The 56,479-nt window shown below is 69.4% G+C and carries 51 protein-coding genes (2 of these 51 cut by a window edge); 29 read left to right on the forward strand and 22 right to left on the reverse strand.

Translation table 11 applies throughout. The features are described from left to right. Positions 1–796 carry the final stretch of a NahK/ErcS family hybrid sensor histidine kinase/response regulator gene (locus ACW5EG_RS13755; protein ID WP_457021901.1) on the forward strand. 2,669 nt of this gene lie to the left of the window's left edge, so only the last 796 of its 3,465 coding nucleotides appear in the window; its start codon lies beyond the left edge, outside the window; it ends in the stop codon at positions 794–796. A 116-nt stretch (positions 797–912) separates the two neighbouring features. Here the strand turns inward: ACW5EG_RS13755 and ACW5EG_RS13760 are convergent, their stop codons facing one another. Both ACW5EG_RS13760 and acs read right to left on the reverse strand, forming a co-directional pair. Further along, on the reverse strand, positions 913–1,581 hold the full coding sequence (locus ACW5EG_RS13760; RefSeq protein WP_457021903.1) for a response regulator: 669 nt from the start codon (positions 1,579–1,581) through the stop codon (positions 913–915). 87 nt (positions 1,582–1,668) lie between these two features. Further along, entirely contained in the window at positions 1,669–3,612 is a 1,944-nt protein-coding gene (gene acs, locus ACW5EG_RS13765) for an acetate--CoA ligase (RefSeq protein ID WP_457021905.1), read from the reverse strand. Between the two features lie 108 nt (positions 3,613–3,720). Here acs and ACW5EG_RS13770 point away from each other — a divergent pair, with 108 nt between their 5' ends. The 6 genes from ACW5EG_RS13770 (at position 3,721) to ACW5EG_RS13795 (ending at position 10,381) form a co-directional block, all read left to right on the forward strand. Next, a complete protein-coding gene (locus tag ACW5EG_RS13770; RefSeq protein WP_457018958.1) occupies positions 3,721–5,538 on the forward strand; it encodes a putative nucleotidyltransferase substrate binding domain-containing protein in 1,818 nt (605 codons plus the stop codon). A gap of 6 nt (positions 5,539–5,544) precedes the next feature. Continuing rightward, a complete protein-coding gene (locus ACW5EG_RS13775; protein WP_457018959.1) occupies positions 5,545–6,168 on the forward strand; it encodes an exonuclease domain-containing protein in 624 nt (207 codons plus the stop codon). 117 nt (positions 6,169–6,285) lie between these two features. After that, on the forward strand, positions 6,286–7,653 hold the full coding sequence (locus tag ACW5EG_RS13780) for a DcaP family trimeric outer membrane transporter (protein WP_457018960.1): 1,368 nt from the start codon (positions 6,286–6,288) through the stop codon (positions 7,651–7,653). 28 nt (positions 7,654–7,681) lie between these two features. Further along, on the forward strand, positions 7,682–7,939 hold the full coding sequence (locus tag ACW5EG_RS13785; RefSeq protein WP_132985879.1) for a DUF4212 domain-containing protein: 258 nt from the start codon (positions 7,682–7,684) through the stop codon (positions 7,937–7,939). 10 nt (positions 7,940–7,949) lie between these two features. After that, entirely contained in the window at positions 7,950–9,725 is a 1,776-nt protein-coding gene (locus ACW5EG_RS13790; RefSeq protein WP_457018962.1) for a sodium:solute symporter family protein, read from the forward strand. Between the two features lie 137 nt (positions 9,726–9,862). Next, positions 9,863–10,381: a hypothetical protein gene (locus ACW5EG_RS13795; protein WP_457018963.1), complete on the forward strand. Its 519-nt coding sequence runs from the start codon at positions 9,863–9,865 to the stop codon at positions 10,379–10,381. A 16-nt stretch (positions 10,382–10,397) separates the two neighbouring features. Here ACW5EG_RS13795 and ACW5EG_RS13800 read toward each other — a convergent pair whose 3' ends face one another. Then, on the reverse strand, positions 10,398–11,654 hold the full coding sequence (locus ACW5EG_RS13800; protein ID WP_457021907.1) for a putative Na+/H+ antiporter: 1,257 nt from the start codon (positions 11,652–11,654) through the stop codon (positions 10,398–10,400). Positions 11,655–12,124: 470 nt separating this feature from the next. On the opposite strand from ACW5EG_RS13800, the gene ACW5EG_RS13805 reads away from it, so the two are divergent. From ACW5EG_RS13805 to ACW5EG_RS13815, 3 genes are all read left to right on the forward strand, one after another. Continuing rightward, complete coding sequence (locus ACW5EG_RS13805) at positions 12,125–13,801, forward strand: MFS transporter (protein WP_457018965.1); 1,677 nt, start codon at positions 12,125–12,127, stop codon at positions 13,799–13,801. A gap of 635 nt (positions 13,802–14,436) precedes the next feature. After that, positions 14,437–15,762 carry an ATP-binding protein gene (locus ACW5EG_RS13810; protein ID WP_457018966.1) on the forward strand — a complete coding sequence of 442 codons (1,326 nt, stop codon included), beginning with the start codon at positions 14,437–14,439 and terminating at the stop codon, positions 15,760–15,762. Then, positions 15,752–16,291, forward strand: a complete 540-nt coding sequence (locus ACW5EG_RS13815; RefSeq protein WP_457018968.1) for a response regulator transcription factor — start codon at positions 15,752–15,754, stop codon at positions 16,289–16,291. The genes ACW5EG_RS13810 and ACW5EG_RS13815 overlap by 11 nt, the downstream gene beginning before the upstream one ends. 264 nt (positions 16,292–16,555) lie before the next feature. On the opposite strand, the gene sctU is transcribed toward ACW5EG_RS13815, so the two are convergent. Further along, on the reverse strand, positions 16,556–17,659 hold the full coding sequence (sctU, locus tag ACW5EG_RS13820) for a type III secretion system export apparatus subunit SctU (RefSeq protein ID WP_457021909.1): 1,104 nt from the start codon (positions 17,657–17,659) through the stop codon (positions 16,556–16,558). A gap of 318 nt (positions 17,660–17,977) precedes the next feature. Here sctU and ACW5EG_RS13825 point away from each other — a divergent pair, with 318 nt between their 5' ends. The 3 genes from ACW5EG_RS13825 to ACW5EG_RS13835 all read left to right on the forward strand — a co-directional run bounded on the left by ACW5EG_RS13825 (position 17,978) and on the right by ACW5EG_RS13835 (position 20,007). Next, the gene (locus ACW5EG_RS13825) at positions 17,978–18,283 is read left to right on the forward strand and encodes a hypothetical protein (protein ID WP_457018971.1); all 306 of its coding nucleotides are present in this window, start codon (positions 17,978–17,980) and stop codon (positions 18,281–18,283) included. 39 nt (positions 18,284–18,322) lie between these two features. Continuing rightward, positions 18,323–19,003 carry a hypothetical protein gene (locus ACW5EG_RS13830; RefSeq protein WP_457021911.1) on the forward strand — a complete coding sequence of 227 codons (681 nt, stop codon included), beginning with the start codon at positions 18,323–18,325 and terminating at the stop codon, positions 19,001–19,003. A gap of 140 nt (positions 19,004–19,143) precedes the next feature. Next, the gene (locus ACW5EG_RS13835; RefSeq protein WP_457021913.1) at positions 19,144–20,007 is read left to right on the forward strand and encodes a hypothetical protein; all 864 of its coding nucleotides are present in this window, start codon (positions 19,144–19,146) and stop codon (positions 20,005–20,007) included. A 9-nt stretch (positions 20,008–20,016) separates the two neighbouring features. On the opposite strand, the gene ACW5EG_RS13840 is transcribed toward ACW5EG_RS13835, so the two are convergent. Further along, on the reverse strand, positions 20,017–20,811 hold the full coding sequence (locus tag ACW5EG_RS13840; protein WP_457018974.1) for a sulfite exporter TauE/SafE family protein: 795 nt from the start codon (positions 20,809–20,811) through the stop codon (positions 20,017–20,019). 67 nt (positions 20,812–20,878) lie between these two features. On the opposite strand from ACW5EG_RS13840, the gene ACW5EG_RS13845 reads away from it, so the two are divergent. Next, positions 20,879–22,816 (forward strand): transglycosylase SLT domain-containing protein, encoded by a 1,938-nt coding sequence (locus tag ACW5EG_RS13845; protein WP_457021915.1) that lies wholly within the window; start codon positions 20,879–20,881, stop codon positions 22,814–22,816. 189 nt (positions 22,817–23,005) lie between these two features. Continuing rightward, positions 23,006–24,271: a multifunctional CCA addition/repair protein gene (locus ACW5EG_RS13850; RefSeq protein ID WP_457021917.1), complete on the forward strand. Its 1,266-nt coding sequence runs from the start codon at positions 23,006–23,008 to the stop codon at positions 24,269–24,271. 82 nt (positions 24,272–24,353) lie between these two features. Here the strand turns inward: ACW5EG_RS13850 and ACW5EG_RS13855 are convergent, their stop codons facing one another. The 5 genes from ACW5EG_RS13855 to ACW5EG_RS13875 form a co-directional block, all read right to left on the reverse strand. Next, positions 24,354–25,442 (reverse strand): DNA topoisomerase IB, encoded by a 1,089-nt coding sequence (locus tag ACW5EG_RS13855; protein WP_457021919.1) that lies wholly within the window; start codon positions 25,440–25,442, stop codon positions 24,354–24,356. A 48-nt stretch (positions 25,443–25,490) separates the two neighbouring features. Next, entirely contained in the window at positions 25,491–26,561 is a 1,071-nt protein-coding gene (locus ACW5EG_RS13860; RefSeq protein ID WP_457018980.1) for an acyltransferase family protein, read from the reverse strand. After that, positions 26,558–27,712 (reverse strand): N-acetylglucosamine-6-phosphate deacetylase, encoded by a 1,155-nt coding sequence (gene nagA, locus ACW5EG_RS13865; protein ID WP_457018981.1) that lies wholly within the window; start codon positions 27,710–27,712, stop codon positions 26,558–26,560. Before nagA ends, ACW5EG_RS13860 begins: the two co-directional genes overlap by 4 nt. A 124-nt stretch (positions 27,713–27,836) precedes the next feature. Further along, complete coding sequence (locus ACW5EG_RS13870; protein WP_457018982.1) at positions 27,837–28,883, reverse strand: SIS domain-containing protein; 1,047 nt, start codon at positions 28,881–28,883, stop codon at positions 27,837–27,839. Between the two features lie 5 nt (positions 28,884–28,888). Beyond that, positions 28,889–29,989 carry a LacI family DNA-binding transcriptional regulator gene (locus ACW5EG_RS13875; protein ID WP_457018983.1) on the reverse strand — a complete coding sequence of 367 codons (1,101 nt, stop codon included), beginning with the start codon at positions 29,987–29,989 and terminating at the stop codon, positions 28,889–28,891. 345 nt (positions 29,990–30,334) lie between these two features. On the opposite strand from ACW5EG_RS13875, the gene ACW5EG_RS13880 reads away from it, so the two are divergent. The 3 genes from ACW5EG_RS13880 (at position 30,335) to ACW5EG_RS13890 (ending at position 36,734) form a co-directional block, all read left to right on the forward strand. Beyond that, a complete protein-coding gene (locus ACW5EG_RS13880; protein WP_457018984.1) occupies positions 30,335–31,387 on the forward strand; it encodes a glucokinase in 1,053 nt (350 codons plus the stop codon). A 108-nt stretch (positions 31,388–31,495) separates the two neighbouring features. Then, the gene (locus ACW5EG_RS13885; RefSeq protein ID WP_457021921.1) at positions 31,496–34,303 is read left to right on the forward strand and encodes a TonB-dependent receptor; all 2,808 of its coding nucleotides are present in this window, start codon (positions 31,496–31,498) and stop codon (positions 34,301–34,303) included. A gap of 94 nt (positions 34,304–34,397) precedes the next feature. After that, entirely contained in the window at positions 34,398–36,734 is a 2,337-nt protein-coding gene (locus tag ACW5EG_RS13890; protein WP_457021923.1) for a beta-N-acetylhexosaminidase, read from the forward strand. A gap of 236 nt (positions 36,735–36,970) precedes the next feature. Here the strand turns inward: ACW5EG_RS13890 and ACW5EG_RS13895 are convergent, their stop codons facing one another. Next, positions 36,971–37,384, reverse strand: coding sequence for a VanZ family protein (locus ACW5EG_RS13895; RefSeq protein WP_457018988.1), 414 nt, complete (start codon positions 37,382–37,384; stop codon positions 36,971–36,973). 14 nt (positions 37,385–37,398) lie between these two features. Continuing rightward, on the reverse strand, positions 37,399–38,577 hold the full coding sequence (locus ACW5EG_RS13900) for a class I SAM-dependent methyltransferase (RefSeq protein ID WP_457021925.1): 1,179 nt from the start codon (positions 38,575–38,577) through the stop codon (positions 37,399–37,401). A 53-nt stretch (positions 38,578–38,630) separates the two neighbouring features. Here ACW5EG_RS13900 and ACW5EG_RS13905 point away from each other — a divergent pair, with 53 nt between their 5' ends. After that, positions 38,631–39,374, forward strand: a complete 744-nt coding sequence (locus ACW5EG_RS13905; protein ID WP_457021927.1) for a pteridine reductase — start codon at positions 38,631–38,633, stop codon at positions 39,372–39,374. A gap of 108 nt (positions 39,375–39,482) precedes the next feature. On the opposite strand, the gene ACW5EG_RS13910 is transcribed toward ACW5EG_RS13905, so the two are convergent. From ACW5EG_RS13910 to tsaD, 5 genes are all read right to left on the reverse strand, one after another. Further along, positions 39,483–40,316, reverse strand: a complete 834-nt coding sequence (locus tag ACW5EG_RS13910) for a DUF6159 family protein (RefSeq protein ID WP_457021929.1) — start codon at positions 40,314–40,316, stop codon at positions 39,483–39,485. A gap of 109 nt (positions 40,317–40,425) precedes the next feature. Then, positions 40,426–40,938, reverse strand: coding sequence for a 2-amino-4-hydroxy-6-hydroxymethyldihydropteridine diphosphokinase (gene folK / locus ACW5EG_RS13915; RefSeq protein WP_457021931.1), 513 nt, complete (start codon positions 40,936–40,938; stop codon positions 40,426–40,428). Positions 40,939–41,011: 73 nt separating this feature from the next. After that, a complete protein-coding gene (locus ACW5EG_RS13920) occupies positions 41,012–42,280 on the reverse strand; it encodes a mechanosensitive ion channel family protein (RefSeq protein ID WP_457021933.1) in 1,269 nt (422 codons plus the stop codon). A gap of 13 nt (positions 42,281–42,293) precedes the next feature. Further along, the gene (gene folB / locus ACW5EG_RS13925) at positions 42,294–42,650 is read right to left on the reverse strand and encodes a dihydroneopterin aldolase (RefSeq protein WP_457021935.1); all 357 of its coding nucleotides are present in this window, start codon (positions 42,648–42,650) and stop codon (positions 42,294–42,296) included. Between the two features lie 40 nt (positions 42,651–42,690). After that, entirely contained in the window at positions 42,691–43,755 is a 1,065-nt protein-coding gene (gene tsaD / locus ACW5EG_RS13930) for a tRNA (adenosine(37)-N6)-threonylcarbamoyltransferase complex transferase subunit TsaD (protein ID WP_457021937.1), read from the reverse strand. 144 nt (positions 43,756–43,899) lie between these two features. Between tsaD and rpsU the strand changes: the two genes are divergently transcribed. The 9 genes from rpsU (at position 43,900) to ACW5EG_RS13975 (ending at position 52,037) form a co-directional block, all read left to right on the forward strand. Continuing rightward, positions 43,900–44,115 carry a 30S ribosomal protein S21 gene (rpsU, locus tag ACW5EG_RS13935; protein WP_457018998.1) on the forward strand — a complete coding sequence of 72 codons (216 nt, stop codon included), beginning with the start codon at positions 43,900–43,902 and terminating at the stop codon, positions 44,113–44,115. 160 nt (positions 44,116–44,275) lie between these two features. Beyond that, on the forward strand, positions 44,276–44,722 hold the full coding sequence (locus ACW5EG_RS13940; RefSeq protein WP_457018999.1) for a GatB/YqeY domain-containing protein: 447 nt from the start codon (positions 44,276–44,278) through the stop codon (positions 44,720–44,722). A 70-nt stretch (positions 44,723–44,792) separates the two neighbouring features. Further along, positions 44,793–45,680 (forward strand): YihY/virulence factor BrkB family protein, encoded by an 888-nt coding sequence (locus ACW5EG_RS13945; RefSeq protein ID WP_457021939.1) that lies wholly within the window; start codon positions 44,793–44,795, stop codon positions 45,678–45,680. A gap of 80 nt (positions 45,681–45,760) precedes the next feature. After that, positions 45,761–47,488, forward strand: a complete 1,728-nt coding sequence (gene dnaG / locus ACW5EG_RS13950; RefSeq protein WP_457021941.1) for a DNA primase — start codon at positions 45,761–45,763, stop codon at positions 47,486–47,488. A gap of 102 nt (positions 47,489–47,590) precedes the next feature. Continuing rightward, entirely contained in the window at positions 47,591–48,943 is a 1,353-nt protein-coding gene (locus ACW5EG_RS13955; RefSeq protein WP_457021943.1) for a hypothetical protein, read from the forward strand. Between the two features lie 85 nt (positions 48,944–49,028). Then, on the forward strand, positions 49,029–49,475 hold the full coding sequence (locus tag ACW5EG_RS13960) for a hypothetical protein (RefSeq protein ID WP_457021945.1): 447 nt from the start codon (positions 49,029–49,031) through the stop codon (positions 49,473–49,475). A 432-nt stretch (positions 49,476–49,907) separates the two neighbouring features. Continuing rightward, entirely contained in the window at positions 49,908–50,219 is a 312-nt protein-coding gene (locus tag ACW5EG_RS13965) for a hypothetical protein (protein WP_457021947.1), read from the forward strand. Between the two features lie 184 nt (positions 50,220–50,403). Further along, positions 50,404–51,651, forward strand: a complete 1,248-nt coding sequence (locus tag ACW5EG_RS13970) for a DNA/RNA non-specific endonuclease (protein WP_457019006.1) — start codon at positions 50,404–50,406, stop codon at positions 51,649–51,651. After that, positions 51,648–52,037, forward strand: coding sequence for a hypothetical protein (locus ACW5EG_RS13975; RefSeq protein ID WP_457019007.1), 390 nt, complete (start codon positions 51,648–51,650; stop codon positions 52,035–52,037). The genes ACW5EG_RS13970 and ACW5EG_RS13975 overlap by 4 nt, the downstream gene beginning before the upstream one ends. A gap of 132 nt (positions 52,038–52,169) precedes the next feature. On the opposite strand, the gene cyoE is transcribed toward ACW5EG_RS13975, so the two are convergent. The 4 genes from cyoE to ACW5EG_RS13995 all read right to left on the reverse strand — a co-directional run bounded on the left by cyoE (position 52,170) and on the right by ACW5EG_RS13995 (position 55,644). Continuing rightward, a complete protein-coding gene (gene cyoE, locus ACW5EG_RS13980) occupies positions 52,170–53,105 on the reverse strand; it encodes a heme o synthase (protein ID WP_457019009.1) in 936 nt (311 codons plus the stop codon). A 72-nt stretch (positions 53,106–53,177) separates the two neighbouring features. Continuing rightward, complete coding sequence (locus tag ACW5EG_RS13985) at positions 53,178–54,368, reverse strand: COX15/CtaA family protein (protein ID WP_457021949.1); 1,191 nt, start codon at positions 54,366–54,368, stop codon at positions 53,178–53,180. Continuing rightward, a complete protein-coding gene (locus ACW5EG_RS13990) occupies positions 54,365–54,934 on the reverse strand; it encodes a hypothetical protein (RefSeq protein ID WP_457019011.1) in 570 nt (189 codons plus the stop codon). Before ACW5EG_RS13990 ends, ACW5EG_RS13985 begins: the two co-directional genes overlap by 4 nt. Then, positions 54,931–55,644 (reverse strand): SURF1 family protein, encoded by a 714-nt coding sequence (locus ACW5EG_RS13995; protein WP_457021951.1) that lies wholly within the window; start codon positions 55,642–55,644, stop codon positions 54,931–54,933. Before ACW5EG_RS13995 ends, ACW5EG_RS13990 begins: the two co-directional genes overlap by 4 nt. A 65-nt stretch (positions 55,645–55,709) precedes the next feature. On the opposite strand from ACW5EG_RS13995, the gene ACW5EG_RS14000 reads away from it, so the two are divergent. Then, positions 55,710–55,940, forward strand: coding sequence for a twin transmembrane helix small protein (locus ACW5EG_RS14000; RefSeq protein ID WP_457019013.1), 231 nt, complete (start codon positions 55,710–55,712; stop codon positions 55,938–55,940). A 172-nt stretch (positions 55,941–56,112) separates the two neighbouring features. Here the strand turns inward: ACW5EG_RS14000 and ACW5EG_RS14005 are convergent, their stop codons facing one another. Then, positions 56,113–56,479, reverse strand: the final stretch of a protein-coding gene (locus tag ACW5EG_RS14005) for a cytochrome c oxidase subunit 3 (RefSeq protein WP_457019014.1). Its footprint extends 533 nt past the window's final position; the window shows 367 of its 900 coding nt (coding positions 534–900); the start codon falls outside the window, past its right edge; it ends in the stop codon at positions 56,113–56,115.

Here is a 56,479-nt window from a genome sequence, read left to right on the forward strand (position 1 = left end):
GCAGTCGGTGCGCAGCGACCGCAGGCTGCTGCGCCGGGTGCTGCAGAACTTCATCGCCAATGCGCTGCGCTACACCCCGCGCGGCCGGGTGGTGCTGGCGGTGCGCCCGCGTGGCGACCAGGTCGCGCTGCAGGTCTGGGATTCGGGTCCCGGCATTCCCGAGCACCACATGCGCCAGATCTACGACGAGTTCCACCGCTACGAGCAGCCGTTCGACTGGGACGGGCGCGGCCTGGGCCTGGGCCTGTCGATCTGCCAGCGCATTTCGCGCCTGCTCGGGCACGCGCTGGACGCGCGCTCGGTGGTCGGGCGCGGCAGCATGTTCTCGATCGTGGTGCCGCGCGGCGCGGCGCTGGCGGAGCGTCCCATCGGCGCGGCCCGCGTCGAGATCGGCCAGTCCCTGGACGGGCTGAGCGTGCTGTGCGTGGACAACGACCGCGACATCCTGGCCGGCATGGAGGCGCTGCTCTCGCGCTGGCAGGTCGCCACCGTGTTGGCGACCACCGTCGACGAGGCGCTGGAGAAGGTCGTGCAGTCGCCGCCGGACGTGCTGCTGGTGGACTACCACCTGCACGACCGGCTCGACGGGCTGGACACGCTGGACGCATTGCGCGTGACCGCCGGCCGCCAGATCCCCGGCGCGCTGCTCACCGCCGACGGCAGCGATGCGCTCAAGCAGGCCGCGCGCCTGCGCGGCTACCGGGTGCTGACCAAGCCGGTGAAGCCGGCCTCGCTGCGCGCCTTCCTGACCGCCATGCGCCGCGTTGAGACGCACGCGGATTCCGGCCCGCTGTAGGAGCGGCTTCAGCCGCGATTGATCCATCCGATTCCTCGCAGGCCTGACCGGAATCGCGGCTGAAGCCGCTCCTACATGGGACAAGGCCGCTCGATGAATCCCCAGCCGCGTCCGGCTTACTCGCCCTCGTCGTCCAGCGGCACCAGCGGCTCGGGATCGACCGAAAGCCGTCCCGCCATCAGCACCGCCTGGGTGCGGTTGGATGCACCCAGCTTGCGCAGGATCGCGCTCATGTGCGCCTTGATCGTGGCCTCCGATACGCCCAGCTCGTAGCCGATCTGCTTGTTGAGCCTGCCCGAGCCGAGCATCTGCAGTACGCGGAACTGCTGCGGCGTGAGCTCGCGGATGCGTGCGGCGACATCGCGTTCGTCCGGCGCCGTTTCAGGCGCCGAGCCGGCGATCTCGGGGACCCAGCGATCGCCGTCCAGCACCTGCCGCAGCGCCGCGCCCAGCGCCTCGGCGTTGGACGACTTGGGGATGAAGCCCATCGCGCCGTGGTCGAGGGCGCGACGGATCACCGCCGGCTCCTCGCGCGCCGACACCATCACCACCGGCAGCTGTGGGTGCAGGCCGCGCAGGTGCACCAGCGCGCTGAAGCCCTGCGCGCCGGGCATGTTGAGGTCGAGCAGGAGCAGGTCGGCGTCGGGATGGGCGTCGGCCATGGCGTACAGCCCCTGGGCATTCTCGGCCTCATGCAGATCGGCGTCGGGAATGCTGCGGCCCACCACGCCGCGCAGCGCTTCGCGGAACAGCGGATGGTCGTCGGCGACAAGGATCGTGGTCATGCGGCGAAGCCCCGCCTCCTGCAGGACGGATCACGGCGCCGGCGAAGCACCGGCGCGGATATGACAGATGTCGCCACGGGCAACGGGTCAGGCGCCGTGGCGGTTCTTCACCAGCGAATCGACCACCGACGGATCGGCCAGCGTGCTGGTGTCGCCCAGCTGGTCCGGCGCGTTCTCGGCGATCTTGCGCAGGATGCGGCGCATGATCTTGCCCGAGCGCGTCTTCGGCAGCGCCGGCGCCCACTGCAGGAAGTCGGGCGAGGCGATCGGTCCGATCTCCTTGCGCACGTGCGCGACCAGTTCCTTGAGCAACTCGTCGCTTTCGACCTCGCCCGCCACCAGGGTCACGTAGGCGTAGATGCCCTGGCCCTTGATGTCGTGCGGGAAGCCCACGACCGCGGCCTCGGCGACCTTCGGGTGCAGCACCAGCGCGCTCTCGACTTCGGCGGTACCGATGCGGTGTCCGCTGACGTTGATCACGTCGTCGACGCGGCCGGTGATCCAGTAGTAGCCGTCGGCATCGCGGCGGCAGCCGTCGCCGGTGAAATAGGTGCCCGGATACGCGGCGAAATAGGTGTCGAAGAAGCGCTCATGGTCACCGTAGACGGTGCGCATCATGCCCGGCCAGGCGTCGAGGATGACCAGGTTGCCCTCGGCCTCACCCTCGAGGAAGTTGCCGGCCGGGTCCACGATCGCGGGCTGCACGCCGTAGAACGGCAGCGTCGCCGAGCCCGGCTTGGTCGGCCAGGCGCCGGGCAGCGGCGAGATCAGGATGCCGCCGTTCTCGGTCTGCCACCAGGTGTCGACGATCGGGCAGCGGCCGTCGCCGACCACGTCGTGGTACCAGCGCCAGGCTTCGGGGTTGATCGGCTCGCCGACGCTGCCGAGCAGGCGCAGCGACTTGCGCGAGGTGCGCTTCACCGGCTCGTCGCCCTCGCGCATCAGTGCGCGGATCGCGGTGGGCGCGGTGTAGAAGATGGTGACCTGGTGCTTGTCCACCACCTGCCAGAAGCGCGAGGCGTCCGGATAGCTCGGCACGCCCTCGAAAATCAGCGAGGTGGCGCCGTTGGCCAGCGGGCCGTAGACGATGTAGCTGTGGCCGGTGACCCAGCCGACGTCGGCGGTGCACCAGTAGACGTCGTCGTCCTTGAGGTCGAACACGCATTCGTGGGTGAAGGATGCGAACAGCAGGTAGCCGCCGGTGGTGTGCAGCACGCCCTTGGGCTTGCCGGTGGAACCGGAGGTGTAGAGGATGAACAGCGGGTCTTCCGCGTTCATGCGCTCGGGCTCGCAGGTGTCGGGCTGGCTGTCGACCACGGCGTCGTACCAGCGGTCGCGCGGCATCTGCATGTCGACCGCGCCGCCGGTGTGGCGCACCACCAGCACGGTTTCGACGGTGGTGGTGCCGGGCAGCTTGAGCGCGGCGTCGACGTTGGCCTTCAGCGGCACCTTCTTGGTGCCGCGCAGGCCTTCGTCGGCGGTGATGATCAGCTTGGCCTTGCAGTCGCCGACGCGGTCGGCGATGGAATTGGCGGAGAAGCCGCCGAACACCACGTTGTGCACCGCGCCGATGCGGGCGCAGGCCAGCATCGCCACCGCGGCCTCGACGATCATCGGCAGGTAGATGGTGACGCGGTCGCCCTTGCCGATGCCGAGGCTGCGCAGCGCGTTGGCCAGCCGGCAGACGCGGGCATGCAGGTCGCGGTAGCTGACGCGCAGTGCCTCGCCGTCGGGGCTGTCGGGTTCGAAGATGAGCGCGGTCTTGTCGCCGCGGGCGGCAAGGTGGCGGTCGAGACAGTTGACGCTGACGTTGAGCTCGCCGTCGGCGAACCATTGGATCCGGAAATCCTTGCGGTCGAAGCTGACGTCGCGGATGCGGGTGGGCGGCGTCATCCACTCCAGGCGCTGCGCGATGCGGCCCCAGAACGCATCCGGATCGCGGATGGACTCGGCGTAGTCGCGCTCGTAGTCGGCCGGCTTGACGTTGGCCTGTGCGGCGAAGGCCTCGGGAACGGGATAGATATCGGACATGGCGGATCATCCTCTGGAACGTGGCCGCTGCAGTTTGCCGCATTGCAGCGCGACGCGTTTTAGACCTTCGTCTATTCCGCGCCCGGCGCGGGCGACGCACAATGCGCCATGGACCCCGTTCCCGGCCTGGACCTGAGCCTGCCGCCCTTCGACCTGCTCGATGACGCGAGTCGCCGGCGCCTGGAGGCCAGCGTCGACATCGGTTTCCACCCCGGCGGCACCACCCTGATCGAGGCGGGCAAACCCTCGGCCCACGTCTTCATCATCCTCAAGGGCCTGGTCCACGCCTTCCAGGTGGACGACCGCGGCCGCGAGGAGCGCTTCGCCGACTACGGGCCGGGCGACGTCATCGGCGCATGGGCGGTCATGGCCGGACGCGCGCGCCTGAGCTACCGCAGCGAAGGCGACTGCCTCAGCCATCTGGTCCCGGCCGACACCTTCCGCCAGCTGCTGGCCGACAACCCGGGCGTCGCGGCGTATTTCAACGAGGGACTGGCCACCAAGGGCCGGCTCTCCAACGGCAGTGAACGACGCGAAGCCGCCGAACTGATGGTGATCCGGGTCGGGGAAGCCGACCTCGCTCCCCCGGAGCGCGTCGACGCGACGACCACCATCGCCGAGGCCAGCGCGCGCCTGCGCGAGCGGCGCGTCGACTGCCTGCTGGTCTACGACCGTGCGCACGACACCCCCGGCATCGTCACCCGCACCGACCTGCTGGAAGCGCTGACGCAGCTGCGCCTGCCGCTGGACACGCCGATCGGTCCGCTGGCCAGCCGCCCGCTGGCCACGATCGGCACCGGCGAAGTGCTGTTCCAGGCGCTGATCGACATGACCGAGCGCCAGATCGAGCGCGTGGTGGTCACCGAAGGCAGCCGGATCGCCGGCACGCTCGGCATGGCCGAAGTGCTGGCGCACTTCGCCAGCCACTCGCACCTGATCAGCCTGGGCCTGGCCCGCGCCCGCGATATCGACGCCATCGCCAGGGCTGCCTCCGGCATGACGCACCTCGTGCGCAGCCTGAACGTCAACGGCACCCGCATCCCCTACATGATGGAGCTGGTGAGCGCGCTCAACAGCCGCATCATGGGCCGCATCTTCGAGCTGGTGATCCCGGTCGAGCTGCGCGACCGCATCTGCCTGCTGGTCATGGGCAGCGAAGGGCGCCGCGAGCAGCTGCTCAAGACCGACCAGGACAATGCGCTGGTGCTGGCCGACGACCTGGACTGGCCGGGGCTTGCGGAGGCGATGGACCGTTTCAGCGCAGCGCTGGCGAAGGTCGGCTATCCGCCCTGCCCCGGCCGGGTGATGGTCGACAATCCGCACTGGCGCATGCGCGCGGCCGAGTGGCGCCAGCGCATCGGGCAGTGGAAGCACGTGCATGGCGGCCATGGCGCGCTGGACCTGTCGATCGCGCTCGATGCGCGCCCCATCGCCGGCAACGCGGCGCTGTTCGGGCCGGTCAAGGATGCGCTGATGGCGCTGGGCGGGGACGACATCCTGCTCCATCACCTGGCCGCGGCCACGCTCGAGTTCGATACGCCGCTGACCTTCTTCGGCCGGGTCAGGAGCGGCGGCAGCGGCACCGACATCAAGAAGGGCGGCATCTTCCCGGTGGTGCACGGCCTGCGCTGCCTCGCGCTGCGCCATGGCATCGCCGCCACCGCCAGCCGCGAGCGTTGCGCCGCGCTGGTCGAATGCGGCGAACTGTCGCCCGCGCTGGGCCGCGACCTGCCGCAGGCGCTCAACGTGTTCCAGCACATGCGCCTGGACGCACAGTTCGCCGCACTGGCCGACGGCCGCGAACCCGGCAACCACATCGATCCCGCGCGCCTGCGCCGGCTCGATCGCGAACTGATGCGCGACGCGCTGCACGTGGTCAAGGATTTCCGCGCCCGCGTCCGCCAAAGCTTCCACCTGCGGGACTGAAGGCCCATGTTCCGGCGCTGGTGGCTGCGGCGAACGGCCGGTGGCGGCGAATGGGCAGGCCTGCTGCGGCCCGCGCCGCCCGGCGAATGGGTCAGCCTGGACATGGAAACCACGGGCCTGGACCCGAAGCAGGACCACATCCTCAGCCTTGCCGCGGTCCCCGTACGCGACGGGCGGGTGCTCACCTCCCAGCGCTTCGAGCGCCGGATCCGCGCCGACCGCGCCTTCGGCATCGAGTCGATCCGCCATCACCGCATCACCCCCGACGAAGCGGCCGAAGGCGTCGCGGTCACCGGCGCGGTGCGCGATTTCCTGCACTGGCTGGAGGGGCGCACCCTGCTCGGCTATCACCTCGGCTTCGACCTGGCGATGCTGTCGCCGCACGTGCGCGCGCTCACCGGCTTCGCGCTGCCCAATCCGCGCGTGGACCTGGCCGATGCCTTCGCCGCGCGCGCCCGCCGCGCCCAGCCCAACGCGCCGCCCAACCTCGACTTCCAGCACATCGCCGACAGCCTCGGGGTGCCGGTGCTCGGCCGTCACAGCGCACTCGGCGACGCGGCCACCGTCGGCCTGTGCTGGCTGGCATTGCAGGCCGCGCGCAGCCCCGCCTCGGGCGAGCGCGATCGCTAGCACGGCGCGTGCCGGTTGCCGGCCTATTCGACCAAAGGCGAATAGGCGGGCGCGCCCCCCGCGGTCAGGCTCCGGGACACCGCGCGCTGCGCGGACGTCCTGTGGGAGGGAGCGATGATGACGAAACGACGCTATTCACGGCGGTTGCTGGCAACCGCGGTCCTGGTGGCGCTTGCAGCCCCCGGCATGGCCTTCGCCCAGAGCGCGAAGGAAGTGGAGCTCGAGGCCCGCGTGGCCCAGCTCGAGGCACAGATCCAGACCCTGCTGCAGGGCCAGCAACAGCAGCAGGACAGCATCACCCGGACCCAGGCACAGCTCGACCAGGTCCAGGTCGCGCAGCCGGCGGTCAAGCCGGTCCAGTCCAAACCGATCCTGGCCAACCCGGATGCGGTGTTCACCTACGGCGGCTTCATCAAGTTCGACGCCATGGTCACCGACACCAGCGACGGCGCGATCGCCGAGGGCTCCGCGGGACGCATGTTCTACGTGCCCAGCACGATCCCGGTGACCGCCAACGGCGCCGAGCCCGAAACCGATCCCTACACCGACATGCACGCCGCGTTCTCGCGGTTCTGGTTCGCGGCCGACCACACCACCGAAGGCGGCGACAAGTTCCGTGGCTACATCGAGGCCGACATGTACGGCGGCGGCAGCGCCAACCTCGGCAACGAGGTGAACACCAACACCCACGGCGTTACCCTGCGCCAGGCCTTCGTGACCTGGAACAGCTGGCTGGCCGGCCAGACCTGGTCCAACTTCCAGGACGTGGCGGCGCTGCCCGAGGCCGTGGACTTCGTCGGCGTCACCGAAGGCACCACCTTCGTGCGCCAGGCGCAGGTCCGCTACACCAGTGGCCCGTTCTCGGTGGCACTGGAGAACCCGCACACCACGGTCAGCAGCATCACCAATGCCGCGCGCAACAACGCCGGTGGCAGCGACAGCCTGCCCGACGTGACCGCGCGTTACGTGATGAAAGGCGACTGGGGCCACTTCAGCGCCGCCGGCCTGCTGCGCCAGCTCAAGTCAGGGGACGAGAGCGACACCGGCGCGGCGGTCAGCCTGTCGGGCCGCTTCAACATCGGCGCCAGCGACGACATCCGCTGGATGGCCAACTACGGCAGCGGCATCGGGCGCTACCTTGGCTTCGGCCTGGGGGCCGACTCGGTGGTCGACGCCAACGGCAACCTGCACGCGCAGGATGGTGCCGGCGGCTTCGTTGCATGGCGCCATGCCTTCAACGGCAAGCTGCGCAGCAACCTGATGTATTCAGTGGCCGAGTTCGACAACGATCGCAGCCTGGTGGGCTGGGGGCCGGCCAGCTTCGCCGCCACCGAGCGCGCCCAGTCCTTCCACGCCAACCTGATCTATTCACCGTTCCCCAAGCTCGACATCGGCGCGGAGATCGGCTGGGGCCAGCGTGAGCTCGAGGACGACCGCAAGGGCGACCTCTCGCGCGTCCAGACCACCGTCAAGTACACCTTCTGATCGACCTGCCTGAGGAGCAAAGACAGCCATGTCCGAGAAATCACCACAAAACTACTGGAAGGCCAATCTCCGGATCATCTTCATCTGCATGGGGATCTGGGCGCTGGTGTCGTACGGGTTCGGCATCATCCTGCGCCCGCTGCTCGCGGGCATCCGCATCGGCGGCACCGACCTGGGCTTCTGGTTCGCGCAGCAGGGTTCGATCCTGACCTTCATCGCGCTCATCGTTTTCTACACCTGGTACATGAACCGGCTCGATCGCGAGTACGACGTGGACGAGCAATAAGGGGCCGACCATGGATCAATTCACTCTCAACCTCATCTTCGTCGGCGGCTCGTTCCTGCTCTACATCGCGATCGCGATCTGGGCGCGCGCCGCTTCCACCTCCGAGTTCTACGCCGCGGGCCGCAGTGTCCATCCGGTGATGAACGGCATGGCGATCGCCGCGGACTGGATGTCGGCGGCCTCGTTCATCTCGATGGCAGGCCTGATCGCCTTCGTCGGTTACGGCAACTCCGCCTACCTGATGGGCTGGACCGGCGGCTACGTGCTGCTGGCGATGCTGCTGGCGCCCTACCTGCGCAAGTTCGGCCGCTTCACCGTGCCCGAATTCATCGGCGACCGGTACTACAGCCGGACCGCGCGCCTGGTGGCGGTGGCGGCGCTGCTGATGATCTCGATCACCTACGTGATCGGGCAGATGACCGGCGCCGGCGTGGCGTTCTCGCGCTTCCTGGAGGTCGACACCAACACCGGCCTGCTGATCGCCTCGGCGGTGGTGTTCGTGTATGCGGTGCTGGGCGGCATGAAGGGCATCACCTACACCCAGGTGGCGCAGTACATCGTGCTCATCATCGCCTACACCATCCCGGCGGTGTTCATCTCGCTGCAGCTGACCGACAACCCGATCCCGCAGCTGGGCCTGTTCTCCACCCATGTCGACAGTGGCATGCCGCTGCTGGCCAGGCTTGACCAGATCCTCGTGGACCTGGGCTTCAACGACTACACCGGCCTGCATGATTCCACGCTCAACATGACGCTGTTCACGCTGTCGCTGATGGTCGGCACCGCGGGCCTGCCGCACGTGATCGTCCGCTTCTTCACCGTGCCCAAGGTGTCCGACGCCCGCAAGTCGGCGGGCTGGGCGCTGGTGTTCATCGCCCTGCTCTACACCGTGGCCCCGGCGGTGGGCGCAATGGCACGCCTGAACATCCTGACCACGATCTACCCCCAGGGCACCCAGGCCCCGTCGCTCACCTATGAGGCGCGCCCGGACTGGATGCACAACTGGGAGCAGACCGGCCTGCTGGCGTTCGAGGACAAGAACGGCGACGGCATGATCCAGTCCTACAACGAGGCCAGCACCGAGTTCGCCGCGGTCGCGGCCGAGCGCGGCTGGCAGGGCAACGAGATGGTCACCTTCAACCAGGACATCCTGGTGCTGGCGAACCCGGAAATCGCGGGCCTGCCCGGCTGGGTGATCGCCCTGATCGCGGCCGGTGGCCTGGCGGCGGCGTTGTCGACGGCGGCAGGCCTGCTGCTGGCGATCTCCTCGGCGGTGAGCCATGACCTGATCAAGCGCACGTTCAAGCCCGACATCAGCGAAAAGGGGGAACTGCTGGCAGCACGCGTGTCGATGGCGGCGGCAATCGTGGTGGCCACATGGCTGGGCATGAATCCACCAGGATTCGCGGCCCAGACCGTGGCCTTCGCCTTCGGGCTGGCGGCAAGCTCGCTGTTCCCGGCGATCATGATGGGCATCTTCTCCACGAAGATGAACTCGGCCGGCGCGGTGGTGGGCATGCTGGTGGGCCTGATCTCCACCAGCGTGTACCTGTTCACCTACAAGGGCTGGTTCTTCATCCCGGGCACGAACATGCTGGCCGATACTCCGGAGAACTGGCTGTTCGGCATCTCGCCGCTCGGCTTCGGCGCGATCGGCGCGCTGCTCAACTTCATCGCCGCCTACATCACGATGAAGATGACCAAGCCGGTGCCGGAGCACATCCAGCACCTGGTCGAGGACATCCGCGTCCCGCGCGGCGCGGGCGCGGCCACCGCGCACCACTGATCCACCTGCTGTCGTGACACGGCGGCCCGCTCCCGGCGACGGGGGCGGGCCGCACTGCTTTCCGGGCCACGAAACCGGGCGTTCCGGGGTCCGACTACAATCCGCTTCCACCTGTCACCACCGCATCGGGAGCATCCATGCTGCTGGAGTTCATCGCCATCATCGCCGCCGGTTTCGGCCTGGCCGGCATCGCGCTCTCGGTCAACATCGCGCTGCGCAGGCGCCTTCCGCAATGGGTCGTGCCGGCCGCGGCTGGCGCCGGGATGCTGCTGATGGCGATCTGGCTGGAGTACTCGTGGTTCGAGCGCACCGCCGGGACCTTCCCGGACGGCGTGGAAATCGCCTCCACCAACCAGGTGCGCTCCTGGTACCGCCCATGGACCTACGTGGTGCCGCTGACCAACCGCCTGATCGCCGTCGACCGCCGCTTCGACCGACGCCATTCCGACATTCCGGGCCAGGTGCTGACGCGTGTCATCCTCGCCGGCCGCTGGGAGCCCACGCGTCAGTTCGGCGTGGTCTACGACTGCAATGCGCACCGCCGCGCCGACCTACTCGACCAGGTCGAGCTGCAGGACAGCGGGCAGCTGAAGAACGCGAACTGGGTGCAGCTGTCCCCGGACGATGCGGTGCTGCGCACAGCCTGCCAACGCTGACCACTGGCAACCGCCGCTACAGCCAGCGCAGCGCCACGATCGCCACCAGGGTGGGGGGCAGGGCCGCGAGCAGCAGGCCCAGCGGATGCACCGACTCGTCGTTGAAGTGGCGCCGCACGATGGACATGCCGGCGGGGTTGGGCGCGTTGGCGATCACCGTCAGGCCGCCGCCGGCCACCGCACCGGCCACCAGCATGTACTTGAACTCGTCGCTCAGGCCCTCGACCAGGGATCCCAGATAGGTCAGCGCAGCGTTGTCGGTAATTGCGGTCAGCGCGGCTGCGCCGAAGAACACCGCATCGCTGCTCATGCTCATCAGCAGCGGCTCGAGCCACCACTGCTGCTTGCCGCCCAGCACCACCAGGCCGGCAAGAAAGAAGGCGACCAGCAGGCCCTCGCGCAGGATCAGGCGGTCCTGGTACTGGCGGTAGGCGGTGGCGACGCCGAGGAACAGCAGGAAGATGCCCATGAACACCGCCGGATGGTGCGCGAACACCACCAGCCCGAGCAGGAACAGCAGGTGCACGATCACCAGCGGGATCGACATCGGCGCCGTGGTGCCCTGCTCCGACGAGGGCAGTTTTCCCAGCTCCTTGCGGAACACGAACACCACCAGGGCAGCATTGACCACTACCGCGATCATCGCCTTCCAGCCGAAGTTCGACATCATGAAGACGAAGTCCCAGTTCCACTTGGCCGCCACCATCAACACAGGCGGCGCCGCGAACGGCGTCAGCACGCCACCGATCGAAACATTGACGAACAAGGTGCCAAGCAGCGCGTACTTGACCTTGTTGGACACGCTCACCGCATAGACGCGGCGGGCCAGCATCATCGCCGCCAGCGTCATCGCGGCGGGCTCGGTGATGAACGAGCCCAGCAGCGGCACCAGTGCCAGCACGCTGAAGCAGAATTCCAGGCCATTGCGCCAGGGAAGGAGCCTGGCGAGCCCGTCCACGAGATGCGTCGCCGCCCACAGGATCGGCCGGGTACCGGCGATCACCATGATCGCGAACACGAACATGGGCTCGGTGTAGTTGCGCGAGTCCACGTAGGCGGTGGCATCGCCCACGCCGTCGACGAGTGCGATTGCCATCACCAGCAGCATCGCCCAGAAGCCGAACACCACTTCCACTTCGCCCAGCAGGTGCCAGCTACCGGCGTGCGCCGGTTGCCGGTTCGCCAGACGCAGGAAGTACTTGGTGCTGAAGGTGTGCACGATCGCGAGGGCGAACAGTACGGAGGCGACGATTTCGATCGTTGCCGGATTCATGGACGAACTCCCCTGCATCCCCGCAGGCGATCGATGTTAGCAGCCCGGGGCACCACGAGTGGCCGCCCCTACCAAAGACGAATATGCAGCGCCGGCAGAGACGCGCAGCCTCGCCGGGCCGGTGTGCACACGTGTTCCTTTGGGGGGAGTACAGATGACAAGACACAGGACACTGCAGCCGCTGGCGCCCGGGGTGGCGCTTGGTCAGACGGCGAAGGAAGTCGAGATCCCAGCCTCGCCGGCCTGCTGCGCCAGCCCAAGTCAAGAGCCTTGCAGGCTGGGGCCGGGCTAGCTACGCGGCCGTCGAACGCGTCCGGTCTTTCCACGCCAACTTGATCTATTCACCGCTCCCGAAGCTCGATATCGGGGCGGAGCTCAGCTGTTGCGAACGCGCGCTTGAGGACGACCGCGAGGGCGATCCCAGGCGCATCCATACGACCGTCAAGTACAGCTTCTAAGGGAAAGCACCGATGTCAACTGCAGCAACCACTCCAGCGGTCCAGACCGGCCGCATGAGCAAGGAACACCGCAAGGTCATCATCGCCTCGAGCCTGGGCACCGTGTTCGAGTGGTACGACTTCTACCTGTACGGCTCACTTGCGGCGGTCATCGCGGTGCACTTCTTCTCGTCCCTGGCACCGGGGCCGGCATTCATCATGGCGCTGCTCACCTTCGCCGCGGGCTTCGCGGTGCGGCCCTTCGGCGCGATCGTGTTCGGCCGGCTGGGCGACCTGATCGGACGCAAGTACACCTTCCTCATCACGATCGTGATCATGGGCGTGTCGACCTTCCTGGTCGGCGTGTTGCCCACCTACAACACGATCGGCATCGCGGCCCCGATCCTGCTGGTGATCCTGCGATGCCTGCAGGGCCTGGCGCTGGGTGGCGAGTACGGTGGCGCGGCGACCTACGTCGCCGAGCACGCGCCGATGGGCAAGCGTGGCCTGTACACCAGCTTCATCCAGACCACCGCCACCGTCGGGCTGTTCCTGTCGCTGCTGGTGATCCTGGGCTGCCGCCTCGCGCTGGGCAACGAAGCCTTCGCCGAGTGGGGCTGGCGCATTCCGTTCCTGATTTCGTTCGTGCTGCTGATCATCTCGATCTGGATCCGCATGCAGCTCAACGAGTCGCCGATGTTCCAGAAGATGAAGGAAGAGGGCACGCGCTCCAAGGCGCCACTGACCGAGAGCTTCGGCACCTGGAGCAACGGCAAGATCGTGCTGCTGGCCCTGTTCGGCGCGACCGCCGGCCAGGCTGTGGTGTGGTACGCAGGCCAGTTCTACGCGCTGTTCTTCATGACCCAGACGCTGAAGGTCGATCCGATCACCGCCAACCTGTTCATCGCGGCGGCGCTGGCGATCGCCACCGGCGGCTTCGTGTTCTTCGGCTGGCTGTCGGACAAGATCGGCCGCAAGCCGATCATCATGGCCGGCTGCCTGCTGGCCGCGCTGACCTACTTCCCGCTGTTCAAGGGCCTGATGTACTTCGGCAACCCGGCGCTGTACGCCGCTGCGCAGGAGAGTCCGGCGGTCGTGATCGCCGATCCCAGGGACTGCTCGTTCCAGTTCGTCCCCGGTGAGCTGAAGAGCCACGTCAAGTTCAGCAGCTCCTGCGACATCGTAAAGAACCTGCTCAACTCGCGCAGCGTGACCTACACCAACGAAAGGGCACCGGCCGGCAGCCTCGCGACCGTGCGCATCGGCGACACGGTGATCGAGAGCGTCAACCTGCGCGCGCTCAGCGGTGACGAGGCCGCGGCCGCCCAGGCCAAGCTGCAGGCCGACCTGACCGCGGCGATCGATGCCGCCGGTTATCCGATGGCTGCCGACAACAGCCAGATGAACAAGCCGATGATGCTGTTGATCCTGACCATCCTGGTGCTGTACGTGACCATGGTGTACGGGCCGATCGCGGCGTGGCTGGTCGAACTGTTCCCGACGCGCATCCGCTACACCTCGATGTCCTTGCCCTACCACATCGGCAACGGCTGGTTCGGCGGCTTCCTGCCCACCACGGCCTTCGCCCTGGTGCTGCTGACCGGCAACATCTACGCCGGCCTGTGGTATCCGATCGTGATCGCGGTGATGACCTTCATCATCGGCACCTTCTTCCTGAAGGAAACCAAGGACGTCGACATCAGCAAGTAGCATCGCTGCACGATGCGAGACACGCCGCCGGCCCCAGGGCCGGCGTTTTTTTTGGCTCTTCTCTTGTTCCATGGGAGTCGGCCGGGTGGGCGGGATCAAGCCTGCGGCCGGGAGTCGTCCCGGCCCGGGGGTTGCTCTTCGGCTCGGTCAGCCATCCATGGCTGACTCGCCGCCGCAGCGCATCCATGCGCTGCTCTTCGCAACCCCCGGCCCGGAACGACCATCGCCCGTCGCTGTCGTGGCTTCGGAACCGCTGGCGATCGAGACATCTCAGGAAGAGCAGCGGAGAGCCGCGTCCTGGCGGTCGGGGATCGCGAAAAGCAAAACATGGATGTTTTGCGCGCGAGTCAGGGCAGGGAGAGCGTGGATGGCTTGCGCGGCATGCCGCGCCATCCACGCGAGCGCCCGGCACCCTGTGCCGGGCCGGACCGCGCAGCGGCCCTGACCGAGCGGAAAGCGATCCCCGGCCGACAGGGCGTGGCGTCGGTCCGAAGCCCGGACGTAAGGCTTCTTCCCTGTTGCATGCGGCTTCCCCTCGAATGGGAGAAGAACTTTTCTTGATGGTCGCAGCGGAAGCGGGCTGGCCGAAGGATACGCCCGGTGACCATCCCGGCACCGTGCTAGGGTTTGCCGCCATGCCGCAGCCCCTGTCTTCCATCGCCGCCGCCCGTCATGCGCAGGACGGTCCCGACAGCGCCGGCGTCAACAGCATGCGCCAGCTGGTGCAGCTGCGCTGGATCGCGGTGGCCGGGCAACTGCTGACCATCTCGCTGGTGCACGCGGGCCTGCGCATCGAACTGCCGCTGCTGCCGATGTTCGCGGTGCTGGCCGCGCTGGCGGCGTTCAACCTGGCCGCGATGCTGCGCTGGCGCGGCCGCGAGCGCGTGACCAATGCCGCGCTGTTGCTCGGGCTGCTGGTCGATGTCGCCGCGTTGACCGTGCAGCTGTACCTCAGCGGCGGCATCACCAACCCCTTCGCCTTCCTCTACCTGCTGCAGGTGGGCGTGGCCGCTGTGTTGCTCAGGGCGTGGTCAAGCTGGGTGGTGGCGGCCCTGGCCAGCCTGTGCATTGTCGGCCTGGCGCTGTTTCCCGGGCCCGTGCACCTGCCGGCGAACCCGGGCGGCGGACTGTCCGATCATTACGTGCAGGGCCTGCTGCTGTGCTTCGCGCTGATCGCGACCCTGCTGGTGGCGTTCGTGATTCGCATCGAGCGCATCGTGCGGGCGCGCGATGCGCGGGTCGCGGCGCTGCGCCAGCGCGCGGTCGAGGAGGAACACATCGTGCGCATGGGCCTGCTGGCGTCGGGCGCGGCGCATGAGCTGGGCACGCCGCTGGCCACGATGGCCGTGATCCTGGGCGACTGGCGGCACCTGCCGCAGTTCCGGTCCGACCCGGAGCTGCTGGAGGACGTGGCCGAAATGCAGGCGCAGGTGCTTCGCTGCAAGTCCATCGTCTCGGGCATCCTCGCCACGGCTGGCGAGACCCGCGCCGAGGCGCCGCGCGGTACCACACTGCGCGCCTTCCTCGACGGCCTGGTGGAGGAGTGGGAGCGCAGCCGCAGCGTGCGCGGCTTCGATTATCGCGACGAGGTGGAGGGCGAGTACGCCATCGTCTCCGATACCGGGCTGCAGCAGATGCTGTGGAACGTGCTCGACAATGCGCTCGAGGCCTCGCACTCGCGCGTGGCGATGGAGGCCAATGTCGACGCGGGAATGCTGGTGCTGCGGGTCGACGATGACGGCCCGGGCTTCGCGCCGGACATCCTCGAGCGCCTCGGCAAACCCTACAACTCGAGCAAGGACGCGCCCGGCCGCGGCCTGGGCCTGTTTCTTGCATTGAACGTGGCACGCACCCTGGGCGGTACCATTGACGCACGCAACTGGCCGGCCGGCGGTGCCACGGTGACGATCACCCTGCCGCTGGCCGCACTGTCGCTGGAACAGGAAGACGATGAACAATGAAACCCGCCGCCTGCTGATCGTCGAGGACGATGCCGCGTTCGCGCGTACGCTGATGCGCTCGTTCGAGCGCCGCGGCTACGAGGTGCGCGGTGCGACCAGCGTCGACGGCCTGCCCGCGGTGCTGGAGGGCTTTGCGCCCACCCATGCCGTGGTCGATCTCAAGCTTGCCGGCGGCAGTTCGGGGCTGACCTGCGTCAAGGCGCTGCACGCACACGATCCGGACATGCTGATCGTGGTGCTGACCGGTTACGCCAGCATCGCCACCGCGGTGGAGGCGATCAAACTGGGCGCGCACCACTACCTGGCCAAGCCGTCCAACACCGACGACATCGAGGCCGCGTTCAACCGCGAGGGCGGCGATGCCGAGGTCGAACTGACCCGCCGCCAGACCTCGATCAAGACCTTGGAGTGGGAGCACATCCACGAGGCGCTGGCCGCGGCCGACTTCAACATCTCCGAAGCCGCCCGCCAGCTCGGCATGCACCGGCGCACGCTGGCGCGGAAGCTGGAGAAGCGGCGGGTGAAGTAGCCCGCGGTTGACGGTGTGGCTGCATCAGCGGAGGAGTAAAGGCAACTCCGCCATGTCATCGACCGCATGTTCTTGTCATTTCGACCGCATGTTCTTGTCATTTCGACGGCAGGTTCTTGTCATTTCGACCGGAGGGAGAAATCTGCTTCCGGCGTCGGGTAGCAGATTTCTCCCTTCGGTCGAAATGACAGGTTTTGTTGTTGACGGCCGCCGCCTCTCCCAGCAGGCAGCTTCAGCTGGCCGGCCTTCCCAACAACCCCGGGCTCATTCCGCGTCCGGCTCCCGGTACACCGTCTCGATGTCGTCGCCGCGCTGGCGGCGCATGTTCTCGGCCCAGTGCAGCACCTCGGCCACGGCATCGAAGAACTCGCCGGAGATGTAGTCGTCCAGCGCGACCTGCTCGTTGAGGCCGCGCGCCAGCGGCACGTTCTGCAGGATCGGAATGCCTTCCTCTTCCGCGGTCTTCTTGATCAGCTCGGCGAACGCCCCCTCGCCCTTGGCCACGACCACCGGCAGCTCGGTCTCGCCGGGCTCGTACTGCAGGGCGATGGCGATGTGGGTGGGATTGGTCACGACGACGTTGGACTTGCGCACCGAGGTCAGCATGTTCTGCTGCGACCACTCCTGGTGCAACTGCCGGCGGCGCTGCTTGACGTAGGGGTCGCCCTCGTTTTCCTTGAGCTCCTGGCGGATGTCGCGCCGGCTCATGCGCAGCTTCTTGGTATACGAGAACTTCTGGTACCACACGTCCAGCGCGGAGACGAAGAAGAACACCGCGATCGTCCACACCGCGATCCACTTCACGCCGTGCCAGAACGCCGCGGCCATCGCCGAAGGCGGCGCGTAGGGCAGCTTGAGCAGCCACTCCATCATCCCGCGCAGCACGATGTAGCCGATGCCGATCAGCGCCACGCACTTGAGCACCGACTTCACCAGCTCGACCAGGTTGTCCATCGAGAACATCCGCTTGATGCCCTCGACCGGATTCATCTTGTCCATGTTCGGGGTGATCTTCTTGATCGAGATCACCGGCCCGACCTGCAGGAATTCGATCACCACCCCCAGCGTCAGCGCCATCCCCATCAGCGGCAGGCAGATCCACAGCAAGGTCTCGACCGCGAGCTGGCCCAGCTGCGGCAGTACCTCGTGGAACGGCTCGCTCACCGCCTGCAGGCTCTGGTTGAACAGCCCGGCAATGCGACCATAGATGTGCGAAGCCAGCATGCCGCCCAGCGCGATCCAGCCCAGCAGCAGCACCGTGCCGGTCAGCTCCTTGCTGCGCGCGACATTGCCGTCCTTGCGCGCGTCGCGGATCTTTTTCGGGGTCGGCTTTTCGGTCTTGTCGGCGCCCTGGTCCTGCTCGGCCATGCGATGGTCCCGTGGCTGTCGTAGACGCGGCCCGAGGCTAGCATGGGGTGCCGCAAGGCGGAGCGAGCGGTTGCAGGCTGGCGGGGGCGTTTTGCCACGGATGACGCGGATCACGCGGATTGCAGCGTGGCCTGGGCGCGGCGTATCCGCTTTCCTGCATTGATCCGCATCCATCCGCGTGATCCGCGTCATCCGCGGCCGAGGCCCCTGCACGGGCAGCCGCGCCTAGGGTCGGCCCGAGGTGTTCGCAGATGACAGCTTCGCTACAGTGTGCCTGTCGCCGCCACTGCGGCCCCTGCGGATCGCCACCAGACCACCATGAGCAGCATCGGCTCCACGCCTCCCGGCTTCGGCCCGACCGGCTTCGGTTCGGCCGGGCAGGTCTCGCTCGACGAGGCCCGCCAGCAGGGCCTGCTGCGTGCCGATGCGGAGCTGGCGGTCGCCGAGGCCACGCCGACTGCGCTGCTGGACCCGGGCGAGTCGGTGCTGCAGCTCTCGGCCTGGGACGGCGCCGACGCGCCGCATACCCTGCCGCGCGACGCTGCGTTTTCAGCGCGACTGGGGACAATGGACCGGGCCGAAGCGGCCAATGCCGGCGTGGACGACATCCTGTCCGCGCTCTGACCGCCTCCCCAGCTGTTCGCGCTGGCCGATAATGGCGCGGTGAACCTCGATACGCCCTCTCCTGCGCAACTGCGCGCGGCCGCCGCGCGCCTGGTCTCGGCGCTGGCCGCGCACGATGACGCCGAATACCGGCTGGCGGTGCTCAAGCGGATGTCGCGGCGCCTGGGCGAGGACCACTATCCGATGTTCCTGCGCCTGCTCGCCGTGGTCGCCGAGAGCGACGATGTCGAGGCCAAGCGCCTGCTCGCCGACACTGTCGCCACCGCCCTTCGACGCTCGGACCTGCCCGGCGGCGCGCTCAGTTCCTGGGGCGCGACACGGCTGCCGGACAACGTGACCGGGATGAGCGCCGGCGCTCTGTCGGGCGGATTCTTCGGCAGCTCGCCGCGGCGGATGCTGGGGCCGGTCGAGTACCTGGTGGTCTGGCACCTGCAGCGCACCCAGCGCACCTCGCTGGGTGCCGACACCTTCCGTCGCCACCTTGCGCTGCTGGTCGACCTGCTCAACCACAGCGGCGAGGCCGCGACGCTGTATCCGCAGAAGCTGGCCGCCGACGCGCAGAACGAACTGGAGGGCGCCTACACCCGCGCCACCCGCGACCGGCTGGCCGCCATCGCCGGCGCCTGGCAGTCGGGGCTGCCGCCGGACGCAGTCGCGCAGGCGGCGATCGACGCCGGCCATGTCGACATGCCGGCCGGCTGGGTGGTGCGCGACCTGTAGTCCGACGGGCCGCCCCCGACCAAGCCTGTCATTCCAACGCCAGGCCGAAACCGCCTACGCCACCCCATTCCCGCAGCCGCGCGGTTGCCCCCACCCTCCGCAGCGGCCAAGATGCGGCGCACCCAGGGGAAAGGTCTGCGATGGGGAACCGCCCGATCACGGCGCTGCTTGTGCTGCTGGCCATGGCGATCGCCGTGCTGGCGGGCTGTCGGCGCGAGCCGCCCGCCGAGGCCATGCCGGCCGAAGCCGCAACGCCCGGCGAAGCGGTGCGCCGCCTCACCACCCACCTGCAGGCCGGCGACCTCGAGGCGTTCGCGCGCGATGCGGTCACGCCCGCGGTGCACGCACGCCTGCAGACAGCATGGAGCGAAGGCCGCACCCGCTGGCCGCTCGACCAGCTGCCGTTCGCGCAGCACATCCCGCGCGGCATGGCCGCGCTGTCGGCGCCTGACGCGCCGCAGACCCTGCAGCGCGGGTTCGAGCGCCAGCTGGCCGGCGCCAGCCTGCAGGCGGCAGCCGAATTCCTGACCCTGTTCACCGTGCAGTACATCCTGCAGCAGGGCGAGTTCAGCGTGTCCGAGCGCGAGCACTACCCGCAGCTGGTGCAGGCGTTCGGTGCCTGGGCCGGCGATGCGCCGATCGGCGACCGCGACCGCGCCCGCGCCGCGATCGCGGCGATGACCGCGGCCGCGCGCGAGGCCGGGCTCGACAGCGATGAAGCGTTCGCGCAGGCCGGGATGACCGGGTCGCTGCGACGCATGTCGCAGGTGCTCGCCACCGGCAAGCGGGTGCTCGCCTCCTACGGCTTCGACCTCGACGCCGATCTCGCCGCGATGGACGTGCAGCTGCAGTCGCAGACCGGCGACGTGGCCCGCGTGCGCATGCAGTACGCGCTCGCAGGCACGCCTATCGACACGATCGTCAACCTCGAGCGCCGCGATGGCGTCTGGTACGTGAGCGATTTCCTGCGCCACGCCGAGGATGCGGTGGCCAGCGCCGACTGACGCGCCCGATCACAGCAGCACGCTGATCCCCACCAGCACCATGAACACCGCGAATACCCGCTTGAGCGCGGCGCCGCTGATCGCGTGCGCCAGGCGCGTGCCCAGCGGCGCGGCCAGCACCGACGCCAGCGCAATGCCGATCGCGGCCGGCAGGTAGACATAGCCCAGCGCGTGCGCCGGCAGTACCCCGGCCGGCGCGTGCAGCGCGTAGCCCGTGGCGCTGGCCAGGCCGATGAAGATGCCGCAGGCAGAGGACGTGCCCACCGCGCGCACCGGCACCACGCCACGCCAGACCAGCAGGGGCACGGTCATGCTGCCGCCGCCGATGCCGACGACCGCCGAAACCGCGCCGATGCCGCCGCCGGCCGCGGCCATCGGCAGGCCGGTCGGCACCACGTCCGCATCCGACGTGCCGCCACGGCGGCCGCCGAAGGCCATCTGCGCCGCCATCAGAAAGCAGTACAGCGCCACGCACCAGCGCAGCACCTCGCCCTGCAGCCCGACCGCCACGAAGCTGCCCAGCCAGCCGCCGAGCAGCAGGCCCGGCACCATCCACCACACCGTCGGCCACAGCACGCTGCCGCGGCGATGGTGCGCGCGCGCCGACGAGGACGCGGTGAGCACGATGCTCGCCAGCGAGCTGGCCAGGGCGGTGTGCATCGCCGCTTCCTGCGGAATGCCGTAGGCCGGCAGCAGCCACACAAGCGCGCCGATCAGCACCAGCCCGCCGCCGATGCCCAGCAGCCCGGCCAGCACGCCCGCGGCCACGCCCAGCAGCGGAAACACCCACCAGCCTTCGATCATGCGGCGCCCCCGGCGCGCGGCGCGGGCTCTGAAAGGATGTTCATGCGCATCTGGCTATAGTCGGCGGATGTCGAAACGGCTGCCCATCCTACTCGCCACGCTCGCGCTGCTGGCCCTGCCGGCCGCGCAGGCGCAGGACGATCCCGCGCCCCTGCGTGCTGCCCTCGAAGCCGCCGAAGGCGGCCTGGCCGCGCCGGCGCTGGCGCCCACGCACCCGGCGCGGCGCTGGGTCGAGATGGCCACGCTGCGGCGGAATATCGACACCCTGCCCAACGCGCAGGCGCAGGACTTCCTGTCGCGTTACCAGGGCGAAGCGGTGGCGGAAGTGTTCCGCGAGTCCTGGCTGCGCGCCCTGCTCAAGCGCCGGGACTGGAGCGGCTTTCGCGCGGCATGGTCGCCGTCGGTGCGCAGCGGCGCGCTGCGCTGCGCCGAACTCGACGCGCGCCAGCGCACGGGCGCGATGGATGCCCAGTGGACGCGCGACGCCCAGGCGATGTGGCGCAGCAGCGGCAAGTCGCTGCCCAATGAATGCGATGCGGTGTTCGCCGCGCTGGCCGCCAGCGGTGGGCTGGGCGACGCGCTGCGCTGGGAGCGCATCGATCTTGCCGCCGCGGAGTGGGAGCCGGGCGTGATGCACTCGGCCGCGCGGGGCCTGCCCGCCGACCAGTTGGCCCTGGCCCGCGACTACGCCGCCTTCATGACGACGCCGCACGCACGCGCCGCAGGCTGGCCGAAGACCGCGCGCAGCCGCCTGGTCGCTTCGCACGGGCTGGCGAAGTTCGCCAAGGACGACCCGCTGGGCGCGGAAGCGCGGCTGCCGGCGATCGCCGCGGCACTGGAGTTCGGCGAAACCGAGCGCGGCCGCGTGCTCTATCAGGCCGCGCTGTGGACCGTGGCCTCGTACCTGCCCGATTCGGCGCGCCTGCTCAACCTGGTGCCCGAGTCGGCCTATGACGAGCGCCTGCACGAATGGCGCGTGCGCGAAGCGCTGGCGCGCTCTGACTGGAAGGCGGCGCTGGCGGCACTGCAGAAGATGGGTCCGGCGCAGCGCGGCGACTCGCGCTGGCAGTGGTTCGAGGCGCGGATGCGCCAGCTGACCGGCGACCGCAGCGGCGCGCAGGCGCTGTTTGCGCAGGTGGCCACGCAGCCGGACTTCCATGGCTTCCTCGCCGCCGATCGCCTCGACCAGCCCTACGCGCTGTGCCCGTGGATGCCCGAGCGCAGCGCGGCGGAGAAGGGCGCCGTGGCCGCGGATCCCGCGCTCGTGCGCGCGATGGCGCTGTACCGCGCCGACCGCAGCGGCTGGGCCACGCGCGAATGGCAGGATGCGCTGTCGCGCTTCGACGATGCGCAGCGGCGCATCGCGGTGGAGGTCGCGCAGGAGCACGGCTGGTTCGACCGCGCCGTGTTCAACCTGGGCAAGACGCCGGACGAGACGCGGCTGTACACGCTGCGCTTTCCCATCCACCACGCCGACATCATCCAGCGCGAGGCCCGGAAGAACGGGCTCGACCCGGCCTGGGTGGCCGCCGAGATCCGCGCCGAGAGCACCTTCAACCCGAACGCGCGTTCGCCCGCCGACGCGCGCGGGCTGATGCAGGTGCTGCCGTCCACCGGTGCGGCGGTCGCGCGCCGGCTGGGCATGCCATGGAACGGTGCACAAGGCCTGTACGACCCTGAAACCAACATCGCCATCGGCACCGCCTACCTGCGCGAGAAGGAGGCGATGTACGGCAAGCCCTACGTCGCAATCGCCGCCTACAACGCCGGACCCACGCCGACCTCTCGCTGGCTGTCGCAACGGCCGCAAATGGATCCGGACCTGTGGATCGAGACGATCAGCTATCGCGAGACGCGCGAGTACGTTGCCCGCATCCTCGCCTTCAGCGTGCTCTACGACTGGCGCATGTTCGGCGCGGCCACGCCAGTGACCGATCGCATGCGCGGCGTGGCGTCCGCTGCACGCAAGAAGTTTGCCTGCCCGGCGCCCGTCGCGACACGCTGATCTGCAGCCGCTAAGCTGGCGGCGCATCCGCCGCGAGACCGCCATGGGCCTGCCTGACGCACTGACGCGAAACATCACTGAAGCACCGGCCGACAAGGTCGCGGCCGAGTGTGCCGGTCGCCAGAACGTTCGGCCGCAGGGTCTGCGTCATGCTTGGCCTGCTCAGTGCGCGGGTGCTGCGCTGACGTGATGCAGACCTATCTCGTCGGCGGCGCGGTGCGCGACCGGCTGCTGGGCCTGGCGCCCGGCGACCGCGACTGGGTGGTGGTCGGCGAGTCGCCCGAGTCGATGCTGGCCGCGGGTTTCCGGCCGGTCGGGCGCGATTTCCCGGTATTCCTGCACCCGCACACCGGCGAGGAGCATGCGCTGGCGCGCACCGAACGCAAGAGCGCACCCGGGCACCGCGGCTTCGTGGTCCACGCCGATCCGTCGGTGACGCTGGAGCAGGACCTGGAGCGGCGTGACTTCACCATCAATGCGATCGCGCAGGACGCAGCCGGCAACCTGGTCGATCCGTTCGGCGGCGTGCGCGACATCGAGGCGCGCCTGCTGCGCCACGTTGGCCCGGCCTTCGTCGAGGACCCGCTGCGGGTGCTGCGTGCGGCGCGCTTCATGGCGCGGCTGGCGCCGCTGGGCTTCCGCGTGGCGCCCGACACGATGGCGTTGATGCAGCGCATGGCCGCGGGCGGCGAACTCGCCAGCCTGGTGGCCGAGCGCGTCTGGCAGGAGCTGTGCAAGGCCCTGGCCGCGGCGCAGCCGGCGGCCTTCCTGCGCACCCTGCGCGAAGCCGACGCGCTGGCGGTGGTGCTGCCCGAGGTCGACGCGCTGTACGGCGTACCGCAGCGCGCCGAATACCATCCGGAAGTCGATACCGGACGTCACCAGGAGCTGGTCAGCGACATGGCCGCAGCGCTCGCGGCGGGCGATACCGTGATCGGCTTCGCCGCGCTGACCCATGACCTCGGCAAGGCCCTCACGCCCGCGCACGCGCTGCCGCGCCACATCGGCCACGAGCAGGCCGGCCTGGCGCCGCTGCGCGCCCTGTGCGAGCGGCTCAAGGTGCCGCTGGAGCATCGCGACCTGGCCCTGATCGCCTGCCGCGAGCACCTCAACGTGCACCGCCTGCGCGAACTGCGCGATGCGACCGTGCACGACCTGCTGCAGCGCTGCGACGCGTTCCGCAAGCCGGCGCGCATGGCCGCGCTGGCGCTGGTCTGCGAGGCCGACAAGCGCGGCCGCCTGGGCCTGCAGGACGAGCCGTACCCGCAGGGCGCGGAGCTACGGCGCCTGCATGCAGCGGCGCTGGCGGTGAATGCGCGCGACATCGTTCGCGAGGGCATGGACGGCCCGCAGATCGGACAGGCGCTGCGCAAGGCGCGCGTGCAGGCCATCGGCGCTGCGCGGGCGTCGGCCGAAGCCAACGACGCGAGCGATCCTGCACAACCCCCCCTGTAGGAGCGGCTTCAGCCGCGATGGTTGCATGCAGGTATCACGCGTGCGGGGACGCCGGATACGACGATCGCGGCTGAAGCCGCTCCTACGAGGGGCGTTTCGGCGCGCGGGCGCCGCACGACAGGAAACCGAGCAGCGCCGCCTCCCACTGCCTCGGTCCACGGGCATGCTGGGCCTTTCGATGCAGCGTTCCGTCGCGCCAGCCATCGAACACGCGCGGGTCGACATAGCTCTTGCGGCACACGGTGGGCGTGTTGCCCAGCATCGCCGCGACCGACGTCACCACCTCGCGGCACACGCCGGCGGCTGCGGTGTCCGAGGTCGCCGCGTCGACGGGAATCTCCGCCAGCTGCCGGAACGCGGCCTCGGTCGCGCCCCAGGTGCGGAAGTCCTTGGCGGTGAACGCATCGCCCATGCACTCGCGCAGGTAGGCATTGACGTCGTTCGATTCCACCGGCACCAGGTCACCGCCTTCGTCGCGGCACTGGAACAGGCGCTGTCCCGGCAGCTCATGCATGGCGCGCACCAGCCGCAGCAGGCGCGGATCCTGGATGCCGGCCTCGTGCGCGCGCCCACCCTTGCCGTTGAACTGCAGCCGCAGTTCCTTGCCAAGGAAGCGCGCGTGCCGGGTGCGCAGCGTGGTCAGGCCGAACGATCCGTTCTCGCGCGCGTAGCAGTCGTTGCCCACGCGGATCAGGGTGTTGGCCATGATCGCGACCACGCCGGCAAGCACCTTCTCGCGCGGCAACCCGGGCAGCGCGAGGTCGGCGCGCACGCGCCGCCGCAGCTTCGGCAGCGCGCGACCGAAGGCGACGATGCGGTCGAACTTGTTGGCATCGCGCAACGGGCGCCAGTCCGGGTGGTAGCGATACTGTTTGCGGCCGCGTGCGTCGCGTCCGGTCGCCTGCAGGTGGCCGCGCGCCGAGCGGCAGATCCACACCTCGCGATAGGCCGGCGGAATGGCCAGGGAGCGGATACGCGCCAGCGTGTCCGCATCGCGCAGGCTGCCGCCGTCGGGATCCAGATAGCGGAAGCCGCGGCCGCAGCGCTGGCGTTGGATGCCCGGCGCGGTGTCGCTGACGTAGTGGAGCCCCGCCTCAACGGCATCGCGTTCGGCCGGCGTCAGCGGCCGGCGCGGTGTGCGGCGGCTTCGGCCGGTTGTGGTTACGCGCATGCGGCAAGCGTAGCGACGCGCCGTGATCCGGCGGTGAACCGCGCCGCGTCAGATCTTCAGGATCCAGCCGCGCCGGTCCATCCCGCGCACGATGGCCCACCACAGTGCGACGAGGGCCAGCGCGAAGGCCAGTGACGGCAACCACGGGCCGGTATGGGGTGTCATCCACGCAAAGCCGTGGCGGTAGATCGCGCTCCACGCGCCGATGCCCGCCAGCCCGTAGACCATCAGCGCCGACCCGGCGTAGGCGGCGATCGCATTGACACCAAAACTGCGGCCGATCGCCGGCCAGCCGCGGCGATCGATGAGCAGGTGCGCCAGCGCCAGTGCCAGTGCCGCCCAGCCGGCGCTCCACAACACGTAGGACGAAGTCCACAGCGCCTTGTTGATCGGCATCGCCAGCGACCACAGCCAGCCCAGCGCCAGCATCGCCAGTCCCGCGCACACCAGCGCGCGCAGCTGTCCGCCGCGCAGCCACGCGCCTGCGCGCACGCCAAGCAGGACGGTCGCAATCGCAGGCAGGGTCGCCGGCAGTCCTTCGGGATCGTGGCCGCGCCCGCTTGCGGCCTCGAAGTCGTAGAGCCAGGGCGCCAGCAGCGCGGTATCGATGCGGTCGGCGAGATTGGCGTAGCGCTCGTAGCTGTCGCCCGCGGCGAGCAGCAGCCACCAGCCCAGCAGCAGCGCCGCGATCAGCAGCCATTGCGCGCGCGGGCGCAGGTGCAGGGCCAGCGGCGCGGCGACCAGGAAGCACAGCCCGATCCGCTGCAGCACGCCCGAAATGCGGTAGTGCGCCATGTCGAACGCCCACCACGCCGCCAGGTGCAGCAGCAGTCCCAGCGCGATGATGCGCAGCCCGCGCGAGAGGATCGAGCGGTGCAGCGTGCGCGCATCGACGCCGCGCTCCAGCTGCGGCACCAGGCCAAGCGCGATCGACACGCCGACCACGAACAGGAAAAACGGAAATATCAGGTCGGTCGGCGTGCAGCCGTGCCAGGGCGCATGCAGCAGCGGGGCGTAGACGTGGCCCCAATCGCCGGGATTGTTGACCAGCAGCATCGCCGCCACCGTCAGGCCGCGCAGCGCATCGACCGAGGCAAAACGTCGCGCGGCGGTGTTCAAGCGGCGTGGCGCTCCATGGCGCCGGCAATCCAGGTCGCGCGCACCTGCAGCGCTTCATCGAGCAACACGAAGTCGGCCGCATATCCCGGCGCGACAGAGCCGTAGCGATCGCCCAGGCCAAGGAACTGCGCGGGATAGCGCGAAGCCATGCGCGCGGCTTCCTCCAGCGGCAGGCCGAGCAGGCGCACCGTGTTGCGCACCGCACTGGCCATGTCGAGTGCAGAACCCGCCAGCGCGCCGGCGGCGTTGCGCACCACGCCATCGACGGCGCTGATGGTTTCGCCATAAAGCGAGAATGAAGGATCGTCCGCGCCGACCATCGGCATCGCGTCGCTTACCAGGAACAGCTTGCCGCGCGGCTTGGCCGCCAGCGCCACGCGCAGGCTGGCCGCGTGCACGTGCACGCCGTCGACGATGATGCCGCACCAGCTGTCGCGGTCCTCGAGCGCGGCGCCAACCGTGCCGGGATCGCGCCCGAGCAGCGGCGACATCGCGTTGTAGAGATGGGTGAAGCCGCGGATGCCGGCGTCCAGCGCCGCGCGCGCTTGATCGTAGCTGGCGGCGGTGTGGCCGGCCGCGACGATCGCGCCGCGCGCGAGCAGGGCCGCGAGCGTCTCCGGCGGCACCTGCTCGGGCGCGAGCGTGAGCAGGGTCACGCCGTTGTCGAGCGAGGTCGCCAGCGCGATTTCGTCCGCATCCGGCACGCGGAACATGCCGGCGTCGTGCGTGCCCCTGCGCGCGGGGGCGAGGTAGGGGCCTTCAAGATGGATGCCGAGTACGCCGGGCACCCGCTGCGCGATGGCGTCGCGCACGGCGCCAACGGCTTCACGCATGACCTGCGCGCGATCGCTGATCAGGGTCGGCAGCAGGCCGGTGGTGCCGAAACGGCGGTGCGCGCGCGCGATCGCGCGAATGCCCTCGACGCTGGGCGTGTTGTTGAACAGCACGCCGCCGCCACCGTTGACCTGCACGTCGATGAAGCCGGGCACCAGCGTGCCGCCCTGCAGGTCGATGCGCTCGGCATCGCGCACGCGCCGGTCATCCGCCTGCGTCACCGCGACGACGCGGCCGTCCTCGTGCAGGACGGCGATCCCATCGCCGAACCCGTCGTCGAGCAGCACGCGCCCGTTGACCAGCGCCGTCATCGGCATCGTCCCGCTCCCGGAAATGCTGCCGCGCCGCGTGCACGCATGCATGCACGCTTGCGAGACCTGGCGAGGCCCCCACCCCTACCGGGATGTCCACGCAATGCCGCACTGTAGGAAAGGCCAGGCACTAGACCGTCTCGGTGACCTTGTTGAGGTGCGGCGGCGTGTCCGGATCGAAGCCGCGCGCCAGCGACAGCGCGTTCGCCATCCGGTAGAAGGCCTGCACCTGCAGCAACGGCGTGCACGCCGGGTGCGGCGCGGCGGGCACGGGCAGCTCCGCGCTATCGCCGTCGTCGGCCAGCCAAACGCTGGCGCCGCGCGCGCGCAGTTCGTCCGCCAGCGCGCAGGTGCCCGGACCGGTGCCATCGGGCTGCACCAGCATCAGCACCGGGAAGCCGGCGCCCACCAGGGCCATCGGCCCATGCCTGACCTCGGCCGAGCTGTAGGCCTCGGCGTGCAGGCCGCAGGTTTCCTTGAACTTCAGCGCCACTTCCTGGGCCGCGCCCAGGCCCAGGCCGCGGCCCAGCACGAACAGGTTGCGCGCAGCGAGCAGGCCTTCGTGCGCCGGAGACCAATCGCAGTCCCAGGCCTGGCGCATCGCCGCGGGCAACGCGTCCAGCGAGGCCGTCAGTGCCTCGTCGCCGCGCCACAGCGCCACCAGCTGCAGCAGCGCCGAGAGCGATGCGAGATAGCTCTTGGTCGCCGCCACGCTGTGCTCGGGACCGGCGTGCAGCGGCACCACCACGTCGGCCAGCGCCGCCAGCGGCGAATCGGCCACGTTGACCAGCGCGACCACGCGCGCACCGGCCTCGCGCGCGGCCTCGGCGTTGCGCAGCAGGTCCGGGCTGCGGCCCGACTGCGAGATCGCGATGAACAGCGCATCGCCCAGCCGCTGGCGCACGCCGTAGACCGAGCCCACCGACGGCGATACCGACGCGGTGACCAGGCCCAGCCGGGTCTCGATCAGCGCCTTGCCGAAGGTCGCGGCGTGATCGGAGCTGCCGCGCGCGCAGGTGGCGACGAATGCCGGCGGCCTGCGCCGCAGATCGGCCCCGAGCGCGGCGAGCAGGTCGCGGTTGGCGGCGAACTGCGCCTCCACCACCGCTGCAGCCTGCGCCGCCTCGCGGAACATCGAGGTGGTACTGGCGCACGCAGGCGCGGAATCTGCGGTCATGGTGTTCATTGGTCTCCAGCGGGAGCGGGGGCCGGCGCGTGCGCGTGCGCCGGCGCACGCGGCCGCACCGGTGCGGTCGAGCCGCGCACCACCAGCTGCGGCACGAAGGCCTGGTTGGGCTGCGCGGCCGCATCCTGGCGCAAGCCCGCGATCAGCATGCGCGCAGCGTGGCGCGCGATCTCCTCGGTGGCCTGCTTGGCCGTGGTCAGCGCCGGCCACGACTGGCGCGAGAACGGGCTGTCCTCGAAGCCGGCGATCGACAGATCAAAGGGCACGTTCATGCCCGCCGACTTGGCCGCGGCCAGCACGCCGGCGGCGATCTCGTCGTTGGATCCGAAGATCGCGGTGGGCGGATCGCGCAGCGCCAGCAGCCGGCGCGCGCCGCGGAAGCCGTCGTCGAAGGTGTAGTCGCCAGGGATCACCAGGTGCTTGTCCAGGGTGATGCCGTAATCCTTGAGCGCCTGTTCGTAGCCCAGGTAGCGCTCGGAGCTGGACAGGTGCTCCTGCCCGCCCCACAGGAAGCCGATGCGCTGGTGGCCAAGCTGGACCAGGTGCTCGGTGATCTCGTAGGCGGCGTCGCGGTCGTCGACATAGACGCAGGGGTAGCCATCGCGCGGGTCTTCGGCCGCGGCGATGATGCGGGTGGCGCGCACGCCGGCCTTCGCCAGCGCCTCGATCAGTTCCATCCGCTCCGAAATCGGCGCAGTCAGCACCAGCCCGGCCAGGCGCGAGCGCTGCACCAGCTCCAGCAGTTCCTCGGCCAGCAGCGGCGAGCTGGCGTCGCAGGGGTGGATCTGCAGTCCGAATCCGGTTTCGCGGCAGGCCGAGAGCACGCCGTTCTGCAGCCCGATGATGTGGTACGGGTTGGGGTTGTCGTAGACCAGGCCGATCACGTAGGCGCTGGCACTGCGCAGGTTGCGCGCAGACGGGTCGGGCTCGTAGTCGAGCTCGGCGATCGCCTGCAGCACGCGCGCCCGGGTCGCCGGCAGCACCGCCGGCTCGTTGTTGATCACCCGCGAGACGGTCTTGAGCGACACCCCGGCGCGTTCGGCCACGGTGCGGATCGTCGGTTTGCGCGGGCTGCCCTGCTCCTCGTTGATACGCATGTCGTCGTCGCTTGTCCTGCCCCCGGGGTGCGTGACTAACGTTGTCATACTTCCCACAGGAATTCCAGCCACAGGCCCAGCCGGGCGCCCCTGGGGCCTGCGCAATCGGGTGCTGTCCTGCAGCACGGGACATTCCGACAGCGCGGAGCCATCCCGGGACATCAGGCGGGTTTTACCGACAAATGTGCAACGACCAACATCTGTGACGGCTTATTTTCGCGTCCGTATCGCTAATGCCGGATGCCCAGGGGGCGCTCGGTAGCGCCTGCTTGACATCGTTGTCACCACGTCAGCACTCTGCGGCCACACCGCTGCAACCCGTAGCGGTGGTTTGCAGGAGTCCTCGTGGGAGCAACGACCCGCCACTTGCCCGCCAGCCCTGGCCCGCTGCCAGCGCCGGCGCCATTCCTGGCCGCCGATGTCGGCGGCACGCATGTGCGCGTCGGACTGGTGGACAGCCGTGCGCCGGACCGCCTGCTGCACTACCGCAAGTACCCCTGCGCCGGCTTCGCCGGCCTGGCCGAGCTGCTGCAGGCCTTCCTGTCGACCCTCCCCGACGCGGCCACGGTGCGGCGCGGCGTGATCGCCTGCGCCGGACACGCGCGCGAGGATGGCACCGTGCTGTCGGTCAACCTGCCCTGGCCGGTGGCGCCGCAGCGCATCCGCGACCAGCTCGGTTTCGAGGAGCTGCTGCTGGTCAACGACTTCGAGGCGGTCGCGCACGCGGTGGCCGCCACCGATGCGCATACGCTGCTGCGTCTGTCGGGGCCCGATGTCGCGCCCTCCGGGCCGACGCTCGTGGTCGGACCCGGCACCGGACTGGGCGCGGCGGTGCGCATTCCCGGTCGCGACGGCCGCGCGCAGGTGCTCGCCACCGAAGCCGGCCAGGCGGCACTGACGGTATCGACCGAACTGGAGATGGCGGTGCTGCGCGAGTTCCTGCGCGAGCGCCGCCATGTGCCGATCGAACACGCGCTGTCGGGGCCGGGGCTGTTGCGCCTGCATGTGGCGCTGGCGCAGGTGCGCGGCCTGGCGCCCTCGCAGGCGACGCCCGATGCGATCAGCGGCGCCGCCATCGCCGGCGACGACGCCCTGGCACGCGAAACCCTGGAGCTGTTCTGCGGCCTGCTCGGCAGCGCGGTCGGCGACATGGCGCTTCTCTACGGCGCCCGCGGCGGCGTCTACCTGGCCGGCGGAATCCTGCCGCAGATCCGCGGCTTCCTTGCCGGCAGCAGCTTCGTGCAGCGCTTCCTCGACAAGGGGCCGATGCGCGAATCGCTGCTGCGCATTCCCGTGACCCTGGTCGAGCACGGGCAGCTGGGCGCGATCGGCGCCGCCGGCTGGTACCTCGACCAGCGACGAAACGACAACCAACGCACGGATGCGCACCTGACCTGACCCCGGCCCGCGCGCCGCCACCAGGGCGGACGCAAGGGCCAGCCACGGGCCACCGGACCCCCGGCCGGCGGCCACAGCCACACCCATTTTCGAAGGGAGAGAACCGTCATGAAGCACCGCACATCCATGCTGTCGGCCGCGATCGCCGTGTGCCTCGGGGTTGCCGCGCAGGCGCAGGCACAGGACGCCGCCGCCGGGACCACGTCCGACGAGGCCACCAGCCTCGACCGCGTGGTCGTCACCGGCATCCGCGCCAGCCTGCAGCAGGCGCTGGACACCAAGCGCAACTCCGACGCGATCATCGATGTGATCACCGCCGAGGACGTGGGCAAGTTCCCGTCGACCAACGTGGCCGAGGCGATGACCATGATCCCCGGCGTCACCATCGACCGCCTGTTCGGCCAGGGCGAACGCGTCAGCATCCTGGGTACCGATCCCGCGCTCAACCGCACCCTGCTCAATGGCCAGTCGGTGGCCTCGGCAGACTGGTTCATCCTCGACCACCCCAGCCGCACCTTCAACTACTCGCTGCTCGCGCCGCAGATCGTCGGCAAGGTGACGGTGTACAAGTCGCCCGAGGCGCACATCGACGAGGGCTCGATCGGCGGCACCGTGATCGTGGAGACGCGCAAGCCGCTCGACCTGGACGATAATTTCATGGTCAGCGGCCAGCTCGGCTACCTGTACAACGACCGCGACGAGGACGGCAAGCCGCAGGGCTCGCTGATGCTGGGCTGGAAAAACCAGGCCGAGAACTTCGGCGTCGTGTTCTCCGCACAGCGCCTGGACGAAACGATCCGACGCGATGGCATCGAAGCCTATGGCAGCGTGTCGGCGCGCGACTATCGCGATGGCCAGGGCGGGGGTGGTTCGGTCAACAACCTGCCGGCGGACTGGTCGCAGCCGCCGAACCCGGACGGCTCGCAACCCACCCTGCCCGCGTCCTGCGTCGGAGCCTGCGCCGATACGCTGGAGGCCAACCTCGACGCGCGCGGCCCCAACTCGCTCAGCGCCTCGTTCTTCGAGCAGCAGCGCGAACGCAACAGCTACTCGCTGGCGCTGCAGTTCCGCCCCGTCGAAGAACTCGACATCGAGTTCAACGCGCTCAAGATCGACGCCAGCTACGACAACATCAACCAGTCGATGTTTGCCTTCATGGGCAACGCGTGGAACAGCCTGATGCGGCTGACCGACGTCACCGTCGAGGATGACATCATCACCCGGGGCACGTTCCGCAACGCGCTGTCGGTGTTCGACGTGCAGAACCGCAAGTCCACGGTCGAGACCGAGTCCTACGACCTGAAGGCCAAATGGGACGGCGAGCGCTGGTTCGCATCGGCGCACGTGGGCAACACCAAGGCCACCGGCGGCACCGACCAACAAGTGTTCGGCGAATTCCTCAACCGGTCCGACTACAGCTACGACATCAGCCAGGCGCCTTCGCACCCGGGCAGCCTGAGCTACCAAGGCCTGAATCCGTTCACCGATCCGTCCGCGTTCCGCATGGACGGTGGCTGGGGCGCCGACCCGACGCAGCCGCCGCCTTCCTGGAACACGGGCTGGGGCGGCAACATCGTGTTCAAGCCGACCTGGGATGAGGAGACCTACGGCCAGGTCGACTTCGGCCTGAAGCTCGACTCGCCGGTGTATCTGCTCCGCTTTGGCGCGAAGCGGCGTGAGCATGAAACCGAGCAGAAGATGGGCGGCGTTTCGCTGGCCTCGGTCGCCGGTTACGGCGACGCGACCGCCGACATGTTCAATCCGCAGCCGGTGCCGGGCAACTATCTCACCGGCTTTTCGGGCTACGGGGACCTGGGCGACCGGTTCACCATCGATGGCTGGGCCCTGGCCGACTACATCCTCAGCGGCGACTGGCTCGCGCCGTGGCAGACCATGCCCCAACCGAGCACATTCAACGACCCGTCGTTTGCCGCCAATACCTGGCGCATCGTCGAAGACATCAACGCGGCGTACGTGCAGGCGGACTTCAGCCTGAACGGCCTGCGTGGCAACTTCGGCCTGCGCTACGTGCAGACCGAGACCGAGAGCCACAGCTGGCAGTGCGTGCGTACCGATGCGCCTCCGCCCTGCCCGGCGAACGGCTACGCGCCGAACGTGGTCGGCAAGAAATACAACAACGTGCTGCCGAACGTGAACCTGGCCTACGACCTGGCCGACGACGTGGTGCTGCGCTTCTCCGGCGCCAAGGTCATCGCCCGTCCGAACTACAGCGACATGTCCAGCTACCTGTGGCTGGGCGACCAGACCCTCACCGGCGGCGGCGGCAATCCGGAACTCGACCCGTATGAATCGACCAATTTCGACCTCTCGGCCGAATGGTACTTCGCCGAGGACGCCATCCTGGCCGCCTCGCTGTTCTACAAGGACGTGGACAACTACATCCTGACCACGACCCGACCCGAACAGCACTTCAACCAGTCGCAGGATGAGGTGAGTACCTACCAGGTGGGCCGCCCGGACAACGCCGGAACCGCGAAGATCCAGGGTGTCGCGCTGGCCTGGCAGCAGCAGATCGCGGCCGGCTTTGGGCTCGTGGCCAACTACACCTACGCCGATGCCGAGGCGAGCTCCGGCGATCCGATGCCGTACAACTCGAAGTACCAGCTCAACATCAGCCCCTACTTCGAGAACGATCATTTCACCGCGCGGCTGAGCGCCTCCTGGCGTTCGGAGTACTTCACCAACGTGGACCGCGGCGACAACCTGTGGGTGCGCCCGTACACCTCCATGGACCTGTCGCTGGGTTACCGGTTCAACGACAACGTCAGCCTCAATTTCGATGCGATGAACCTGCTCGACGAGGCCTACCACAGCTATGCGGACACAGCGCAGCTGACCCGCGGCGTCTATCGCTCCGGCCGACGTTACCTGACCACACTGCGCGTGCAGTTCTGAGACCTGACGGCATCCCCTCCCGATCGATGCCGTAGTTCGCGCGGGTCCGGACTGTCTGGACCCGCGCATTTTTTCTGCTCACCGAGGAGTCGCGATGAGCCTGATGCCTCGCGCCTGGCGGCCTTTTGCCGCCTTGGGCTGTTTGATCCTGCTGGCCGCATGCAGCAGCCACGCAGACACGGCGGTCGATGCCGTCGCCGAGACCGTGGCCACACCGGCGCTGATCCCGGCACCGGCCTCGCTGGTGCCGGCGGAAGGGAGCTTCCGCTTCGATGCCACGACCCGCCTCCGTGCCGAGGGTGACATTGTGCGGCGCGTGGCCGGCGAGTTCGCCCGCATGGTCAAGGCAACCAACGGCGTCGAGCCGGCGCTGGCCGACGACGGCGATGCTGGCGGAAGCCGCATCGTGTTCGCGATCGATCCCACCGCCTCGCCCGATGCACCCGAAGGCTACGTGCTCGAGGCCAATCGTGACGGCGTGCGCGTCGCCGCGAGCGACGAGCGCGGCCTGTTCTATGGCGCGGTCACGCTCTGGCAGCTGCTGTCCTCGGCGCAGGGCGAAGCCGTGCGCATCCCGGCGCTGCGCATCGAGGACGCGCCGCGCTTCGCCTGGCGCGGGCTGATGCTCGATTCGGCACGCCATTTCCAGTCGGTCGACCAGATCAAGCAGCTGCTCGACACGATGGCGCGGCACAAGCTCAACACCTTCCACTGGCATCTCACCGATGACCAGGGCTGGCGCATCGAGATCCCCAAATATCCGCGGCTGACCGAAGTCGCCGCCTGCCGCATCCCGGCTGGCGAGGCCGGCACCGATCCGGTCACCGGGCAGACTCGGCCCTACTGCGGCTACTACACGCAGGCGCAGATCCGCGACATCGTCGCCCATGCCGCGCGGCGGCACATCACCATCGTGCCGGAGTTCGACATGCCCGGCCACGTGCAGGCCGTGGTGGCGGCCTATCCGCAGTACGGCTCGCTCGGCGACACCCCGGCCGTGTCCAACGAATGGGGCGTGCACCAGTACCTGTTCAACGTGGACGAGGACACCTTCGGCTTCATCGAGCACGTACTCGACGAGATCATCGAGCTGTTTCCCTCGCCGTACATCCACATCGGCGGCGACGAGGCGGTCAAGACCCAGTGGCAGGCGTCGGCCAGCGTGCAGGCGCGGATGAAGGAACTCGGCATCGCCGACGAGACCGCGCTGCAGAGCTGGTTCATCAAGCGCATCGGCACCTATCTGGAAGGCAAGGACCGGCGTCTGCTGGGCTGGGACGAGATCCTCGACGGCGGCATCGCGCCGCAGGCCACGGTGATGTCATGGCGTGGCACCGAAGGCGGCATCGCCGCCGCACGCGCCGGCCACGACGTGGTGATGACACCAAAGGAAAAGCTGTACCTGGACTACCAGCAGACGCTGTCGCCGAACGAACCCCCGGGCCGCCCAACCCAGGTCACCCTGCGCGACGTGTACGACTTCGATCCGGTGCCCGGTGTGCTCACGCCGGCGCAGCGCGCGCATGTCCTGGGCGTGCAGGCCAACGTGTGGACCGAGCACCTGCGCTCCTGGGACCGGGTGCAGCATGCCTGGTTCCCGCGCGTCGCGGCGCTGGCGGAATCGGCGTGGTCGCCGCTCGAACACAAGGACTACGCCGGTTTCCTGGCACGCCTGCCCGCGCAGCTGGCGCGCTATCGCGCCTTCGACATCGCCTACGCGCAGACGCCCTTCGAGGTGATGGCAAGCGCCGAAGGCGACCGCGCGGCCGGCAGCGTGCGCGTGACGCTGGACAACGCGCTGAACTACGCGGTGCGCTACACCACCGACGGCAGCGAACCGGACGCCGATTCGCCGCTGTACGAAGCGCCGATCGACGCGCCGCTGCCGCTCGACATCCGCGCCGCGGCATTCCACGGCACCACCGCGCTCGGCCCGGCCACGCATCACGCCTACAGCGCCGCAAGCCTGCTGGTGCGCAGCGACGAGCAGCTGGCGAGCTGCCCGGACAGCGGGCGTCTGCTGCTGCGGCTGGAGGACGACGGCCCCGTCGAAGGCGAGCGCGCGCTCTACAACGTGACGATCTTCTACCCGTGCTGGCTGTGGGCCGGCGCCGATCTGGACGGCATCGGATCGCTGAAGGTGCGCCTGGGGCGGCTGCCGTACTACTTCCAGCTTGCCGGCGACGAACCCGCACGCAGGTTCATGCCCGCCGAAACAGAGCACGGCGAGCTGCTGGTGCAGTCGGGCGGCTGCAGTGGCGACACGGTGGCCAGGCTGCCGCTGCCGGCGCACACCGGTGAGGATGGCTTCGTCGAGCTCGAGCTGCCGCTGGCGGCTGACGAAGGCCGCAGCGACCTGTGCTTCACCGCCACCGGCGATACGCGGCCGATGATGTGGGTGCTTGATCGGGTGCAGCTGGTGCCGCGCTGAGGGCTGTCGGCATCGGCTGTGATCGTCACGGGGGCGGGTGACGTCGCTTCGTCTCGCCCCACCCCAGCCCAGCCCTCCCCCGCAGGCGGGGGAGGGTGAACACGCCTTGTGCTTCTGCTCCCTCCTCCGCTTGCGGGGGAGGGTGAGCGCGCTTCGTGCTTCTGCTCCCTCCTCCGCTTGCGGGGGAGGGCTGGGGTGGGGGCGAAGCGCCGCGGATCCGCACCGAAGCGCAGCGCTCAGCTCGCGGCGTCGCGCCTGCCGTCGATCCGCAGCAGCAGGTCATGCAGCGGCGTCAGGCGCGTCGCCAGTCCGGCGATGACGCCCAGCGTGTTGGCCAGCGCGTCCTGGGCGTCGGCCATGCGGGTGACGGTCAGGCTGCCCTGCGCCTGCTCGATCCCGATGCCCAGCAGCACCAGGCCCAGCCCCGCACCCAGCAGCGCGGGCCAGTTGCGGAACAGCTGCACCGCACTCGCGGACAGCGCGAAATAGGCGATGAAGTGCGACCACTTGTCGCTGTTGTCGAAGTCCGGCATCGGCGGCGGCGGCAACAGCGAAAACACCACCACTCCCGCGATCGCCAGGCACCACAGCGCGACCCATGGCCATGGATGCCGCAGCGGCTTGAGCGAGCGGCCAAGCCTGGACGCCAAGCGCGGTGGCCGGCTCACAGGCGGAAGCACAGGTCGCCGACAAGGAAGGCCGCATCCAGCGGCACGTCGCGCGCGAAGCCCATCACCTGGAAGCGCTCGCCCATGCCGCCGGGAATCGTGAGCGCCTTGGCCTGCTGGCGCAGCCCGTAGCGTGCGGCCTCGTCAGCGGCGTGCGCCTCGTGCGCAAGCAGGCGCTGCTCAAGGCCGTTGCCGATCAGGAAGCTGGCCTGCGAACAATAGCCGGCCAGCTCGAAGCCGGCGCCGGTGCCGGCCTCGGCCAGCGCGGTGAAATCGACCGAAGCGGTGATGTCCTGCAGCCCGAGGCGCGCGAACACGTCCTCCACCATGCGGTGGCGATGGAACGCACGCAGGGTGCCGTCGCGCCGGCGCGGGTCGTAGTACTCGCGGCGCGGATATCCGTAGTCGACGAACAGCATCGCGCCGGACTGCATGCCGCCCGCCACCGCCTGCAGCCAGTACGGCAACTGCGGCAGCAGCTCGGCGCGGTGGCCGTCGGCAAAGGGCGCATCTAGCTGGCGTTCGACGTGGCGCACCGCGGCCGACAGCATCGCGTCGGCGGGACGGTCGGTCCGGCAGAAGCGGTCGCCATCCAGCGCGACATGCTCCTCGAAGACCTCGCCGCCCTGCAGCGAGAAGCGCGGCGTCGGCAGCGCGTCGAGGACCTCGTTGGCGAACAGCACGCCGCTCCAGTCGTCGGGCAGCGGCCCGTCCAGCCACTCGACGCGGGCGAAGGCCTCCGCGGGCAGCGTCTGCGCCAGATGCGCCCGCTGGCGCTCGCGCAGGTCGGCGCTGGGTTCGAGGATGGCGTAGCGCGCCGGCATCGCCTCGAGTTCGAGCAGCTGCGCGATCGCATCGCCGGCAAAGCGGCCGCTGCCTGCGCCGATCTCGAGAAAACACGCGGCCTCGCCGCAGTAGCGCAGCGCCGGCGCGAGCGCAGTGGCCACGCACTCGGCGAACAGCGGGCCCAGCTCCGGCGCGGTGACGAAATCACCGGCGGCGCCGAACTTGGTGGCACCGGCGCTGTAGTAGCCCAACCCGGGCGCGTACAGCGCCAGCTCCATGAAGCGCCAGAACGGGATCGCACCGCCGGCCGCGGCGATCTGCTCGCGGATCAGCGCCTGCAGGCGCGCGCTGTGGGCAAGCGCGTCGTCGGAAAGTGGGGAGTCGGACATCAGCGGTGTCTGCGGCGACAATGCGTCAGGATAACGGCAATCCGGAGCACGTCATGCCAGCCTCGTCCCCCGTGGCCCTGGTCACCGGCGGCGCACGCCGCCTCGGCGCGGCGATCGTGCGCCGGCTGCATGCGGCCGGATATTCCGTTGCCGTGCATTGCCGCGCCTCCGCTGCGGACGCCCACACGCTGGCGGCGGAACTGGAGGCCGTGCGGCTGGGCAGCACCCTGGTGCAGGAAGCGGACCTGGCGCGATTCGACGCCTTACCCGAACTGGTCGCCCACACCGTCGGCCGCTTCGGCCGGCTCGACGCGCTGGTCAACAATGCCGCCGCTTTTTTCCCCACGCCCGCGGGCACAGTGACCCCGGCGCAGTGGGACACACTGCTGGCGACCAACCTGCGCGCGCCGTTCTTCCTGTCCCAGGCCGCGGCCCCGCACCTGAAGGCCATGCGTGGCGCCATCCTCAACATCAGCGACGTGTATGCGCGGCAGCCGCGCGCCGACCTGTCGGCCTATGCGATCAGCAAGGGGGCACTGGAGGCGATGACCCGCGCCCTGGCCGTGGCGCTGGCGCCGGAGGTCCGGGTCAACGCGCTCGCGCCGGGGGCGATCCTGTGGCCGACGGAGGCACCCGATCCGGCGCTGCAGGAACGCATCCTGGCCCACACCGCGCTCGGCCGGACCGGCAGCGTGGAGGAGATCGCGGCGACGGCGCTATGGCTGCTGCGCGATGCGACATACACGACCGGCTCGGTGGTGTCGGTCGACGGGGGCCGCAACCCGCTTGGCGATTGAGCAGGATCCGAGATCCCTCACTTCGTTCGCGATGACACCTTCCCGGTTGTCATCTCGACCGCAGGGAGAGATCTGCGGGAGCAGCCGTCCTGGCCGCTCCCGAACGCCTCACTGCCCCTTCGGCAGGAACGCCTGCCCCAGCCCGGCATCGCGGAACGCGTGCGGCGTTTCATGCGAGACCGCATAGCGATACAGCGCCGCCGAATAGATTGCGCTCAGCGCCGCCTGGTAGATCCCCACCAGCAGCACCACCAGCAGGAACAGCGCGCCCACCACGATCGCCAGCGCAAACGAGGCCTGTGCCGCGAGCAGGGTCAGCGCCGCGCCCACCAGCACCACGGCGAAGGTGATCATGCCGAATGCGGCGCCGATGCCGACCTGGCCGACCGCGTTCTCGCCCCAGGTGCGCTTGAGCAGGGACACGCTCTGCTTGAGCGCATCGACCGGGCCGATGTTGCGCGACACCAGCACCGGCACCACCAGGAACGCCGCCAGCGTCCAGGCCGCACCCAGCGCGCTGCCCATCAGGCGCACGAGGAAGTTGTCCTTCTGCTTCAGGCCCTGCAGCAGCACGCCCACCGTGGCCGCGATCGCCGCGTAGCCGAGGATCGCCGGGATTTTCGCCCGGGCGGCATTGAAGCCGTCGGCCAGCGTCGGGTCGCCCCCGTCCAGGCGGATCATCGCCGCGCCGACCAGCGCGCAGTTGAAGAAGATCATCACGCTGTACTGGACGAAATAGAACGCAAAGCCGAACACCACGCCGCCCAGGCCGATCCCGTCGGCGAAGATCCGCAGCGCGAACATCGGCAGCAGGAAGGTCGCCAGCACCAGCAGGGTGGCGATGCCGGAGATCACCGGGAACAGCATCAGTTCCTTGTCCGAGCGCAGCACCGACGCGCTGGCCTTGACCAGGTCCCAACTGCGGGAGAATTTCTCGAACATGGCGTCGCCTCAGGTGGATGGTCCGCATCCTGTCCGGGCGCCTCGGCGCCGGCAATGCGCGGATGTGGTCTGGAAGACGCGGCAAGCGGCGACGATGTGACAGCGGGCGTCAGTCCAACTCCACCCGCTCGAAGGCCACGCCGTGGTCCGGATGCGCCGCCCACAGCGCGGCAATGCTGTCCCGTGACACCGGATGTCGCGCGTCCGGCGCGATGTCGGCCAGCGGCTTGAGCACGAACGCGTGGCGCAGCTCGTCGCGCGGGACGCGCAGCACCGGCGTCGTGCCGGCGGCGGTGGCGGGACCGGGGCCTTCGGCGATCAGTTCGTCGAACAGCACGATGTCGATGTCCAGGGTGCGGTTGCTGTAGCGCGGGCCGCTGCGATCCCGTCCGTGCGCGTCCTCCAGCGCATGCAGCCAGGCGTTGAGCGCGTGCGCGTCCAACTCGGTGCGGAGCATGGCGGCGGCGTTGAGGAAGTCCGGGCCGTCATAGCCCACCGCCGGGAAGCGGTAGAACGGCGACACCTGCAGCCCGTCGAAGCGCTCACCCAGCGCCTGCACGGCAACGCGCAGGTGTCGCTCAGGCTCGAGGTTGCTGCCGAGGCTCAGGTAGGCGGTGTGCATGGGGCGCTCCGGAAGGGCGCACATGATCGCGCATCCGCCGCGGCCGCGGCGAGCACCACGCGCGCGCCGGCGCTCAGTCGGCGGGGTCGGGCGCGGCCGCCGGGCGATGCAGGGTGACGTCGAGGGGCGCGTCGCCCATCGTCTGGTACACGCGCAGACCGAATTCCGGCAGGATCGCCAGCAGGTGGTCGAAGATGTCGGATTGCGCGGTCTCGTAGAAGGCCCAGCGCACGTCGCTGGTGAAGCAGTAGATCTCCAGCGGCAGGCCTTCCGCCGTCGGCTGCAGCTGCCGCACCAGCAGGGTCATGTCCTGGTTGATCCGCGAATGGTGGCGCAGGTACTGCTCGACGTAGGCGCGGAACGTGCCGAGGTTGGTGACGCGGCGCTGGTTGACCGGCTCGGCGCCGCGTCCGGCCAGGGTCGCGTTCCATTCGCTGATCTCGGATGCCTTGGCATCGAGGTAGCTGTCGATCAGCACGAAGCGGTGCATCCTCGCCACCTCGCCCTCGTCCAGGAAGCGCACCGAGCGCTGGTCCAGGTACAGCGCGCGCTTGATCCGGCGGCCGCCCGATTCGCTCATGCCGCGCCAGTTCTTGAACGAATCGCTGATCAGCTTCTTGGTCGGGACGGTGGTGATCGTCTTGTCCCAGTTCTGCACCGTCACCGTGTGCAGGGCGATGTCGATGACGTCGCCATCGGCGTTCTGCGAGGGCATCTCGATCCAGTCGCCGATGCGCACGCGGCCGTCGTTGCTGATCTGCACGCTGGCCACCAGCGACAGGATCGTGTCCTGGAAGATCAGCATCAGCACCGCTGTCATCGCACCGAGGCCGGTGAGGATGTGCAGGAACTGCGCACCGATCAGGGTGGCCACGATCGAGATCGCCACCAGTGCGAACATCACGATCTTGGCCACCTGCAGGTAGCCCTTGATCGGCTTGTTGCGCGCGTCCGGGCGGCGCTCGTAGACCTGGTTGACCAGGTCGAGCGCGCGCGAAAGCGCCAGCGCCACGGTGAGCACGATGAAGGCCTGGCACAGCGCGCGCACCACGGCCACCACCTGCGGAGGGAGATCCGGCACCACCGAGATGCCGGCGGCGATCACCATCGCCGGCACCACGTTGGCCAGCCGCGGGATCACCCGCATCCGCACCTCGCCCCCGTGCGCCTCGTGGCGCGCGGCAGTCGCCGCCAGCGCGCGCTGGATGCCGCGCAGCAGCACCCGCTTGGTCAGCCAGTTGGCCAGCCACGCCGCCAGCAGCAGCGTCACGACCACCAGCCCGGTATAGGTCGATGGATACGGCGCCAACGCCGCCTGCAGACTCTCCAGCTGCTCCTGCAATTCGCCTTCCTCTTCAGCTTGAACGCGTGCGTTCGATGATGACGCCGACCGCGCGCGCACCGCGCACCGCACCGGGCTTGCTCAGCTTCAAGCGTAGCCATTGGACGTTGAACTCGCCCATCACGATCTCCGCGCAGCGCTCGGCCAGGGTTTCCACCAGGCCGAAATCGGACTGCGCCACATAGTCGATCAGGCGCTTGCTGACCGCCTTGTAGTTGAGCGTATCGGCGATGTCGTCGCTCGCGGCCGGCACGCGGTTGTCGAAGCCCATTTCCAGGTCGAACACCAGCGTCTGCCGGATCCGTCGCTCCCAGTCGTAGATGCCGATCAGGGCGTCGATCTCGAGGGCTTCGATGAAGACTTTGTCCATGGGCTGTAATCGGGGATCAGGGTTGGGGCTGGAGTGCCAATCACGAATCAAGGACTGCCTCCACCGGCAGCAACGACGCCATGTCCCAGCGCGGCGTCACGTGCACTGCAAGGCCGTCGTGCTGGCCGGCCTGCAGGCGCAGCGCGCCGGCGAAGGCGATCATCGCGCCGTTGTCGGTGCACAGCGACGGCCGCGGGAAGCAGGCGCGGCCACCGCGCTGTTGCGCCATCTCGTGCAGCCTGGCGCGCAGGCGGCGGTTGGCGCCGACGCCGCCGGACACCACGATCACGTCGCTGCCGGCCGCGTCCAGCGCGCGCCCGCACTTGATCGCGAGCGTGTCGACCACCGCATCCTCGAAGCCGCGGGCGATGTCGGCGCGGGTCTGTGCGGACTGGTCGCTGTCCCGCCAGGCCAGCAGCACCTGGGTCTTGAGCCCGCTGAAGCTGAAGTCCAGCCCGGGGCGATTGGTCATCGGCCGCGCGAAGCGGAACCGCCCCGGCGTGCCCTGTTCGGCCAGCGCGGCCAGCTGTGGCCCGCCTGGATAGGGCAGGCCCATCATCTTGGCGGTCTTGTCGAAGGCCTCGCCGGCGGCGTCGTCCAGGGTCTCGCCCAACAGCCGGTAGTCACCGATGCCGTCCACCGCGATCAGCTGGGTGTGCCCGCCCGACACCAGCAGGGCCACGAACGGGGGCTGCGGCGGGTCGTCCTCCATCAGCGGGGCCAGCAGGTGGCCCTCCATGTGGTGCACGCCCACCGCCGGCACATCCAGCGCCCAGGCCAGCGAACGGGCCACGCCCGCCCCCACCAGCAGCGCACCCACCAGGCCGGGACCGGCGGTATAGGCCACACCGTCGATCTCACGGACGCCGAGACCGGCCTCGGCCAGGGTCTGGCGGATCAGCGGCAGCAGCTTGCGCACGTGGTCGCGGCTGGCCAGCTCCGGCACAACGCCGCCGTACTCGGCGTGCAGCTCGATCTGGCTGTAGACCGCGTGGGCGCGCAGGCCGGCCTGGCCCGGGCCCGAGCCGGGGGCGGCGGGACGGCCGGTGTCGTAGACGGCGACGCCGGTCTCGTCGCAGCTGGATTCGATGCCGAGGACCTTCATGCGGGGGAAATGGGCGCCGGTTGCGCCGTTGCAAGGCGAGCGGCTATCATACGCGGCTCCCCCGGCCTGCCAGGTCGGGACGTGCGAGTCCCTTCGCAGAGACCGGCCATCCGGGCCGGACTTTCCAGAGAGCCAGAGATCCCTATGCCAAGCGTCAAAGTCCGCGAAAACGAGCCGTTCGAGTTTGCCCTGCGTCGCTTCAAGCGCACCTGCGAGAAGGCCGGCGTGTTGGCCGAGACCCGCAAGCGCGAGTTCTACGAGAAGCCGACCCAGGAGCGCAAGCGCAAGGCGGCCGCCGCGGTGAAGCGCCAGGTACGCCGCGTGTCGCGCGACGTCACCAAGCGCCAGCGCCTGTACTGAGCCGCGTCGCTTTGCAGGAAGCCGGCACGCGCGAGCGTAGCCGGCTTTTTGTGTTTGGCGCGGGGGGCGTGGACGCAGCATCCGGAACGGTCATCGCCCGACCCCACCCGGATCGACGCCCGGCGCCCTTCCTTCCCACCACCCATTGCGGCCACCCGACATGACCCTCAAGCAGCAGCTCACCAACGACATGAAGACCGCGATGAAGTCCGGCGAGAAGCACCGCCTGGGCGTGATCCGGCTGGTCAATGCCGGGATCAAGCAGCGCGAGGTCGACGAGCGTATCGAGCTCGACGACGCCGCGGTGCTGACGGTGCTGGAGAAGATGCTCAAGCAGCGCAAGGACTCGGTGAGCCAGTTCGAAGGCGCCGGCCGCGAGGACCTGGCGGCAATCGAGCGCGCCGAGATCGAGGTCATCCAGACCTACCTGCCGGCGCAGCTGGACGAGGGGCAGATCCAGGCGGCGATCGACGATGCGGTTGCCAAGACCGGCGCCAGCGGCCCGGCCGACATGGGCAAGCTGATGGGCGTGCTCAAGCCGGCGCTGGCCGGGCAGGCCGACATGGGCCTGGTCTCGAAGCTGGTGAAGCAGAAGCTGGCAGGCTGAGGGCGCGACGGCGCGAGCCGTCGGCGCGCGCTGACGCGGGGTCGACGCCGGGTCGGACATCATCCCGCCCATGCAAGCCACCGACCGCTTCCGCCAGCTCAACGAGCGCTTCCAGGCCAGCCTGCCCGGCGCGTTGCTGCAACGCTTCGTCGAGGCCGGGCTGATGACCCAGGCCGCCTCGCTGGCCTTCTACGCGCTGCTGTCGCTGGCGCCACTGCTGTTGCTGTTGCTGTGGATCACAGCCTCGCTGTACCCGCCCGCGCAGCAGTCGCTGATCGACCAGCTTGGCGAGCTCGCCGGCCCGGGCGCGGCCGCAGTGGCCGAAACCGTGATCCGCAACGCCACCGAGCAGCCCGACGTGGGATCGCTGGCCGGGATCTGGAGCACGATTCTGCTGTTCGTCGGTGCCACGGTGGTGTTCGCCCAGCTGCAGGGCGCGCTCAACCTGATCTTCCGCAGCGAGGCGGAGCGCTTCACCGGCCTCGTGGCGTGGCTGCGCAAGCGCGTGTTCTCGCTGGGCGTGGTGTTGGCGATCGGCTTCCTGCTCATCATCTCGATGGTCGCCACCACGGCGCTGCAGATCGCCTTCGCGCGCATGCCCTCGTTGTTGCCCGCGGTGGGCTATGCGGTCACCTTCCTGATCTACGTGGTCACCTTCGCCTTCCTCTACCACTACCTGCCCGACCGCCGCGTGGCCTGGCCGCAGGCCTTCCTGGGTGGCGCGATCACCGCCGCCCTGTTTGCGGCGGGGCGCTGGGCAATCGGCCTGTACCTGGCCCAGGCCGCGCCCGGCAGCGCCTATGGCTCGATGGGCGCGCTGGTGCTGCTGCTGATATGGATCTATTACGGCGGCGTGGTGTTCTTCATCGGCGCACTGCTGACCGCGGTGATCGACGAACGCGCCAACAACCGGCCCGAGGCGCACAAGCCAAGGCCGGCGGCGGCGGGAACGCTGTAGGGGATCGCCCGCAGTCCGCATGCGTGCTGCGGACTGCGGGCGGCCTGCGGCCCGGGGCAGCTGCGGCATACACTAGCCGCATGGCCCGCATCCCCGACGCATTCATCGATGACCTGCTTGCCAGGACCGACATCGTCGAGGTGGTCAATGCGCGCGTGCCGCTCAAGCGGCAGGGCAAGGAGTACTCCGCGCGCTGCCCGTTCCACGACGAGCGCTCGCCCTCGTTCACCGTCTCGCCGACCAAGCAGTTCTACCACTGCTTCGGCTGCGCTGCGCACGGCACGGCGATCTCGTTCCTCATGCAGTACGACCGCCTCGAGTTCCTCGACGCGGTCGACGAGCTGGCGCGCCAGGCCGGCATGGAAGTGCCGCGCGAGACCCAGCAGCGCAACGCCAATCCCGACATCCAGGAGTTGTTCAACGCGCTGGAAGCGGCCTCGCGCTACTACCAGCGCCAGCTGTCCACGAGCGACAAGACGCGCGCCTACCTGGACGCGCGCGGCGTGGGCGAGGCGGTGTGCACGCAGTTCGCGATCGGATATGCGCCCGACGGCTTCTCCGCGCTGAAGGACGCGCTGGGCACCGACCCACGCCGGCTGCAGCTGCTCGAGCGCGGCGGGATGTTGTCGAAGAACGATCGCGGCCACGTCTACGACAAGTTCCGCGACCGGGTGATGTTTCCGATCCTCGACCGCCGTGGCCGCGTGATCGCCTTTGGCGGCCGCGTGCTCAGTGCACCGTCCGACGGCAAGGACGCGGGCCCCAAGTACCTCAACTCGCCCGAGACCCCGCTGTTCCACAAGGGTCGCGAACTGTACGGCCTGTGGCAGGTGCGGCAGGCGAACGCGAAGATCGAGCGGCTGATCGTGGTCGAAGGCTACATGGACGTGATCGCGCTGTTCGAGCACGGCGTCACCCAGGCCGTGGCCACGCTCGGTACCGCGACCACGCCCGACCATGCCGAGCTGCTGTTCCGCAACGCGCCCGACGTGTACTTCTGCTTCGACGGCGACCGCGCCGGGCGTGGCGCCGCGTGGAAGGCGCTGGAATCGGTGCTGCCGCGCATGCGCGACGGCCGCCAGGCGTTCTTCCTGTTCCTGCCTGACGGCGAAGACCCCGACAGCATCGTGCGCAAGGAAGGCGCGCAGGGCTTCGACGCGCGGCTGCGCGAGGGCACGCCACTGTCGCAGTTCTTCTTCGACACGCTGTCGGAGGGCGTCTCGCTGTCCACGCTCGACGGCAAGGCGCGGCTGGCCGAGCGCGTCAAGCCGCTGCTGGCACAGATCCCCGACGGCGCGTTCGGCGACCTGATGCAGCAGCGCCTGACCGAACTCACCGGCGTCGGCGTGCGCCAGCCGCCCGCGCAGGCCCCGATCCGCCGCCAGGGCAGCCAGCCGCTGGCGCCGCCCCGGCGCAGCCTGGTGCGGGGTGCCATCGCCCTGCTGCTGCAGCAGCCTTCGCTGGCGCTGGATCTGGCACCGCCGTTCCACTTCGTCGCGCTGCGCCAGCCCGGCGTCGAGCTGCTCACCGAACTGATCGCCCTGGTCAGCGCGCGCCCGGACATCACCACCGGCGCGCTGCTCGAGCACTTCGCCGACCGCGAAGATGGCGCCGCCCTGCAGAAGCTCGCCAGCCAGAACCTGCCCGGCGACGCGCCCAAGTGGCGCGAGGAGTTCCAGGACGTCATCGCCCAACTGGACCGGCAGACGCAGCAGCAGCGCATCGACGAACTGCAGGCGCGCATGGGCCAGCTCGACGGCACCGAGAAGCAGGAACTGCGGCAGCTGCTCAGCGGGCTCGCCGGCTGAACCACCCTCGGGTCAACCCCAGCTGGGGTCGGCACGGATGTTGCCGGCGGCACCTGCGGCGCTAGCCTGCCGGCAGCCCCCACTTCCTTCCCAAGGTGCCCGATGAGCGACATCAGCAACGCGGTCGATACCGTCAAGGATCGACTCGACCAGGGCATCTTTGACTGGGACGTGACCCACGGTGACCTCACCGACATCAGCAAGGCGGTCGCCGACCTGTCGCCCGACGAGCGCAACGGGCTGATCAGCGAGCTCAGCGACGACGATCTGAAAAACTGGACCCAGGAAATCGACGGCCTCAACGGCTCGCTCAGCGCGCAGGAGCGGCAGGACCTGTTCAACCAGCTTGCCGAGGGCCTGGACGGCGAACAGATCACGCGCCTGGTCGAGGCCTTCGACGGCAGCCCGGGCGGGCGCGACGCGCTGGGCGCGGCGGTCGCCGATCACGCTTCGCCGGAAGCCAAGGTCGCCTTCGTCGAAGCCATGGCGGGCAGCATCCACGCCGACTATTCCGCATCGCAGGGGCGCTGGGGCAATGCCGAGACCGCGGTGGTCGGCAACGTCCTGGCCAGCCTGTCGAGCGACCCGGAAGCGCTGTCGCAGGCGCTGGGGACGCTCACCGACTCGCAGCTGCGCGACGTGATGGAAGTGGGCCTCGGCCGCACCTACATCGCCAGCCCCTACAGCGCCTCGACCAGCGTCAATCCATCGGTCACCGCCGCCATCATCAGCGGCGCAGCCGGGGTCGACGACCCGGCGCTGAAGGCGCGCGTGTTCGAGATCGGCACGCAGCAGATCGGCGAGATCCGCGACAAGACCATCAACCCCATGGGCGGCGACGACGCGCCCGCCGCCGCCATCACCGAAGCGCTGACCACCCTGCTCGACAGCGACACCACCGGCATCGTGCGTGGCCTGGAGACCAGCTATCGCGACGGCAAGGGCCTGACCAGCTACCTCACCGAGCAACTGGAGAACGGCGGCGAATCCGGCCAGGAGCAGGTCGGCGAATTCATCGCCAAGCTGCAGCGCGGCAACGACCTGGGCGAGGATCCGGCCACGCGCTTCCAGGCCACCGACAGCAGCGGCAACTACCGCAACGCGCAGACGCTCGGCTACTTCATGGGCGGCGTCGAGGCCTCGATCAACCAGGTCACCGACAACCGCACCGACCAGGCCAACCTCGTGGCCAACGTGTTCAAGGGCGTGGTCGGCGCAGTGGGCGCGATCAATCCCGCCACTGGCGTGGCCGCCAGCGGCGTATCCACGCTCACCGACCTGGCCGTGACCCAGGCCGCCGACAACTACAAGAACGAAGCCTCGGCGCTGCGCGACACGTTGACCTCACTGGCCTATCCGCGCGACGCGAACGGCCAGCCCTTCGAAGGCGAACGCGCCGAAACCCCGTACGACACCGCCCTGCTGCGCGTGGTCAACGCCAACCGCTTCGAGTGATCCGCGCCTGCCTGGTGATTCACGCTGTGCTCCACCGTCCGTCGCCACCACCATGTGGCGACGGGCGCGCGCGCATGCTCAGCCCATGAGCGCACACCTCTTCCGCCTTGCCCGGGCCACCGCGATCGCCTGCCTGCTGGCAACCGCCCTCGTCGCGGCCGGTTGCTCACGGAGTCACGTCACCATGCCCGCCACGCCCGCAAGCGCCCGCCCGTTGCCCGCCACCGGCTCGCACGAGGTGCGCACCGACCTGATGGTCGCCGACATGTACGCGCGCTACGGCGCCGCGTTCCGCGGCTTCAACGTGCAGTCCTACCTGCTCGACGGCGCCGACTGGTCCAGCGTCGAAGCCCATTACGCCGCCGCACTGCGGGACTGGAGCGCCGACGAGCGCTTCGGCCCGCGCAGCGGCAGGACACAGGGCCGGACCTGGGTCGACGGAGATCGCGTGCTGGTGGCCGAGATGTTCGACGCGGACGGCACGCCGGTTCTGCTGGTGGGCAGCAACGCCGGCGACGCAGGGCAGAGGTAGCAGCGCAGGGCGCGGGCCGCGAGCAGCCGGCCCATGGATCCTGCCGATGCTGCGATCGGCGACGTCTCTCTTGCAGCTTTTGGCGTCTTGCCCTGCTGCGGCATTGGCTCGTTCCCGGCGGTGCTTTGGCTCCTTCCCCCGCCTGCGGGGGAAGGCTGGGATGGGGGCGCTCGACGCAAGCGACGCCTCCGGAAGACCGCGCCGCCGGTCGCCCCACCCCGGCCCTCCCCCGCAGGCGGAGGGTGAGATATGAGGCCGACACGCGGCGCGACCTGCGGCGTCGGGTTAGGCCCCAGGTCAGGGAGCCACCGCACTTCGACTTCGGCTCGGATAAACAAGGCGGCACCATCGGCAACGCAGCCCCACGACCGCGTCGCGCGCATCCCCGTATGCTTGTCCGCCACCTGGATGGGACCGGCAGGAGGTGCAGCGATGGACTATCAACTCGTGGTCAAGTTCTGGCGCAAGTCGCTGGAGAGCGAGGACTTCCTGGCGACGATCGAGGACCAGCTGAGGGCGGCGCTGGGCGAGTCGGTGGAGCTGGACGGGTATGACGTCAGCCCGAAGGAGATCAACCTGTTCATGATGACGGCTGATCCGCGCCACTCGTTCCGCCGCGTCAGGGATGTGCTGGAGGGCCTGGGCATCCAGCATGGTGTCTCGGCGGCGTTCCGGCTGGTGGGCGGCGCGCAGTTCACGTCGATCTGGCCGGCGCGGCCGATGCGGAAGTTTTCTTTGCCGTAGGGGTCGGCGGATGCGCATGGAAGGACGGATTCGGATGGATCTGGCGGTGGTCGCGGCTGAAGCCGCTCCTACAGGTTGCGGGTGCAGGGCCGACCACGGGTTTTCCCCAATGTCGTGGCGCCGCGCGGCCGCGTAGCCTCATCGTCGGAAGGTGCCATACGGCGCCGCATGCATCCGACCCGCCATGTCGTTCGAGACGTTCCGGTTTCCGCCGTCGCTGCCACCGCCGGGTTTGCAGGGGCCGATCCTCGGGCCGCGCCCGGTCGATCCGGCAGATGTGCGCTTCGATGAGGCGCTGCTGTCGGCAGACCCGGCGGACGTGGAGTTTGCGCTGGACCGCGGCTCGGTGCGCATCCAGGACGAACGCGAGGGCCAGGGGAGCACCACGTGGTCAGCTTCGGGGGAGATGTTTGTCTCCGCGCCGGGCGCCGAGGCGCAGATGGTGCCGGTGCGCTTCGAGGCGACGATGCGCAACGAGGACGCCACTCCGGCCGGGATGCGCGCGCTCAATCCCTTCGACCCGGCCACGATCCCGCCGCGCACGCGCATCGAGGTGCATGGCCGCGACTACGCGGGCACGCCGATGGAGGCAAGCTTTCGCGCGCTGGCCGCGGCCAACGGACTGGCCTCGATCGAGGACCTGCGCCTGTCGCTGGAGATGACCGCCGACGGCGAGCTGCGGGTGATGACCGGCGCCCACCGGCTGTTCGATGCACCGCGCGATGGCGGGCCGGCCTCGTACCCGGCCGAACGCGAGGATTTCATCCGCCACACCGCGCTGCTCGACGATGCCGCGGGCATGGATCGCGCCGCCTACAGCCGCATGCTGCTCGACGGCACGCCGCCCGCGCAGACGGTGCGCATCGGCGAGGACGTGCAGGGTGGCACGATCACAGGCGTGGTGACCGAGACCGGCAGCGGCGAGTCCAACGAGGTGGTGTGGACACTCGACGACGCGGGCCGCCCGGCATCGGCGGACGCGGTGCTGACCTGGGAACCGGGCAGCGGCGGGCGCGATTCGGACCGCATCGAAGCCAATGCGCAGAGCCGCTTCCGCAGCGACAACGAGATGAAGGGCAGCGGTGACGACGTCGGCCACATGGTCGCCTACCGCTTCGCCAACGGGCACGGGCCGGTGAACATGTTCCCGCAGGAAAGCCACTTCAACCAGCGCGTGTTCGCGGGCATGGAGCAGGAGTGGTCGGACTGGCTGGCCACGGGCATGGAGGTGCACGTGGAGATGCGGCTGGAGGCGGGCAAGAGTGACAGCGCGCGGCCGGACCAGGTGCGCGTGGATTACGCGGTGATCGATCCGGCCAGCGGGAAGGCGGTCTATGATCCGCAGCTCATCGTCTTCGACAACGAGGCCGGCCAGGTGTTCGACCGCATCGCGCGCAGCGACATGGACGACATGATCGGAATGCGCTCTTGAACCGCCCCGATCGCGACACGCTGGTGCGTGGCATCGGCGAGCTGCTGCTGCGCGACATTGCCACCGCCGGACATGACCTGGACGGCTACGCGTTGATTGCCGACTACGCCGATGGCGCGCGCAGGCTCAGCGGATTCGGCTATCGCGACGGGCACGCGCCGGTAGCGGCGACGCCGAAGACCGAGGCCGACACGATCGGCGCGCGACTGGATGAACTGCGCGAGGCGACGCAGCTGGAAGGCCAGGCGCCATGGACGGTGTGCGTGGTGCAGCTGCAGCGCGCGGGTGGTCGCCTGCATGCTGACTTCGTGTACGAGGATGCGGAGCGCTGGCGGATTACGCCGGAAACGCTGGACGAGGTGGCGGAGCGCGCGCGGCCCGCGTGATGCGGTGGGGCGGAGGCGGGGCCCCTGACGCGCATCGTCGCTTCGTCCATCGCGGCTGAAGCCGCTCCTACATCGGCAAGCGCATCGTGATCTTCTGCGAGAGCGGTTTTGGGCGGCGATGGGTGCCGGCGGTCAACCCACCCGCTGCAGGTCGAACGCCTGCAGCGGTGCCGGGTCCAGCCACGGCAGCAGCCAGTGGTCGACCAGCAGGAAGGCGAACAGCGCCATCAGGTAGACCACCGAATAGTTGAAGACCTTCATCGCGAACAGTTCGTCCGGCGGGTCGAGCAGGCGCCAGGCATACCAGAGGAAGGCCAGGCCCAGCACCACCGCGCCGCCGAGGTAGAACAGGCCGCTCATGCCGATCGCCACCGGCAGCACGGTCACCACGCACAGCAGCACGGTGTAGAGCAGGATCTGCCAGCGCGTGTATTCCACGCCGTGGGTGACCGGCAGCATCGGCACCAGCGCGCGCGCGTAGTCGTCGCGGCGGAAGATCGCCAGCGCCCAGAAGTGCGGCGGCGTCCACACGAAGATGATCAGCACCAGCAGCAGCGCGTGCGCCCAGTCCCACTGGCCCTGCATGTTGGTCACCGCGGCCCAGCCCAGCAGCGGCGGCGCGGCGCCGGCGATGCCGCCGATCACGATGTTCTGCGGCGTGGCGCGCTTGAGGAAGCCGGTGTAGACGACGGCGTAGCCGATCAGCGAGGCGAAGGTGAGCGCGGCGGTGAGCGGATTGACCAGCGCGATCAGGAGCGTCATCGACAGCGCGCCCAGGCATACCGCGAACACCAGCACCTGCGATGGAGTGAGCGCGCCGGTGGCCAGGGGCCGATCGGCGGTGCGCACCATCACCTTGTCGATGCGCTGGTCGATCAGGTGGTTGATCGCGGCGGCGGATGCCGCCGCCAGCCAGATGCCGAGCAGGCCGAACACGCTTTCGCGCAGCGGCGGCAGCCCGGGCACGGCCAGGAACATGCCCACCAGCGCGGTGAACACGATCAGTGCGACCACGCGCGGCTTGGTCAGCGCCCAGTACTCGCGGTAGATCGAACGCGCGCGGCTCATCGTGGTTCCGGGCGGGTGCGGGCGATGGCCCGCGTGGCGTGTGGATGCATCGGTGTGCTCATGCCGTGGAGCCTAGCCCGGACGCCGCAGGCGCGCGAGCAGTGACACCAGCAGGAACAGCAGCAGCGCCGCGCCGCCGTTGTGCAGCACCGCCACCGGCAGCGGCAGCGACAGCTTGACGTTGAGCACGCCCAGCAGCACCTGCGCGATCGTCAGCAGCGCGAGTACCAGCGCCCAGGCGCGCAAGCCCGGCGTACGCATCGTCCGCCACGACAGCAGCAGCAACGTGGCCGCGGCCACCACCGCGAACAGGCGGTGCGCCATCTGGATGGCGATGCGCGAGGCACCGTCGAGCACGCCGCCCTCGTAGTCGGCGCCGACGCCGCGCCACAGCACGAAGCCTTCGCTGAAATCCGACGGCGGCCACCACTGGCCGACGCAGCGCGGGAAGTCCAGGTAGTGGTGCTGCTCCGTGGTCCAGCCACCGGCGCCGCAGGCCAGCGCGGCGTAGTTGGCGCTCACCCAGCCGCCGAGCGCGATCTGCACGCCCAGCACTGCGATCGCGGCCAGCAGCCAGCGCCGCAGCACTGTGGCATCGACCAGCACGACCGGCAGGTGGGTGGCGCGCCACGCCATCCAGGTCAGCAGCGAGAAGGTGAGCATGCCGCCAAGCAGGTGGCCCATCACGATGACCGGCTTGAGCAGCATGGTCACCGTCCATTTGCCCAGCAGCGCCTGGAAGACCACCACCGCCAGGGTGAGCGCACCGACGCGCGCCATGTCCACGTTCGACCAGCGCAGCGCGGCGACCAGCAGCAGGCCTTCGCCCAGCGCGGCCACGGCCAGCGCAGGCACGATGTGGCCCTGCATGTAGAGCGGGATCGCTGCGGCCACCAGCAGCGATGCACCCAGCACCAGCGCCAGGCCGTGTCGGCGGCGGCGCACGGCCAGCAGCGCAAGGGCCAGCACCAGCACGCCCAGCGTGGCGGCCAGGTGGCGGTGGACCTGCTCGCGCCAGGCCTTGTGGGTCTCGAACGGGCGGATCGCGCTGGCGGCGTGGTCGCTCACGTCCTGCGCGGCCTGCGGCCAGGCGGCGCGGCCATAGCAGGTCGGCCAGTCCGGGCAGCTCAGGCCCGCATCGGACAGGCGCACGAAGGCACCGAACACGATCACGCCAAGCGTGAGCGCGACGGCGAGCCAGGCGATCCGGTGGAAGTGCCGGTGGACCTGCGGACGCGAAGGAGTGGAGGCAGGAGGCTTCATCGCAGCTTGAGCAGGCGAGCCACGTCCGCGCGCAGGTGGCCCGGATCGAAGCCGGGAGCGTAGCGCAGGATCACGAAGCCGTTCGGGTCGATCACGTAGACGGGGGTGCCCGCGGGATCCTGGTGGCGCGGCAGCGCGTCGAGCAGGGCGGGTGCGGGCGCGAGCTCGTGCCAGGCCGCGTTGCGCTGCACGCCGGCCGGCGGCGTGCCGATCCAGAGGATGTGCACGTGGTCGGCGCGATGCGTGAACAGCTGCCACACCGTGTCCAGCTGCTGCGAGAGCTGTACGCACTCGCTGGCACAGCCGGCGGCCGGCGCAAGCGCGATGCGCCAGGTGCGCTCGGTCGGGTTCCACACATAGTCGCCGCCTTCGCGCAGGGCGGGCACGACCTGGCGCAGGTCGCCCGGCGGGTCGAGCAGTTCGCCGTGGTTCTTCATGCCGTGCGGGCGCCAGCCCGAGAAGCGCAGCGCGCCGGCAACGATCGCGCTGCCCAGGAACAGGACCACCACCAGGATCAGCATGCCGCGGTTGCGGCCGCGCTGCTGCGGGGAAACGGGAGCATTCATCGGCGGAACCGGAAGGTCAGGACAAGGGCGGTGACAAGCACGGCCACGGCCAGCCCGAACCACTGCACGGCGTAGCCCAGGTGCTTCTGCGGCGGCAGGGTGTTGGGCAGCACGTCGAGGTCGCGCGCATGGCCGAGCGGGAGGTCGGGATCGAGCTTGAGTACGCGCGGCGGCAAGACATCCAGGCCCAGCAGGGCGGGCAGGCCGGGCGCGTCCAGGCGCACCGCCAGCACGTCGCCGGCCGGGGTGGCCGCGGACAAGCCCTTGGCCAGGCCAGCCGATGGCGGCGGTGCCAGCAGGCCGCGGATGCGCTGCCGGCCTTCGATCGGCTCGGGCTGCGGCATCGCGCGGTCACCGGGCAGCGGCAGCCAGCCCAGTTCGACCAGCAGCGGGGCGCCGCCGGTGGGCGCGAAGACGCGGTAGACGCGCACGCCCGGACGTCCCTCGCGCTGCTGGTTGTCGAGCAGGACCGCGGGCGCGGCGAGGAAACTGCCTTCGCCCTGGGCCCAGTCGAAATCGCGCGCACGAGCGGGATCGGCGGCGGCGGCCAGCGGCAGCGGCTGGCGCTGCTCGAGCGTCGCCGCCACCTGGTCGAGCATCGCCTGCTTCTGGTCCATGCGCCCCAGCTGCCAGCGCCCCAGTGCGGCGAACAGCGCCATCACCAGCAGCGCCAGCGCCCAGCCCAGCAGCCGCGTGTGGCTTGCGCTCACTCGCGCCACGACAGGGCCTGCGATAATGGCGGCGACCGGCGCGCGTTGCGCCGTGGAACACGGCAATGAACGATTCGCTCAAGATCCTGGTGGTGGTCGGCTTCCTGGCCCTGATCCTGTGGAACCTCGGCGCCGGGCTGTACTACATGCTGACCGACAAGGGCCAGAGCAAGCGCACCGTCAACGCGCTGACCAAGCGCATCGCGCTGTCGATCGCGCTGATCCTGCTGGTGGTGCTGGCCAACTACATGGGCTGGATCGAGTTCCACGGCGTGGGACGGAATCCGAACTCCTGAAGATCCCGGACGGCGGGCGCGCCCGGGCGGCAGGTTTGCGCGGTTCGAAAAAGCGGAAAGCGCCGGCATGCCGGCGCCCTGCCCTGTCGGATCCGGTGGTGAGTGCCTTGCCGAATTCCCGATCCCGATACGCCTCATGACAGCCGCAGGCTGGTCATTGCGCAGCCTGTCGTCAAAGCACGTAGATGAACAGGAACAGGCCCAGCCACACCACGTCGACGAAGTGCCAGTACCAGGCCACCGCTTCGAAGGCGAAGTGGTTTTCCTTGCTGAAGTGGCCCTTGGCGCAGCGCAGCCACATGATCGCCAGCATGATCGTGCCCAGGGTGACGTGGGCGCCGTGGAAGCCGGTAAGCATGAAGAAGGTCGAGCCGTAGATCCCCGAACCCATCGTCAGGTTGAGGTCGCGGTAGGCGTGGACGTATTCCTCGATCTGGAAGAACAGGAACAGGCAGCCCAGCAGCACGGTCAGGCCCAGGAACACCAGCAGCTTGGTCCGCTGCCCGGCACGCAGGGCGTGGTGGGCAATGGTCACGGTG

It is taken from the genome of Luteimonas sp. A611 (genome assembly GCF_054072715.1).

Coding starts and splice junctions, on each gene's coding strand:
- ACW5EG_RS13760 (WP_457021903.1), bottom strand. CDS start 1,581: ATGACCACGATCCTTGTCGCCGACGACCATCCGCTGTTCCGCGAAGCG.
- acs (WP_457021905.1), bottom strand. CDS start 3,612: ATGTCCGATATCTATCCCGTTCCCGAGGCCTTCGCCGCACAGGCCAAC.
- ACW5EG_RS13770 (WP_457018958.1), top strand. CDS start 3,721: ATGGACCCCGTTCCCGGCCTGGACCTGAGCCTGCCGCCCTTCGACCTG.
- ACW5EG_RS13775 (WP_457018959.1), top strand. CDS start 5,545: ATGTTCCGGCGCTGGTGGCTGCGGCGAACGGCCGGTGGCGGCGAATGG.
- ACW5EG_RS13780 (WP_457018960.1), top strand. CDS start 6,286: ATGACGAAACGACGCTATTCACGGCGGTTGCTGGCAACCGCGGTCCTG.
- ACW5EG_RS13785 (WP_132985879.1), top strand. CDS start 7,682: ATGTCCGAGAAATCACCACAAAACTACTGGAAGGCCAATCTCCGGATC.
- ACW5EG_RS13790 (WP_457018962.1), top strand. CDS start 7,950: ATGGATCAATTCACTCTCAACCTCATCTTCGTCGGCGGCTCGTTCCTG.
- ACW5EG_RS13795 (WP_457018963.1), top strand. CDS start 9,863: ATGCTGCTGGAGTTCATCGCCATCATCGCCGCCGGTTTCGGCCTGGCC.
- ACW5EG_RS13800 (WP_457021907.1), bottom strand. CDS start 11,654: ATGAATCCGGCAACGATCGAAATCGTCGCCTCCGTACTGTTCGCCCTC.
- ACW5EG_RS13805 (WP_457018965.1), top strand. CDS start 12,125: ATGTCAACTGCAGCAACCACTCCAGCGGTCCAGACCGGCCGCATGAGC.
- ACW5EG_RS13810 (WP_457018966.1), top strand. CDS start 14,437: ATGCCGCAGCCCCTGTCTTCCATCGCCGCCGCCCGTCATGCGCAGGAC.
- ACW5EG_RS13815 (WP_457018968.1), top strand. CDS start 15,752: ATGAACAATGAAACCCGCCGCCTGCTGATCGTCGAGGACGATGCCGCG.
- sctU (WP_457021909.1), bottom strand. CDS start 17,659: ATGGCCGAGCAGGACCAGGGCGCCGACAAGACCGAAAAGCCGACCCCG.
- ACW5EG_RS13825 (WP_457018971.1), top strand. CDS start 17,978: ATGAGCAGCATCGGCTCCACGCCTCCCGGCTTCGGCCCGACCGGCTTC.
- ACW5EG_RS13835 (WP_457021913.1), top strand. CDS start 19,144: ATGGGGAACCGCCCGATCACGGCGCTGCTTGTGCTGCTGGCCATGGCG.
- ACW5EG_RS13840 (WP_457018974.1), bottom strand. CDS start 20,811: ATGATCGAAGGCTGGTGGGTGTTTCCGCTGCTGGGCGTGGCCGCGGGC.
- ACW5EG_RS13845 (WP_457021915.1), top strand. CDS start 20,879: ATGTCGAAACGGCTGCCCATCCTACTCGCCACGCTCGCGCTGCTGGCC.
- ACW5EG_RS13850 (WP_457021917.1), top strand. CDS start 23,006: ATGCAGACCTATCTCGTCGGCGGCGCGGTGCGCGACCGGCTGCTGGGC.
- ACW5EG_RS13855 (WP_457021919.1), bottom strand. CDS start 25,442: ATGCGCGTAACCACAACCGGCCGAAGCCGCCGCACACCGCGCCGGCCG.
- nagA (WP_457018981.1), bottom strand. CDS start 27,712: ATGCCGATGACGGCGCTGGTCAACGGGCGCGTGCTGCTCGACGACGGG.
- ACW5EG_RS13870 (WP_457018982.1), bottom strand. CDS start 28,883: ATGACCGCAGATTCCGCGCCTGCGTGCGCCAGTACCACCTCGATGTTC.
- ACW5EG_RS13875 (WP_457018983.1), bottom strand. CDS start 29,989: ATGCGTATCAACGAGGAGCAGGGCAGCCCGCGCAAACCGACGATCCGC.
- ACW5EG_RS13885 (WP_457021921.1), top strand. CDS start 31,496: ATGAAGCACCGCACATCCATGCTGTCGGCCGCGATCGCCGTGTGCCTC.
- ACW5EG_RS13890 (WP_457021923.1), top strand. CDS start 34,398: ATGAGCCTGATGCCTCGCGCCTGGCGGCCTTTTGCCGCCTTGGGCTGT.
- ACW5EG_RS13900 (WP_457021925.1), bottom strand. CDS start 38,577: ATGTCCGACTCCCCACTTTCCGACGACGCGCTTGCCCACAGCGCGCGC.
- ACW5EG_RS13905 (WP_457021927.1), top strand. CDS start 38,631: ATGCCAGCCTCGTCCCCCGTGGCCCTGGTCACCGGCGGCGCACGCCGC.
- ACW5EG_RS13910 (WP_457021929.1), bottom strand. CDS start 40,316: ATGTTCGAGAAATTCTCCCGCAGTTGGGACCTGGTCAAGGCCAGCGCG.
- folK (WP_457021931.1), bottom strand. CDS start 40,938: ATGCACACCGCCTACCTGAGCCTCGGCAGCAACCTCGAGCCTGAGCGA.
- folB (WP_457021935.1), bottom strand. CDS start 42,650: ATGGACAAAGTCTTCATCGAAGCCCTCGAGATCGACGCCCTGATCGGC.
- tsaD (WP_457021937.1), bottom strand. CDS start 43,755: ATGAAGGTCCTCGGCATCGAATCCAGCTGCGACGAGACCGGCGTCGCC.
- rpsU (WP_457018998.1), top strand. CDS start 43,900: ATGCCAAGCGTCAAAGTCCGCGAAAACGAGCCGTTCGAGTTTGCCCTG.
- ACW5EG_RS13940 (WP_457018999.1), top strand. CDS start 44,276: ATGACCCTCAAGCAGCAGCTCACCAACGACATGAAGACCGCGATGAAG.
- ACW5EG_RS13945 (WP_457021939.1), top strand. CDS start 44,793: ATGCAAGCCACCGACCGCTTCCGCCAGCTCAACGAGCGCTTCCAGGCC.
- dnaG (WP_457021941.1), top strand. CDS start 45,761: ATGGCCCGCATCCCCGACGCATTCATCGATGACCTGCTTGCCAGGACC.
- ACW5EG_RS13955 (WP_457021943.1), top strand. CDS start 47,591: ATGAGCGACATCAGCAACGCGGTCGATACCGTCAAGGATCGACTCGAC.
- ACW5EG_RS13960 (WP_457021945.1), top strand. CDS start 49,029: ATGAGCGCACACCTCTTCCGCCTTGCCCGGGCCACCGCGATCGCCTGC.
- ACW5EG_RS13965 (WP_457021947.1), top strand. CDS start 49,908: ATGGACTATCAACTCGTGGTCAAGTTCTGGCGCAAGTCGCTGGAGAGC.
- ACW5EG_RS13970 (WP_457019006.1), top strand. CDS start 50,404: ATGTCGTTCGAGACGTTCCGGTTTCCGCCGTCGCTGCCACCGCCGGGT.
- cyoE (WP_457019009.1), bottom strand. CDS start 53,105: ATGAGCCGCGCGCGTTCGATCTACCGCGAGTACTGGGCGCTGACCAAG.
- ACW5EG_RS13985 (WP_457021949.1), bottom strand. CDS start 54,368: ATGAAGCCTCCTGCCTCCACTCCTTCGCGTCCGCAGGTCCACCGGCAC.
- ACW5EG_RS13990 (WP_457019011.1), bottom strand. CDS start 54,934: ATGAATGCTCCCGTTTCCCCGCAGCAGCGCGGCCGCAACCGCGGCATG.
- ACW5EG_RS14000 (WP_457019013.1), top strand. CDS start 55,710: ATGAACGATTCGCTCAAGATCCTGGTGGTGGTCGGCTTCCTGGCCCTG.